A 56111-nucleotide genomic window follows, 5' to 3' on the forward strand; every position below is an offset into this window, starting at 1 on the left:
CATCGGTGAGAAACCCGACCCGCCGTCCCTGGCGCACCCGCGTCAGCGCGAGCTGGACCGCCAGCGCGGAGGGCTGCTGGTCTTCCCAGGCGATGGCGAGCGGCACGACGTAGCGCTCGGTCCCGCTGGGCAGGTCGATCGCGATCTCCGCGAGGAAGACATTGTTGCCGGCGCGCGGGAGCGGCATGGCCCATGCCACCCGCACGCCGCCGACCGGTTCGTTGCGTGAGGCGAACCAGCGGCGCCGGCGCACATAGGCCGGCAAGGCCTCGCGCTCCAGGGTCGGGCGATGCCGCTCGGACACGACGTCGGCGAGGCCGCCGCGCAAGACCAAGGTCACGAATTCCGGCAATTGCTCCGGCGGCGGGGAGTGCCAGCTCGGCTCGGCCATCTGGGTCGAGAGATTGAAGGCATAGAAGCCATAGGCCGGCACGGTCAGGAGATAGGGGAGCCGGCCGACCGGCGGGAACGGCGTGCCCCCGGCCATCTCCACGGGCACGCGCTGGTCGAATTCCGAGAGGTCGAGTTCGACCGCCTGGAGGGTCTGCGAAAGGTTCGCGACGCACAGGATGGTCTCGCCCTCGTAGCTGCGCAGATAAGCGAGGATCTTCCGGTTGCCGGGATAGAGAAGTCGGAAGGTGCCGCGCCCCATCGAGGGGTGGCGTTTGCGGATCGCCAGCACGCGCCGGGTCCAGTTGAGCAGCGAATGCGGGTCGCGCAACTGGGCTTCGACGTTCAGCGCGTAATAGCCGTAGAGCGGATCCTGGATCGGCGGCAGGACGAGCAGCTCGGGATCCGCCTTGGAGAATCCGCCATTGCGGTCGGGGGACCATTGCATAGGCGTGCGCACGCCGTCGCGGTCGCCGAGATGGATGTTGTCGCCCATGCCGATCTCGTCGCCATAATAGATCACAGGCGTTCCCGGCATCGAAAGCAGCAAAGCGTTCATCAGTTCGATGCGGCGGCGGTCGCGCTGGAGGAGGGGGGCGAGGCGGCGGCGGATGCCGAGATTGAGCCGGGCCCGCCGGTCGGCGGCATAGACCGTCCAGAGATAGTCGCGCTCGGCATCGGTGACCATTTCGAGGGTCAGCTCGTCATGGTTGCGCAGGAAGATGGCCCATTGGCAGCTTTCCGGGATTGCCGGGGTCTGGCGCAGGATGTCGGTGATCGGGAAGCGGTCTTCCTTGGCGATCGCCATGTACATGCGCGGCATCAGCGGGAAGTGGAACGCCATGTGGCATTCGTCGCCGTTCTCGCCGAAATATTGCTGCGTGTCCTCCGGCCACATATTGGCCTCGGCGAGCAGCATGCGCCCAGTATAGCGCTCTTCGAGATGGGCGCGGATACGCTTCAGGATATCATGGGTCTCGGGCAAGTTCTCGTTCGAGGTGCCCTCACGCTCGATCAGATAGGGGACCGCGTCGAGCCGCAGCCCGTCGACGCCGATGTCGAGCCAGAATCGCATTACGGACAGGATGCGCTCCAGCACTTCGGGATTATCGAAATTGAGATCCGGCTGATGGGAATAGAAGCGGTGCCAGTAATACTGGCCGGCCACCGGATCGTATGTCCAGTTCGACTTCTCCGTGTCGAGGAAGATGATGCGGGTTCCGGAATAACCTGCGTCGTCGTCCGCCCAGACATAATAATTGCGTTCCGGCGAGCCTTTGGGCGCGGCCCGGGCGGCCTGGAACCAGGGGTGCTGGTCCGAGGTATGGTTGACGACCAGTTCGGTAATGACGCGGATTCCACGGGCGTGGGCGGCCTCGATGAAGCGCCGGGCGTCCTCCATGGTGCCGTAATCCGGCGAAACACCCTCGTAGAGCGCGATGTCGTAGCCGTCGTCGCGCCGCGGGGAGGGGTAGAAGGGCAGCAGCCAGATCGCGGTCGCACCGAGATCGGCGATATAATCGAGCTTCGAAATTAAGCCCGGAAAGTCGCCGATTCCGTCGTTATTCGCGTCGAAAAACGACTTCACGTGCAGTTGATAAATGACCGCATCCTTATACCAGAACGGGTCGTCGCCAGCGGTGATGGGCGCGTCCATGTCAGCTCTCCGAAAGGCGGCTGGCGGCGCGCGAGGCGCACTCGAAAACGGGAAGGACCGGCAGTTTGGGCATGGTGCTCGTCGCGACGGGAAATGGAGCGACGGGTCTCCTCCCGGCGTGCCGAGAGACCCCCTCCATCTCGGCCAACGCGCGGCCGAGCTTCCGGTTCCCCGCGGGGCGGCGATTTCTTGCCGCACCGCAGGGTGCCGGAACTGGTCTATGCCGAGACCGGTTTTCCGTGCGGACGGCGAAATCGAGGAGACGCATCTTGGAGCACCCTCCTGAGCGGAGTTCGGCGCCCTGGTGGCAGCGCGGGACGATCTATCAGATCTATCCGCGCTCGTTTCAGGACACCAACGGGGACGGCATCGGCGACCTCGCGGGCATTGTCCGCCGGCTCGATTATCTCGTCGAACTCGGCGTCGATGCCGTCTGGCTGTCGCCTTTCTATCCCTCGCCCATGGCCGATTTCGGTTATGACGTGGCCGATTATGTGGATGTCGATCCGATCTTCGGCACCCTCGCCGATTTCGACGCCCTGGTCGCGGCGGCGCACGACAAGGGCCTCAAGGTCCTGGTCGACCTGGTTCCGAACCATACGTCGGACGCCCACCCCTGGTTCCAGGAGGCGCGGACCGGGCGGGACAGCGCGAAGCGCGATTGGTACATCTGGCGCGATCCCGCCCCGGACGGCGGGCCTCCGAACAATTGGCTGTCGGAATTCGGCGGCAGCGCCTGGGCCGAGGATGCGGCGAGCGGGCAATATTATTACCACGCCTTTCTCGACCGCCAGCCCGACCTCAACTGGCGCAATCCCGCCGTCGCCGAGGCGATCTTCGAGGTCATGCGGTTCTGGATGCGGCGCGGCGTCGACGGCTTTCGGGTCGACGTCATCTGGCACATGCTGAAAGACCCGGAATTCCGCGACAACCCGCCGAACCCGGACTATCGCGCCGGCCGCAATCCCTATCAGAGCCTGCTGCCGGTCCACACGACCGACCTCGCGGAGGTGCAGGAGGTGGTCGCGCGGCTGCGGCGGGTGGTCGACGAATTTCCCGACCGGGTTCTGATCGGCGAGATCTATCTGCCGCTGGAGCGCCTCGTCGCCTATTACGGCCGCACTCTCGACGGCGCCCATCTGCCGTTCAATTTCGCTTTGCTGGAGACGCCGTGGACGGCCCGGGACATCGCGGATCTGGTGGCGCGCTACGAGGCCGCGCTGCCCGCGGGCGGGTGGCCGAACTGGGTGCTCGGCAATCACGACCGGCCGCGGATCCTGAAGCGCGTCGGGCCGGACCAGGCGCGCGTCGCCGCCATGCTGCTTCTGACTTTGCGCGGGACGCCGACGCTCTATTACGGCGACGAGATCGGCATGGCGCAGGTCGAGATTCCGCCGGAGCGCGTGCAGGACCCTTATGAGAAGAATGTCCCCGGCCTCGGCCTCGGCCGCGACGGCGTGCGCACCCCGATGCAGTGGGATGCCGGCCCCCAGGCCGGCTTCTCCGAGGTCGAGCCGTGGCTGCCGGTCTCGCCCGATTTCACCGAGGTCAATGTGGCGGCGGAGACCCGCGAGGGCGAGTCCCTTCTCACGTTGTATCGCCGCCTTCTGGCGCTGCGGCGTGGGTCTGCGGCCTTGTCCCTGGGGGCCTATGTGCCGATGGCGGCCGAGGGCGACCTGTTCCTGTACGGGCGCGCGGCGGAGGGTGAAAGCCTGGTGGTCGCGCTCAATCTCGGCGGCGATCCCATCCTCGTCGCGGCGCCGGTCGAGGGGCAGATTCTGCTCTCCACCTCCGGCGACCGGGAGGCGGAGCGGGTGGCAAGCGAGATCTCGCTCCGGCCCCACGAGGGGGTGATCGTCCGGCTTCGCTGAGCGAGGACGCGCGCCTGTCTCCGGCCGCGCCACAACGCCGTTCGGCCGGGCAGCGCCCTCACTGACACAGGAACAGGTGCATCCTGTTGGTGTCGGGAACCGCATTGACGGCCGCGAATGCGCCCGGGTCCGTCGAGGACATGAAGCAGTATTTGTCGCTCTCCTCCACGGGGTGGAAGCACGACACGACGTTCGGGGCCAAAGTGATCATCTTGACACCGTCGATCCGGTGCACTGTTGCCGTGGCCGCACGCGTCGAGACGCTGTTCGGGTTCTTTCGAAAGACGATCCCGGTATGGGGCGGGGCGACGTCGATGGTCGTGACGCGCGTGCAATCGGGGCTGAACGGCAGTTCCACGGCCAGAGCCGGGAGACCGAGGCCCGCAAATCCGAGGCCCAGCGCCACATGCACCCCGCCTTTGCGCAGGAAGCGGAGCGCGGGCGCGATGCGATGTCGAAGGCGTCCCATCGAATTCTCCTCCCTCGGCTCTGTGTAACCATGTCCCGGCGGGCCGGAGGCGGGATCGAATGATCGGGGGGACGGACGACCCCTCCCTGCGCGCGGACCTGGCAAAGTCAATCATGAACGGCGTTGTCCTGCCAGACGAAGATACCGTCCAGATCGAGCCGGTGCCGGACCTTCCGCGCGGCGGTTGCGCCGCCAGCTTGTCCTCGCGAGAGCGGAGCCGCGAACCCGCCCGTTGAACAGGTCGGCCATCGCGACCGTCTCCTTGATCGGCAAGGCCGGGAGGATCATGCGCCCCGGCGGCTTCGGATCTTCGCCCGGCAAAAGATCTTCGACTGCTGCGGGGTTGCGCAACCAGAAATAGACCGGCTGGAATCCAGCGATTTAAAGTTGAACAATCTCCCTTTTGCATCTATAGATTGCGTCGCGGAGGGGTTGCCCATCGGCGCGTGCGCGCCTCCGCCGGAAGCATCGGGTGATCGCGCCGCCTGGGGGGATGTGCGATGAGGACGTTCAGGCAATGTGCGCGCCACAAGGGCCGCCAGTTCCGCAAGGGCGCCGTGTCCGCTGCTTTGGGTCTCGGCCTCGCGGGGCTCGGCAGTCTCCCGGCTTTGGCCGTGGACCTGCCCTTCAGCGCGAATTGCACGAATTACACCGCCATTACGGTCGATGGGTCCAATACTGGAATCACATTCCGCAAGAACCCGAACAGCTCCGCCACGCGCGCGGCGACCGCGACGGTGTTCCGCGTTGTCGGTCTCAACAACATCGTCTTGGCCGTAAACGTCACATCGTGCTTCTACACGGTGACGGGAACCGACAATTACTGTTTCCAGGCCTCCAGCAACCCGGCCGCCTTCATGAACATCAATGCGGTCGCCGGAACCAATACGATGGCGCTGCCCGCCTGCCAGTGAGGTCGTCCAGCGGGACGGACCGGTCGCGTAGCGCGGCGCCCGGCTGCCTTTAGGCGGGCGGCTGGAAATCGGCCGCGCCAGGGCCCGGCCCCAGTGTCGCGGGAAGCCGCGGCCTCCGACGTGACACGAGCACCGCGACGCGGGGCGGGACCGCCCGGATCGTCCGCAGGCGCGTGCCTGCGTCGACCGGCGGCGTCCCGTGACCAGCTTCGCGCCGCGGCGGCCCCACATCACCCGAATTCAAGCTGACTCGCATTCTCAACCGCACGTTGAGATCATCTGGGGAGAGGGTTTCATGGGCAAGACACAGACCATTGCCGACAAAGAGCGCCAGGATGCCGAATTCAAGGCTTTCATGGAGAAGCTGGCCTCCGATTCGAGGAAAAAAGAAACGGAGATGCTGGAAGCGATCCAGGCCGTCGTGAGTGATTTTTATACGAAGAACGGCTGGAAATTCTCCCGTTTCTTCGGCGATCGCCGCTCCGATTACCAGAATTACAGCGACTGGTCGCTCCAGCGGGTCGCGGACATCATCACCACCATCGGCAAGGCCATTTCGGCCGCCAAATTTCCCTCACCCGAGGTTCCCGGCTCCGAAAAGGCTTCACCCGAGACCAATGCCGAGGTGAAGCAGAATCTGCCGGCCTTCGTGGAGGACATCAACCTCACCATCAACCGCGTCGTGGCGCTGCTGAACGGCTTCCTGACCCAGTTCGCGTCCCATTCCAGCGTCAGCCAGAAGGCCGCTTTCCAGGACCTGCCAATGTCCGGCGGCCTGCATTTGTTCATCGCGCAGAGCGGCAGCGTCTATCACGAGAAAAAATTCTTCGAGACGCAGTTTATCGGCTCGTTCCAGATCGTCTTCGAAGCCTATATGAGCGTGGAGGAGGCCCGCGCCATCTCCATCCAGCAGATCCTCAAGACGACGCAGAAGGAAATCGAGATCGTCAACGCGCAGATCCTCGACATTCGGGAGGTGCAAGGGGAGACGCTCAAGCAATATATTCGAGAGCCGAAGATGTACAAGGAAACGAAGCTGGATTTCGATGAGATGATCGCGATGATGAAGGTCAGCCGAGACGAGCTGGTCAAGGAGTACGACAAATACAAGACGGTCTCCGAAATGGTCGACGACCTCCTGCCGGTCATCGACCTCGCGCCGCTCGGCATCTCCTTCGCGACGGCCCCCGGCCATGAGGCCAAGGTTCCGCTGTCCGAAATCTTCGAGGATGCGTGGGAGGCACGGCTGGCGGAGCGGATGATCCGCGAGAAGATCGGCGCCTGACAGGGCGCCGGGGCCGGGGCCGTCAGGCCCCGGCCGTCTCCGGGCTGGCGGTCGCCTCGAGCCAGGCTTCCTCGGCCGCCGCAAGCGCCGCCTCCGCCTCGGCGCGCTGCTTGGTCAGGCGGGCGCCGTCGGCGGGAAATTTCTGGATCTTGGGATCGGCCAGACGCTTGTCGATGGCGGCGATGTCCTTCTCCAGCTTCGCGACCTGGGTTTCGATCTCCAGCAGGCGCTTGCGGTGGGCGCTCGCGGCGTCCGCCGGATCGGACGCGCCTTGCTTGTCCTTCCGCCCGTCGCCGGTCATCCGGCCGGAGCGGCCGAGGACGTCGCGGCGATATTGGTCGAGATCGCCGTCGTAGGGCTTCACCGTGCCGTCGCCGACCATCCACAAGCGGTCGACGCAGGCTTCCAGAAGATGCCGGTCGTGCGACACCAGGATCACGGCGCCCGGAAAGTCGTTGATGCCGTTGATCAGGGCTTCGCGCGACTGGATGTCGAGATGGTTGGTCGGCTCGTCCAGGATCAGCAGATGCGGCCCGTTGAAGGCCGCGAGGCCGAGCAGAAGACGGGCCTTCTCGCCGCCCGAGAGCGACGACACCTTGGTATCGGCCGCCTGGCCGGAAAAGCCCATTTCGGCCGCGCGGGCGCGCACCCGCGCCTCGGGCGCGTCGGGCATCAGCTTGCGCACATGTTCGGCGGGGCTGTCGCCGGGCACCAGTTCGTCGAGCTGGTGCTGGGCGAGATAGGCGACCTCCAGCTTGTCGGCCCGCACCACCTTGCCGCGCTGCGGCTTCAGGCGGTCGGCGATCAGCTTGGCGAAGGTGGATTTGCCGTTGCCGTTCGGCCCGAGCAGCGCGATCCGGTCGTCTTCGTCGATGCGCAGTTCGAGATTGCGCAGGATCGGCTTGTCGTCGACATAGCCGACATCCACCCGGTCCAGCACCACGATCGGCGGCGAGAGCAGCTTTTCGGGATGGCGGATGGAGATCGAGGCCGCCTGCTCGCCGACTTCCGGGGTGATCGGCTCCATGCGGGCGAGCGCCTTGACGCGCGACTGGGCCTGCTTGGCCTTGGAGGCCTTCGCCTTGAAGCGGGCGACGAAGGCTTCCATATGCGCGCGCTGGGCTTCCTGCTTCTTGCGGTGCTTCTGGTCCAGCAGCATCTTTTCGCGGCGCTGGCGATCGAAGGCGGTGAAGCCGCCGCGATACAGCGTCAGCTTGCCGTTGAAGAAATGCAGGATGTGGTCGACGCTGGTGTCGAGCAGGTCGCGGTCATGGCTGATCAGGATGACCGTGCGCGGATAGTTCGCGAGATAGTCCTGGAGCCAGAGCGTGCCTTCGAGGTCGAGATAATTGGTCGGCTCGTCGAGCAGGAGCAGGTCCGGCTCGGTGAACAGCAGCGCCGCGAGCGCGACGCGCATCCGCCAGCCGCCGGAAAATTCCGCGCAGGCGCGGGCCTGCGCCGCCTCGTCGAAGCCGAGGCCGGCGAGGATGCGCGCGGCCCGCGCGGGGGCGGAATGGGCGTCGATGTCGACGAGGCGCATCTCGACCTCGGCGATCCGCATCGGATCATGCGCCGTCTCGCGCTCGATCAGGAGCGCCGCGCGCTCCTCGTCGGCGGCGAGCACGCGTTCCAGAAGACTGTCCGGTCCGGCCGGCGCCTCCTGGGCGACGCGGCCGATGCGGGTGCGGTTGGGCAGGCGCACCGAGCCGGTCTCCAGCTCCAGCTCGCCCATCACGGCCTTGAACAAAGTGGTCTTGCCCGCGCCGTTGCGGCCGACCACGCCGACGCGCGCGCCCTCGGGGATGGCGGCGGAGGCGTGATCGAGCAGCAGGCGCCCTGCGAGGCGCAGCGAGATGTCGTCGAGAACGATCATGATCGCGCCTTCTCGCAGGCGCGAAGGCGAAGGGCAAGCCCGGATGCGCAAGCGCGGCACCGCAGCGCGGCTTTCTCTCAGGCGCGCGCCGCCGCCTCCCGCGCCGCACCAAGCGCCAGCGTCGCCTCCACCAGCCGCTCGAGATCGGCCGCGCGGGTGCGGTGATTGACGAGGCAGACCCGGATCGCGGTGCGGCCGGACAGCGTGGTGAGGGAGGGCGCCGCGATCCCCTGCTCCTGGAGGTCGGCGACGATCTCGGCATTCAGCGCGTCCGCGTCGCTCCCGTCGGCCGGGACGTAGCGGAAGCAGACGATGTTGAGATTGACCGGCGCCAGCAGGGCGAGACGGGGGGCGTTCGCCGCGATCAGGTCGGCGAGGAATTGCGCCTGGCGGCAATTCTTCTCGATCATCGCCGACAGTCCGGACAGACCGTGGGCCTTGAAGGTGAACCAGATTTTCAGGGCGCGGAACGAACGGGAGAGTTCGGGGCCGTAATCGCAGAACCAGGGGGCGCCGGCGGCGAGGCCGCGCGCGGCCGGGGCGAGATAGTCCGCCGGCGCCGCGAAGGCGGCGCGGTGGGCCGCGGCGTCGCGGATCAGGACGATGCCGGCGTCGTAGGGCACCTGGAACCATTTGTGGAAGTCGAACGCGATCGAATCGGCGCGCGCCAGCGGTGCGGCGCGGGCGCGGTGCGCGGCGGTCAGGAGCGCGCCGACCCCGAACGCGGCATCGACATGGAACCACAGCCGCGCGCGGGCGCAGATGTCGGCGACCCGCGCGAGGTCGTCGATCGCCCCGGTATTGATCGTGCCGCAGGTGGCGATGGCGCAGAACGGCCGCAGGCCGCGCGCCCGGTCGGCGGCGATCATCGCCTCCAGCGCGGCGCAGTCGAGTCTGTGGTCGGCATCGACCGGCACCCGGCGCAGATGGGCGCGGCCGAGGCCGAGCGTCGCGAACGCCTTGGCGAAGCAGCCATGGGCCTCGGTCGAGGCATAGCCGACGAGGCCGCTTCCGGCCGCCGCGACGCCATATTCCCCGATCTCGCCCGCCGTCGCGGCCTCGCGCGCCACCGCGAGCGCGATCAAGGTGCCGAGCGAGGTGCCGCTGGTGAGCAGGCCGCTCGACCCGGCGGGGAAGCCGGTCATCTGCCGGCACCAGTCGATCACCTGGCGCTCCAGGTCGGCGGCGATCTGGTCCCAGCCGCCGAGATTGCAGTTCATGAAGGCGGCGAGCATCTCGCCGAGGACCCCCTCCGCCGTGCCCGCGCCGAGCGCCCAGCCGAAGAAGGCGGGATGCACATTGCCGGTGCCGTAGGGCAGGATATGGGTCTTGAAGGTGTCGTAGATGGCCGCGACCGGCTGGCCGGCCTGCGGCACGGGCTCGGCCAGTGCCGCGCGCGCGGCGTCCGGCGGGCGGGTCCAGACCGGGCGGGCGCGGGCCTGGGCGAGATGCGCGAGGCCGTCATCGGCGGCGGCGTGGAAAATCGCGCGCATCGCCGCCCAATCGGCCGGATCGAGCGCGGCGTCGAAGGCGTCCTGCGTCATCGGATCTCCCGTCAGTCCGCCGGTCAGGATAGAAGGCGCGCTCCGCGCCGCAACCGCGGGCGGAACAGAGGGTTTGCGGTGGGGTTTATTGCCGTGGCCGGACGCGGTCGAGACCCTCCTACGGCGATGGGCTATTTCCATGATCCCTGACGACGACCGGCCGGATGCGGCGACCTCCCGCTTCCCTGCAATGCCGTTCGGCGCGGCAGTCACGCCCGCGGGCGTGCGCTTCCGCTTCTATGCGCCCGCGCAGCGGCGGGTGCTGTTGCATGTCGGCGGCGCCACGGTCGAGATGGCGGCGGCGGCGGAGGGTTGGCACGCGCTTCTCCTGCCCGAAGTCGAGACCGGGGCGCGCTACCGCTTCGAACTGGAGGACGGGCTCCTGGTGCCGGACCCCGCCTCGCGCTTCCAGCCCGAGGATTGCCACGGCCCCTCCGAGGTGATCGATCCCGCCCGCTATGCCTGGCGCGACACCGACTGGACCGGGCGGCCGTGGCACGAGGCGATCCTCTACGAGCTGCATGTCGGGACCTTCACCTCCGAAGGCACGTTCCGCGCCGCGATCGACCGGCTCGACGACCTGGTCGAACTGGGGATCACCGCCATCGAGCTGATGCCGGTCGCCGATTTCCCCGGCCCGCACAATTGGGGCTATGACGGCGTCCTGCTCTATGCGCCGGATGCCGCCTATGGCCGGCCCGACGATCTGCGCGCTCTGGTCGATGCCGCCCATGCGCGCGGCCTGATGGTGCTGCTCGACGTCGTCTACAACCATTTCGGGCCGGACGGGAATTATCTCGGCGCCTACGCGCCCTCCTTCTTCACCGAACGGCACCACACGCCCTGGGGCGCGGCGCTCAATTATGACGGGCCGGACAGCCGGCCGGTGCGCGACTTCATGATCCACAACGCGCTCTATTGGATCGACGAATTCCATTTCGACGGGCTTCGCCTCGATGCCGTCCATGCCATCATCGACGACAGCGCCGAGGATCTGCTCGCCGAATTGAGCCGCCGGGTGCGCGCCGCCCATCCCGGCCGGCAGATCCATCTGGTGCTCGAGAACGAGGAGAATGCGGCCCGCCGGCTCGGCGCCGACGTGCCCGGCGGCTTCACCGCGCAATGGAACGACGACGTCCATCACGGCCTGCACGTCGCGGTGACGGGGGAGGGGGACGGCTATTATGCCGACTACCGCGCCGACTTTTCCCTGCTGCCGCGCGCGCTGGCGGAGGGCTTCGCCTTTCAGGGCGAGGTGATGGCCTATCGCGGGCACGGCCGCGGCGAGCCGAGCGGCGCCCTGCCGCCCGCCGCCTTCGTCGCCTTCCTGCAGAATCACGACCAGATCGGCAACCGCGCCTTCGGCGAACGGATCGCCGCGCTCGCGCCGGCGGCGGCGGTGCGGGCGGCGGCGGCGCTCTATCTCCTCGGTCCCCAGGTGCCGATGCTGTTCATGGGCGAGGAATGGGGCTCCACCCAGCCCTTCCCGTTCTTCTGCGGCTTCACCGGCGATCTCGCGGACGCCGTGCGCGAGGGGCGGCGGGCGGAATTCGCGCGCTTTCCCGCCTTCGCCGATCCCGCGGTCCGCGCGACCATCCCGGACCCGATGGCCGAGGCCACCTTCCTCTCGGCTGCGCTGGACTGGTCGGCCCGCGACGATCCGGCGGGGCAGGCCTGGCTGGACTGGTACCGCCGCGCCCTTCAGGTGCGGCGCGAGCAGATCTGGCCTCTGGCCGGACGCATCACGGCCGGCGGCCAGTACCGCATGATCGGGCCGACCGCCTTCGAGGTGGTGTGGTCCGACGCGGCCGGGCCGGTCCTGTGGCTGCGCGCCAATCTCGGCCCCGAGGAGGCCGACGGCCTGGCGGAGCCGGCGGGCGCGGCGATCTGGCGCGAGGGCGACCTCGACGCCGGGCGGGCCGGGCCGTGGTCGGTCGGGTGGTTCGTGCGCGCGGCGGAGGGGATGTGAGCGCGCGTCAGATCCGCGCGCCGTAAAGCCAGTCGTAACGCTCCAGCAGGCGGGTGCCGGTGAGGCCGATAAAGGCGTCACGGGCGATCCGTGCCGGGCCGGAGAGGTGGTAGATGGCGCCCGAGGTCCGCGCCTCGCGCTGGATCCGTGCCGTCCGCGGGCGCCGTGAGGCCTCGTAGGCGCGCAGCGCGGCCTGCGCTGTCGGCGCGCTCCGCAGCGCCGCGGCCAGCGCCGCCGCATCCTCGATCGCCTGGGCCGCGCCCTGGGCGAGGAAGGGCAGCATCGCGTGGGCCGCGTCGCCCAGCAGCGTCGCCCGGCCGGCCCCCCAGCGCGGCAGGGGATCGAGGTCGAACAGGCTCCAGCTCGTCAGATGCTCGGCGGCGGCAATCAATTCGCGCACTTCGGGCGCCCAATGGGCGAAGGCCCGGTGCGCCGCACCCGCGTCCGCCGCCATGTCCCAATCGGCATGGCCATCCTCCGCCCGCGCCACGGCGACGAGATTGGTCATGCCGCCGCCGCGCATCGGATAGGTGACGAGATGTGCGTCCGGGCCGAGATAGAGCCGCACCGCGGGCGCGCCGGGGGCGGTTCCCGTCACCGTCGCGCGATAGGCGATCCGGCCGGCGAAGACCGGAGCCGCGGACCCGCCGAGCTGTGCGCGCACCGTCGAGCGGACCCCGTCCGCGCCGATCAGGATGTCGGCCTCCACCGGCAAAGCCTCGCCGTGCCGGTTCGCCACCGCGATCGCCGTGCCTTCCGAGGCCTCGACCCCCTCCAGGCGGGCCCCGAGTTCCAGCCGGCAGCCGAGCGCGCGGGCCGCTTCGGCGAGGACGTGGTGCAGATCGGCCCGGTGGGCGACCAGAAAGGGTGCGCCGAGCCGTTCCGCCGCCGGGCGATAGGGACACGCGGCGATCAGGCGGCCGGAATGGCCATCCTTGATCTCGAGCGCATCGGGCGCGACCGCATGGTCCGCGACCTGGTCCAGCACGCCGAGATCCTGGAGAATGCGCGTCGCGTTCGGGCTCAATTGCAGCCCGGCGCCGATCTCACCGAATTCCGCGGCCTGTTCGAGGACGCAGACTTCGAGCCCGGCACGCCGCAGCGCGATCGCACAAGCGAGCCCGCCTATGCCCCCGCCCACGATCACAGCGCTCGCGGCCGGCCCCCTCTTTCGGTGGGCGGACACGGCTCAGGCCGCGGCCGGCCGCTCCTGCCACCGGCTGCCGTCGGGCCGTGCCTCGTCGGCTTTCAGGGCGGGATTGTAGCGGTAGAGGGTCGAACAATAGGAGCAGACGATTTCGGTATCGTGGCCCATGTCCAGGAAGATGTGCGGATGGTCGAAGGGCGGCGTCGCCCCGATGCACATGAACTCCCTGGCGCCCACCTCGATGACCGGCACGCCGAGATCGTTGCAGAAATGCGGAATACCGGTGGCTGCCATGTCTGCCTCGTCGCTCTCGGTCGGCGTTGGTGCGCGGCAGCATTTTAGCGCTTCCGGGCCTCCGGCGGAAGCATGTCGCGATCGCCTCTTTCATATCTCGGCGACACTCCCCATATTGCCAGAGACTGCCGTAAGGGCAGGTTGGGAGGAAGCTTCGCTTCTTAGATGTAACATGAACCTTTTCAAGCGATTAGCCGGGCTCGCCGGTGTGGTGATGCTGGGCGCCGTCATGTCTCTCGCGGTCGTCGGCGATGCCGATGCGCGCAAGGGCGGCGGCTTCGGCAGCCGCGGCGCGCGCACGTGGACCGCTCCGCCGGCGACCAATACGGCGCCCACGACCGCGCAACCCTTGCAGCGCTCGACCACGCCCGCGCCGGGCCCGCAATCGTCCGCCGCGGCGGCCAACGGGGCGCGCGGCGGCCTGTTCGGGGGCGGATTGGGGGGCTCGCTGATGCGGGGCCTCGCGATCGGCGGCCTCGTCGGCCTTCTGCTCGGCCATGGCCTCGGCGGCCTTGCCGGCATGTTCGGCCTGTTGCTTCAGGTCGCCCTGATCGGCGGGATCGCTTATCTGGCCTACCGCTTCTTCGTCGCCCGTCGCCAGCCGGCGGCCGCCGGTGCGGGCGCGCCCTATTCGGCCAATCGCGGCATGTTCGACGGCGCGGGGTCGACCCCGTCTCCCGCGCCGCAGACGGCGCCGCGCAGCGCGCTGGGCGGTTTCGGCGGCGGAAACGGCGCCGGCACCCCTGCGCCTGACGCTGCGCCTGACGCCGGGCCGGCCGCCGCGCCGGTCTATCAGCGGGCACCCAACCGCCGCGTGCGCGACGAGATCGGCCTTCAGCAGCAGGATTTCGAAGCCTTCGAGGCGCGCCTGACCGGCATTCAGGACGCGTTCTCCCGCGAGGACCGCGCCGCGCTGTCCCGTCTCACGACGCCGGAAGTGCTGGCCGGGCTCAGCGAGGAACTCGACGCCAACGAAGCCAAGGGCGTGCGCAATGAGGTCCGGGACGTGAAGCTGCTCCAGGGCGACCTCGCCGAGGCGTGGCGCGAGGATGCGCGGGATTATGCGACCGTCGCGCTGCGCTACGAGATGCGCGACACGCTGCGCGACCGCGCGACCGGGGCGCTCACCCCCGGCAGCACGGATGCGCCGGAGGAACTCACCGAGGTGTGGACCTTCGTGCGCCCGCGCGGCGGCGAGTGGGTGCTCTCGGCGATCCAGGACGTCTGATCCGACGTCTTCGGGTCCGTGTTCGATGCCCCACAGGCCCGGCGCCGCCACGCGCCGGGCCTTTTCTTTGTGGAAAAGCGCGGGGCCGTCCGCATGCCGTCCGGCGGCGCGGTCCCGGCTTCTCGTGCCGGCCCCGGCAACGGCCTGCGACAATCCGTCTCATACCGCGCCGGTGGGCACCGGGCGTTGCTCGCCATACGTAAGCGTCAGCATTCCGGGCCCCTCTGGCGCGCCTTCTGACGCGTGATGTCGGACTGCTCCGACAATTCTGCCGGTGAGGGGTCCAGTGCACGACGTCCACAATGGTGAATCCGCGCGCCCGCGGCGCGCCGTCTTCATGGTCAATCCCAAGGCGCGGCAGGGCGATTCCTGTGTCGCGGCGGTTCGCGGCGTGCTGGAGCGCGGCGGCATCGAGATCGATGCGGCGCCCCTCGAAAGCGCGGAAAACCTGTCGGACATGATCCGCCGGCGGGCCGGGACGTGCGATCTCGTGGTGATCGGGGGCGGTGACGGGACGCTCAACAGCGCCGCGAAGGGCCTGTTCGACACCGGCGTTCCGCTCGGCGTCATTCCGCTCGGGACGGCGAATGATTTCGCCCGCACGCTCGGCATTCCGGCCGATCCCGTGGCGGCGGCCCGGCTGATCGTCGGCGGCACCCCCCGCCTGGTCGATCTCGGCGAGGTCAACGGGCATCCCTTTCTCAACGTCGCCAGCATCGGCTTTTCCGCCGACCTCGCCCGCGAGCTGAGCGGTGCGGCCAAGAAGAAATGGGGCAAGCTCGGTTATGCCATCACCGCGGCGCGCATCCTTCTCCAGTCGCGCCTGTTCACGGCCTATATCGAACATGACGGTACGATCGAGACCGTCCGCACGCTCCAGGCTTCGGTCGGCAACGGCCGGCATTATGGCGGCGGCATGACGGTCGCGCAGGACGCCACCGCCGACGACGGCACGCTCGATTTCTACAGCCTCGAAGTCGACCATTGGTGGAAGCTGCTGCTACTGGCCCCGAGCCTGCGCGAGGGCACCCAGAGCCGCTGGAACGAGGTGCGCGCCTTTCGGACCACCGAGGTCGTGATCCGCACGCGCCGTCCCCGCGCGGTCAATACCGACGGCGAACTCACCACCTGGACGCCGGCGCACTTCACCATCCGGCCGGCGGCGATCCGGGTCTATGCGCCCGCCACGCCGCCCGGGCGCGCCTTCGCCTCCTCCCGCCGCTTCTCCCCCCGCACAAGCTGAAGAGTGAACGATGGACTATCTGCTGCAACTCGCCAGCGACCCCGCCGTCTGGGTGGCCCTGATCACGCTGATCGCCATGGAAGTGGTGCTCGGCATCGACAATCTGATCTTCATCTCGATCCTCACCAACAAGCTTCCGCCGGCGCAGCGCGCCCGCGGCCGGCGGATCGGCATCTCCCTCGCGCTGATCCTGCGCCTGGGCCTGCTGGGCACGGTGGCGATCATCGTCCAACTGACCGAGCCGGTCTTCTCCGTGTTCGGCCACGCTTTCTCCTGGCGCGACATGATCCTGATCGCGGGCGGCCTGTTCCTGGTCTGGAAGGCGACCAAGGAGATCCACCACAATGTCGACCACAATGCCGGCGGCGACATGTTCGAGAGCGCGAAGGTGACCATCACCTTCACCGCCGCGATCGTCCAGATCCTGATGCTCGACCTCGTCTTCTCGATCGACAGCATCATCACGGCGGTCGGCATGACCGAGCACATCCCGATCATGGTGATCGCGGTGGTGGTCGCGGTCACCGTGATGCTGCTGGCGGCGGACCCGCTCGCCCGCTTCATTGAAGCCAATCCGACCGTCGTGATGCTGGCGCTCGGCTTCCTGATCATGATCGGCATGACGCTGATCGCCGAAGGCTTCGGCGCCCATGTGCCCAAGGGCTACGTCTATGCCGCGATGGCCTTCTCGGCCGGCGTCGAGGTGCTCAACATGCTGGCGCGGCGGCGCTCGCGGAAGGGTGAGCCCGGGTGATCCCGGGCCTGCCCGGCCGCGACGGAGCCGGCCTCAGCGCCGGCTCCAGATCTCGGTGTCGATCTCGCCGGCCAGTTCCGGCAGGTCGCTCGCGACGAAGGTCGGGCGCTGCCCGGCCCGGCGCTGGGCGACATAGGAGCGGGTGAGCTTCACCACGATCCCGGACAGCAGCACGATGGCGACCAGATTGATGCTCGCCATCAGGCCCATGGAGGCGTCGGCCGCGTTGAACACCGTGGCGACGCTCTCATAGGCGCCCCAGACCACCATCCCCAGGACGGCGAGCCGCAGGAGGGTCATCGGCACCCGGCCCTCCAGGCCGAGAAAGGTCATGGCGTTCTCGGCATAGGCGTAATTGCCGATGATCGAGGTGAAGGCGAAGAAAAAGATCGCCACGGCGATGAAGATGGTCCCGGCGCTGCCGATATGGACCGCCATCGCCGCCTGGGTGAGCTGGGTGCCGGTGACGCCGTTGCCCGGCTCGAACACGCCGGACAGGAGAATGAGGCAGGCGGTCGCGGTGCAGATGACGATGGTGTCGATGAACACGCCGAGCGCCTGCACGAAGCCCTGGCTCGAGGGATGGTGCGGATCCGGCGTCGCGACGGCGGCGATGTTGGGGGCGCTGCCCATGCCGGCCTCGTTGGAGAACAGGCCGCGCTTGACGCCGTTCAGCATCGCCAAGGCAATCGAGCCCGCGACGCCGCCGACCGCCGGTTCGAGGCCGAACGCGCTGCGTACGATCAGCGCCAGCACGCCGGGAACCTCGGAGGCGTTCGCGACGAGGGCGTAGATCGCCACCGCGACATAGCCCGCCGCCATGAAGGGGACGACGATCTCGGCCACCTTGGCGATGGTGGAAATGCCGCCGAAGATGATCACGGCGGTCACGGCCGCCACCGCGATGCCGGTCCAGATCTTCGGCAGACCGAACGCGCCCTCGACCGCGTCCGCGATCGAATTGGCCTGAACGGCATTGAAGATGAGGCCGAAGGACAGGATCAGGCAGACCGAGAACACGGCCCCGGCCCACGGCGCCTTCAGCCCGCGCGAGATGTAGAAGGCCGGCCCGCCGCGATAATGCCCTTCCTCGTTCTTGATCTTGTAGAGCTGGGCGAGGGTGCTCTCGGCATAAGCGGTCGCCATGCCGAGCGACGCGACGATCCACATCCAGAAGATCGCGCCCGGCCCGCCGAGATACAGCGCGACCGCGACGCCGGCGATATTGCCGGTGCCGACGCGCGAGGCGAGCGAGGTGCACAGGGCCTGGAACGGCGAGATGCCGGCCTTGTCGGTCTCGCCCGAGCCGATGACGCAGCGGATCATTTCCGGGAAATGCAGGATCTGCACGAAGCCGAGGCGCAGCGTGAAGAACACGCCGACGGCCAGCAGCCCGTAAATGAGGACATAGCCCCAGAAAATGGTGTTGATGAAATCGATCACACTGTCCATCGCCGTGCCCCTCTGCCGTTAGCCGGCTGTCTTCCCAATCGAAAGCTAGAGGGTGCCGAAGGCGCTGGGAAGCCGGCAGGCGCTTCAAGACTGCGCGCGCGGCGCTTATTGTTTGGCGCTCCTGGTCACACCGAGGGCAGAATGGACCGCGCGGCCGGCCGGAACCGCCGCCGGCGGGCGGGGCGTGCCGCACGGGTCGGCCCGGGGCCGCCCCGCAATCCGCCGCAATGAGGCGCAATCTGAACCCATGACCCGTCTCGTCGCCGTCCTCGCGCTCGCCGGTTGCCTCGCCGGGCTCGCCCCCTGGGCCCTGCCGGCGCTGCGCGATGGCTTTCATCTCGTTCTGGGGCGCGAGGACCCCGCCACGCTCGCCGACCTCGAACTGGCCTCCCGGACCCCGGAGGATGCGGCGCGCGAGATTTCCGCCGCCCTCGCCGCCGGCGATCCGGACCTTGCCGCCTCGGCCCAGGAATGGGCCGATGCGCGCGGGCTGGAGCTGGCGCCCGAGCTGCGGGCCCGGGTCGCGGCGGAACAGACCGATGCCGCGATCGCCCTGCGGGGGGCGCGCAGCTTCGGCTCCGGCTTCGTCACCGGCGCGCCGGACGATCTGCCGGGCCTCGCCGGGGCGGCGGCGGGCGACCTCACCGTCTGGGGGGATCTGCGGGACGCGGCGCGCGAGGGTTGGCACTACGCGCAGGGCGAGGAGGTCGACACCCTCCTCCTCGGGCTTTCGGCCGCCGGGCTCGCGCTCACCGCCGGCACCTATGCGACCCTGGGCGGCGGCGCCCCGGCACGGATGGGCCTCTCGCTGGTCAAGGCGGCCAAGCGCACCGGGCGGCTCTCGGCCGCGTTCGGCGCCTATCTCGGGCGCTTGGTGCGCGAGAGCCTCGATCTCGGCGCGCTGCGCCGGGCCGGCGGCAGCTTCGATCCGGCGGCGCTGAAGGGCGTGGTGCGGCCGCAGGGCGTCGCGCGGATCGGCGCGCTCATGAGCGATCTCGGCACGGTCCAGGCCAAGGCCGGGACCCGCGCGGCCTTGGCCGGCCTCGCCGTGGTCGAGGACGGCGCCGACGTCCGGCGCCTCGCCAAATTGTCGGAGAAGAAGGGCGGGCAGACCCTGTTCGTCCTGCGGGCGCTCGGGCGGGGCGCGCTCGCCATCACCGGCGCGCTGCTCTCCTTCGTCTGGTGGGGATTCGGCGCGGTGGTCTGGCTGGTCTGGCTGATCGCCGCCTTCAACGGCGTCTGCGTCGCGCTGGCGCGGCTGTGCTGGCGCCGGCCGGGCCGCGCGCGGAGCGCCCGGCGCCGGGATCGCGTGGCGCGGATTGCGCCGCCCCGCGGCGCGAAAGACGGTTCCGTCGCGCCCAATCGCGCTTTATAGGGTCCGGCGCCCGAACCCCGGAGACCCGCATGCCGACCTTTTCCTCCGACGGACTGGACTTGGACTATCTGGAGGAGGGCACGGGCGATCCGATCCTTCTGATTCACGGCTTCGCCTCCACCAAGGAGGTGAACTGGGTCAATACCGGCTGGTTCAAGACCCTGGTCGGCGAAGGACGGCGGGTGATCGCGTTCGATCATCGCGGCCATGGCGGCTCGGCCAAGCTCTATGCGCCGCCCGATTACGACACCCGCCTCATGGCCAAGGACGCGCTGCGCCTGCTCGAACATCTGCGGCTGCCGCGGGCCGACATCATGGGCTATTCCATGGGGGCGCGGGTCGGCGCGCAGATGGCGCTGCTCTATCCCGAAGCGGTGCGCGCACTGGTCATGGGCGGGCTCGGCATCCATCTCGTCGACAGCGTCGGCCTGCCGACCTCGATCGCCGACGCGCTGGAGGCGCCGAGCCTCGACGATGTCGCAGATCCCATGGGCCGCATGTTCCGCGCCTTCAGCGATGCCAACAAGGCGGATCTCAAGGCGCTCGCCGCCTGCATCCGCGGCTCGCGCCAGACCCTCTCGCGCGAAGAGGTGGCGCAGATCCGCCAGCCGGTTCTGGTCGCGGTGGGCACGCGCGACACGATTGCGGGCGATCCGCACGCGCTCGCCGCCTTGATGCCGAACGGCACCGCGCTCGACATTCCCGGCCGCGACCACAATCCGGCGGTCGGCGACAAAGTGTTCAAGCAGGGCGTCCTCGACTTCCTGTCGCGCAGGCCCTGACGGGGCGCCGTGCGCGGGGCGGGGTGCGCCGGTCCGCCGGCCTGTGCTAGAAGTGTGGCGAAAACGATCCATCGGGAGGCTGCAATGGCCCAATCCCTGTTCCAGGCGCCTGCGCCGAACATGACCAAGCCCGCGAGCGAACGCCGGCACGACGTGGTCGATCCGGTATGGGCGCGGCTGCGCAACGAGGCCGACGAGGCGGCGGAAAACGAGCCTCTGCTCGCCGGCTTCCTGATCGGCGCCGTGCTCGGACACGACAGTCTGGAGGCGGTGATCGGCGCCCGCATCGCGGCGCGGCTCGATCATGCCGAATTGCCGGGCGCGCTGATCCGCGCCGCCTATCACGAGGCGGTTGCCGCCGACCGCGCGATCTCCCATGCGGTGCGCGCCGACATCATGGCGGTGGTCGACCGCGATCCCGCGGCCACCCGCGCGCTTGAGCCGGTGCTCTATTTCAAGGGCTTCCACGCGCTCCAGACGCATCGGCTGGCGCATTGGCTGTGGGGCCGCGGGCAGCGCGATTTCGCGCTGTATCTTCAGAGCCGCGCCTCCTCCGTGTTCGACGTCGACATTCATCCGGCGGTGCCGGTGGGACGTGGACTCTTCCTCGACCATGCGACCGGCATCGTCATCGGCGCGACGGCCGCGATCGAGGACGATGTGTCGATCCTGCAGGGCGTGACGCTCGGCGGCACCGGCAAGGAGACCGGAGACCGCCATCCCAAGATCCGGCGCGGCGTTCTGATCGGCGCGGGGGCGAAGGTGCTCGGCAATATCGAGGTCGGCCATTGCGCCCGCATCGCCGCCGGCTCGGTGGTGCTGAAGCCGGTGCCGCACAATACGACGGTCGCCGGCATTCCCGCCAAGGTCGTCGGGGAAGCGGGCTGCGCCGAACCCGCGCGCGCCATGGACCAGATGTTCGACGACCATATTTTCGCCGGCGCCGATATCTGACGCGCGGAGCCGGCTCGTACGCGTGGCTGGCTTGCAGCCCCACGCATCCTTGGAGGACAGACGTTTGGAAAAGACCGAGCTGGAACGGGTTCAGCGCTATTTGCGCACCTTGTTCGGAAACCCGCAGATCAAGGTGACGGCGCGGCCGAAGAAGAAGGATTCCGCCGAGGTCTATCTCGGCGATGAGTTTATCGGCGTCCTGTTCAAGGACGAGGAGGACGGCGACCTGTCCTATAATTTCCAGATGGCGATTCTCGACGCCGATCTCGAGGATTGACCGAAGCCGGGCGGCGCGGCGCTTCTTCGCGGCGCCGCCAAGGCCGGACTTTGAAGCGCGGGTTTCAGAGAGCGGGGGCTGACGGTCCCCACCGCGCACGCATCTCGCGCTTGGGGTTCCCCTGAGCGCCCGCCGACACCCGGCCGGATGCCCCCGCCACACCGTTTCCGCTGTGAGAACCGGCAGAGGGCCTTGCCCGTAAGGGGCGAAGGCCGGCGCGGAGCCGCGTCCTGCGCCGACTGATCACCGCTCCGATCGTCTCCGATCGGTCCACCAGCGCTCTCAAAACGGGGGCGGGCGCACGTCTGTGCCCTCGGGTACAGGCTGGGACAGGCAAAACCCCATCGCTTTCGCGACGGGGTTTGCCGGTTGTCCGGGGCATGCCCAGTCGGGCCTGCCTGTCGGCGCCGTCGCGGATCAGGCGGCGGCGGGTGCCGGCCGCGGCAGCAGGGGCGCCGGGCGCAAAGCGAAGGCCCCTTCGCCGGAAAGGCCTACCACGAGCGAGGCCACGATCAGGAAAGCGGGATATTCCCAACCGCCGCCCGGCGCGGAGAACACCCAGCCATTGCCGACATGAACCATCATGGCGCCGGCCATGACGGGGATCAGCAGGACGGCGACCTGACGGGCATGGACACCGAACAGGATCAGCAGGCCGCCGACGAGTTCGGCGAGGAAGATCGGCCAGGCGAGAAAGGTCGGCAGGCCGACCGATCCCAGGAAGCCGGCAAAGCCGGGTATCGTGAACAGAACATACTTCATCAGAGCATGGGCGATCCACATGACGCCGAGCGCGGCGCGAAGCAGGAACAAACCATAGGGAGCGGTGCGGGGATCGATCATCGGTGCCTCCATCGAGTGCGATGGCAAAGACCTAGCGCGCCGGATCTTGCAATGCCATACTCAGGATTGCCGCTGTATATTTGCGTGGATGCAATAAGATGATCGCGTGGGATGATTTTCGCCTGGTTCAGGCCGTTGCCGCGACGCGGTCCTTGGTGGGCGCGGCGGATCAGCTCGGCATCAACCATTCAACCGTTTTCCGGCGGCTGAACGCGCTCGAGGGCGCGCTCGGCACGCGCCTGTTCGAGCGCGCGCGCACCGGCTATGCGCCGACCCCCACGGGCGAGGAGATGGTGCGGCTCGCCGAGCGCATGTCGGACGAGGTCGCCTCGGTGGAGCGCCGCATCACCGGGCGCGACCTGCGTCCCTCCGGGGAATTGCGCATCACCACCAACGACACGATCCTGGTCCATCTTCTGACGCCGATCCTCGCGTCGTTCCGGCGCGCTTACCCCGAAATCCAGCTCGACGTGGTGATTTCCAACCAGACGCTCAGTCTGACCAAGCGGGATGCCGACGTGGCGATCCGGGCCAGCGAGCGGCCGGGCGACACTTTGGTCGGGCGCCGTCTCGCCACCATCGGGTGGGGCGTCTACGGCCGCGCCGATGCGCTCGCGGACGCACCATTCGACAGCGAGCGGTTCCGCACCGAGGATTGGGTGGGGTTCGCCGAGAACCTCTCCACGATCCGGCAGGCAAAATGGCTGCGCGAGCGGGCCGGGGAGGGGCGGATCGTCTATCGGGTCAATACGGTGCTGGGGCTTGCCGAGGCGGCCGCGGCGGGGATCGGCCTTGCCGTGCTGCCCTGTTTCATCGGCAGCATCACGCCGGGACTGCGGCGGCTCGCGGGGCCGGAGCCGGATATGGAATCCGGCCTCTGGCTGGTCACGCATCCGGATTTGCGGACGACGGCCCGGGTGCGCGCCTTCATGGACCATGCCGGCCGGGAGATCGGCCGCCGCAAGGCGATGATCGAGGGCCGCGAGGAGGCGCCTTCGGACGTGTCCGATTAGGCCGCGGGGGATTTATTCCGCCGAGGCCTCGGCGCTCACGGAGGGGCGCGCCTTGCGCCGGCTCGCGACCTTCGGATTTTCGGTGCTCAGGCGCGTAAAGTCGCACCACATGGTCTCGACGCCGGCCAATTGGCCGCGAAACGTCGCCGCACCGGTCTTCACCACCTCGAAGCACGGCTCGAACGTCATGCCGTCGACGAAGCCGCAGACATTCTCGCCGCGCACCCGCACGGTGTTCGGCGGCAGGCGCACGAACCGCGCCGAGCCCTGGGAATTGAAGGTGATGGTGCCGATGACCGAGCCGTCCGGGAACACCCGGCCGGCTCCGGTGGAGCCTTCAAAGCACGAGAAGGCGAAGGTGCGCCCTACAACGAAGGCGCGTGCCTGGTCGGGATTCAGTGTCTGCGCTGAGGCCGCCCCTGTCCCGAAAAAGGCGATGCCGGCTGCCGCGAGGAGGATGCTTCGCATGGGCCTTTGATACGATGACGATGGTTAACAAATACGATGCACCGGCCTGTCCGGGGCAGCAAGACGGCCGGCGCGCCGGGATGCCGCGGGCCGGTCGATTGCCGCCGACCTGTTGCCGTCGGGACGCGTTTGGCGGTGCCTTCGTAACGGTCCCATCCAGATTTCGTAAATCCGCCATTTCCCAGCGTTAACTGGACATTAAAATTCCGGCCTGACTTAATAGAGCTGCCTGAAGCATAGCATCGGAGAGCGACATGCTGACAAAATCGGCTCTGCCAGCCCTTTTCTTGCTGGCCAGCGGGCCGGCTCTTGCCACCGTTCCGGAATCCGCGGGGAGCTTCCAGGATTGGAGCGCCTGGGTATACAAAGAGGGTGGGCGCCCGCATTGTTACATCTACGCGCAGGCGGTGGAGAAGGCGCCGGCGCGGCTCGACCATGGCGACGTCTCCTTCTTCGTCCGCTCGGTGCGCCAGGCGGCGACCAAGACCGAGGCGAGCCTCAATGTCGGCTACGACTTCCAGCCCGGCTCGACGGTGCGCGCCGCGATCGGCGACGAGACCTTCCAGCTCATGGTCAAGGGCCAGAATGCCTGGCTTCCGACCGCGGAAGAGGAAGACGATTTGCTCGCGGCGATGAAGGGCGGCAGCGAGATGTCGATCCGCGCGACGTCGCGTCGCGGCAACCCGACCAGCTACACCTTCTCTCTGGACGGCGTGACCGCGGCGATTCAGCAGATGCAGAAGCAATGCCCCTGAGACCGCGGCGCGTCTTTGGATCGATCAGGCCGGCGGGTCCGGCCTGATCGATCTCGGATCTAGACCGCGCCGAGGACGGGCCGGGCGACCGGCTGCTCGCGAATCGGCAGGTTGATCGCCGCCGAGGCGAAGGACAGCGCCACCGAGAGCCACCACACGATGCCGTAGGACCCGGTCGCCTCATAGAGCACCCCGCCCAGCCACACGCCGAGGAAGCCGCCGACCTGATGGCTGAAGAAGGCGAAGCCGTAGAGCATCGCCATATAGCGCGTGCCGAACATCAGCATGACGAGGCCGGACGTGGGCGGCACGGTCGACAGCCAGAGCAGGCCGATCGCCGCGCCGAAAATCAGGCAACTGAGCGGCGTCGTCGGCACGAGGATGAAGGCGGCGATGGCGATGCCGCGTCCGGCATAGATCGCCGCGAGCAGATATTTCCGCGAGAACCGCGTGGCGATGGCCCCGGCACTGAGCGAGCCGACAATGTTGAACAGGCCGATCAAGGCCAGGGTCGAGGCGCCCACCGCGGCCGTCACCCCCTGATCGGCGAGATAGGCCGGCATGTGCACGGTCACGAAGGCGAGCTGGAAGCCGCACGTGAAGAAGCCGAGCACCAGAAAAACGTAGCTCGGATGGTTGAACGCCTCGCGCAGCGCGCCGGTGAGCGATTGCGGCGGGGAGGCCGCGCTGGACGTCGCCGCGTTGCCGCGCGTCGCGAGGGCGAAGGAGAGCGGGATCACCAGCAGCACGACCGCGGCGAACACCAGAAGGGTCTCCTGCCAGCCGACCTGGGCGATCAGCCCGGTCGCGAGCGGCGGGAACAGGAACTGGCCGAAGGAGCCTGCCGCTGTGCCGGCGCCGAAGCCGATCGAGCGCCAGCGCTCCGGCAGCAGCTTGCCGAAGGCGGCGAGGACGAGGTTGAAGGAACAGGCGGAAAGCCCGAACCCGACCATGACGCCGGCGCTGAGCTGCAGCAGCGAGGGCGTCGTCGCCATCGACATCATGGCGATGCCCGCGGCATACAAGACCGCGCCGACGCACAGGACGCGGACGGTTCCGAAGCGATCGGCGATCGCCCCGGCGAACGGCGAGCCGAGCCCCCATAAGAGGTTCTGGACCGCGAGGGCGAGACCGAACACGTCGCGCCCCCAGCCGAATTCGTTGGACATCGGGAGCAGGAAGAAGCCGGCGCTGGCGCGCGGCCCGAAGGTCAGCGTCGCGATCAGGCAGCCGGCGCACAGCACGAGCACGGTCGAGGCGGCGGCGACCGGCCGGGTAACAGGGAGACTCATCGGGCGTTTCCGCGTCGGGAAAGACAGCCTTCCCGTTCACGCCCATCCTAAATCGTAAGTGATCCGATCGAAAATCAAACTTCGTCACGTCAGGTATGAGCAACGCTCATGTCTCGCGGCGCCTTCCCCCTCCCCGGAGGCGCCGGGAGAGGGGGCGGACGCGTCGCATCCTCAGCTCAGCCGCGGCGCGGACCGGGAGGGCCGCCCTGCGGACCGTGCGGGCCGCCGTGCGGGCCCATCGCCCGGAATTCCTTCCGCAGCAGGATCTGCAGCCGGTGCTTCTGGCCGTCGTCGAGGGTCTGGTAGAGCGGACCGGCGGCATCGGCGATCTTTGTGAGATCGGCGGCGCGCTTGGTCATCATGTCGGCCTGGAACCGCAGGCGGGCGATCGGATCCGGCTCGGCCGACCGCGGGCGGTCCGCCCGTTCGGCGCGGCGCGCGACGGCGTCCTTGGCGGTGTCGCGCAGCGCGGCTTCGACCGCCGGCCAGAGCTTGTCCTGGTCCGGCGTCAGCTTCAGACCGGCCTTCAGGGCGGCGATGCGCGCATCGAGCAGGGCGGCGCGGTCTTCCTGGGTCGGCTTCCAGCGCGGTCCGGCATCTCGGCCGGCATCCTGACCGGCCGCCGGCGGGCCGCCCGGAGGACCGCCCGCGGGCCCCGGGTTTGCGGCATAGGCAATGGCAGAACCGGCGATCAAGGCGGCTGCGGTGGCGGCGATAACGGTTTTCTTCATGTCTCATCCTCCGATGATGTTTGAAGGGTGCGGCCGTTCGCGCTGTGGTTCAACTTAAACTTCTGTAATTGATCTTTCGATCATCTTAGATAAATTGAACGCCTATTCACCTACATTACAGTTTGGAAAGGTCCGGGCCGTCTTCAGGCAGGCGCAAGAAGGTCTCTCTGATCGCGAACCTTGACCGTGGCATCGCCCGGCGCATAGCCGCGCGCCTCCATGCTGCAGGTCCAGGCGCCGGGCGTCCCGCCGATCCGGTAGATGTTGTAACGCCCCGCGCCGCGGGAATCGTCCGGCCCCGCGGAGGCCGAGGGCACGCCGACGACCGGCACCATCGCGTCTCCCGAGCGGATATGGCCCAAGGAGGCGCGGTGGTCGTGGCCGTGCAGCACCAGTTCCGCGCCGGCTTCGGCGATCACCCGGCGAAACGCCGGCGCATCGCGCAGGTCGCGGTGATAATGGCGTTCGCCGACGGGCGGGTGGTGGATCAGCACGACCCGGAACAGGCCTTCCTCCTTCAGCCGCCCGAGGATCGCCGCCAAGCGGCCGAGCTGCGCGTCGCCGACTTCGCCGCTGGCGAGGAAGGCGGCGGTCGGGATCGCCGTCGAGACGCCGACGATGGCGACCGGGCCGCGCCGCCGCACGAAGGGAAACGACTCGACGTCGAGCGGCGTGTCGGGATGGCTCTCGTCGCCGGACAAAAACGGTGCCCAATGCTCCAGATGATAGCTCAGCGCCGAATGGACATACGTGTCGTGATTGCCGGGAATCACGGTCACCTTGTCCGCCGGCCCGAGCGAGGCGAGGAAGGTCGCGCCGGTGTCGAACTCGGCCGGCAGGCTGACATTCACGAGGTCCCCGGTCACCGCGATATGGTCGAGCGGCTGGCCGAGGAGGTCCGCCATCAAAGTGGCGAGCGTCGCCTGCCCGAAATTCCGCCGCCGCGCGCCGATCCAGTTCATCATGCCGAAGAAGCGCTTGCCCAGCAGTTCCGAGATGCGGGCCTCCGGGATCGGGCCGAGATGCGGGTCCGAGAGGTGGGCGAGCACGAACATGCGGGGAACCTGCCGGTCTTGAAGGCCGCCCGCAACGGGGAGGCGGGAGACTTCGAAGGGAGGATGTAGCGCGCGCACCCCGGTTTGCGCCAGTTGGAATGCTCCGAACCGGCGTCCGCGCCGTCGATGCAACGCTCCAGAGGGCAAAAATGTCCCCGCCTCGCCCGATCCGGCGCGCGCGGGCGGCCGAGCCCAGAGCGACCGGTCAGCCGGGGGCCTGTGTCCCTGCGACCGCGCGCAGGCCGAACATCGCCTCCATGTCGCGGCGGATCCGGACCACCGGGCTGTCGGCGATCTCGACGTCGGCCCATCCGATAGCCGTGCCCTGCGCCACACGGCGCGTCAGCCGCACGCCGTGGGCGAGGCCGATCGGCAGAACGCCCGCCGCGAGGGAGTCGGGCGCGCGCATCAATCGGCCATAGACGGTATAGCCGCCTTCGCCATCCAGCGTCTCGCCGACGTCGAGGTCGCGCTTCGCCACCGCGGCGACGTCGGCATGAAAGCCGATGGGGCAGCCGGTCGGTTCGTGGCGCAAGCCGGCGCTCGCCACCGAGATGCCGAGTTCCAGCCCGATCAGATGGTAGGGGCGATAAAGCGCGGTGTACCGGCCCGAGGGGTCGGTCACCAGGCCGTATTCCTTGAAGCAGCGCCGCGCATAATCGCCGCCCGCGGCGGGATCCGCGCCGAGCACGACATAGACGCCCCAGCGCAGATCGCGGAACACCGGCCGCCCGTCGGTCTCCAGCGAGGAGACCACTTCGACCATGCCCGCGGTCTCCAGAACGCCGCCCTCCGCCCGGGGCCGCAGGATGCGGGGCAGGTCGTCGACGCCGCAGGGCGGGAAGAGCAGGCCGTCCCGCGGCGCCTGAAGCCCTGTCATGTTGGAAATCGCCGCCATCTCGATGGCGGATTTCGTACCGTCGACGAAGGAATTGAACATTTGCGGGTTCATCCCGCCGGCCTGCGCCATGTCCGGCGCGATGGCGAGATTGTCCCACACGGTTTCCGGGGTCGACTGGTGGAAGGCGGGCAGATGGCGCGTGCCTTTGCCGGCGGCGATCACCTGAAAGCCGCAGGCCTGCGCCCAGTCGACCATCTCGCACACCAGCGCCGGCTGATCGCCATAGGCGGCGGAATAGACGACACCGGCATCGGCCGCGCGACGCGCCAGGAGGGGGCCGGCGAGCACGTCCGCCTCCACCGTGACCATGACGACATGGCGCCCCGCGGCGATGGCGGCGCAGGCGTGGCGGATGCCGGCGGCGGGGCTGCCGGTCGCATCGATCACCACGTCCAGCCCGTCGGCCGCGATCAGCGCCTCGGCATCGTCGGTGATCGCCACTTTGCGGCTCGCCACGGCGTCGGCGAAGCTTGTCGCGAGGTCGTCCGCCGCCCAGCCGGTCTGGCGCAGCGCGGCCCGGGCGCGCGCGGGCGACAGATCGGCGATGCCGAGCACATGGAGACCGGGCGTCGTGCGCGCCTGGGCGAGGAACATCGCGCCGAACTTGCCGGCGCCGATCAGGCCGACGCGCAAGGGGCGGCCCTCGCGTTCGCGCGCGGCGAGCTTGCGGGCGAGATTCATGGCGTTTCCTTCCACATGCTTCGGCGCCGGCCTTCGGGCCGGTCGGACCGCCGCCTCGCGCAGCCGCCTGTGCGCTGCGCTTGCGTGCCGCAGGTCACCGGCACAATAAGGGCATGCTCGCGTTCTTGTCTCTCTGCGGTTCAACGAAGGCACGGGTCCCATGCGTTGCTGGTTCAAGCTCCTGGCATCTCTGTCCGCCCTTCTTCTCCCGCTTCTTCCAGCCGCCGCAGCGGCGACCGTGGTCACGGTCCGTGGCACCGAAATCCTGGTCGACGGGGTGCCGTTCATCGCCAACGGGGCATCCGGGACGTCCCGGCTCGGCGAGTTACGGGCGACCGGGGCGACCGTGCTGCGGACCTATGGGGAGGAACCGGGGGAAATTCTCGACGCCGCGCAGCGCGCCGGGCTGAAGGTGATCGTCGGCTTCTGGCTCGAACATCCCCGGCGCGGCTTCGATTATGCGAGCCGGCCGGCGGTGGAGGCGCAGCTCGTGAATTTGCGGCGCATGATCGACCGTTACCGCAACCATCCCGCGGTGCTCGCCTGGGGCATCGGCAACGAGGTGGAGACGGAACTCTCCCCGGCCGAGGCGCAGGCGGTCTGGCCCGCGATCGAGGAAGCGGCCCGGCTCGCCAAGTCGCTGGACCCTTCGCACCCGGTCATGGCCGTGCTGGCGGATACCGGTGAAGCGAAAGTGGCGGCGATCCGGCAAATGGCCCCCAGCATCGACGTGCTCGGCCTCAATGCCTATGGCGACAGCCTTCCGACTTTGGTGGCCCGGGCCCGCGGGCAGGGCTGGACCGGGCCGATCATCGTGACCGAACTCGGCGCGCTCGGTCAGTGGCAGGCCGGCAAAACGCCGTGGGGCGCCCAGATCGAGCCCACCAGCAGCGAGAAGGCCGACGCGCTCCGGCGCTACCTCGCCCTCCTCGCGCAGGCTCGCGTCGGCGCGCTCCCCTTTTATTGGGGGCAAAAGCAGGAGGTGACCCCGACGTGGCACAGCCTGTTCCTGCCGACCGGCGAATGGACCGAGCCGGTGCAGGCCATGGCCCAGGCCTGGGGCGGCAGCCCGCCGGGCGGGGGCAATCGCGCGCCGCGCATTCTGACCCTGAGCCTGACCGGCCCTGCGAGTTTTTCGCGGGAGGCGGGCGCCCAGGCGAACCTCCGGGCGAGCGACCCCGACGGGGATCCCCTCAAAGTCGAATGGCAGGTGATGGCGGAGACCCATGTGCGCGGCGTGGGCGGCGATGCCGAACCGGTGCCGCCGAGCTTCGGCCAGGCGCTACGGGCCGCGAGCGATACCGGCGTGCGCATCGCCGATCTCGCGCCGGGACGCTACAGGCTGTTCGTGACCGTGCGGGACGGGCGCGGCGCCGCCGCCACGGGCAATATTCCCTTCGAGGTCAAATAGGACGCCCGCGGGCGGGCGCCCGCTCGGGGCGGCCCGGCGTCAGGCGGCGGTGAGCCGGGTCGCCGCGTCGCGCAGTTCGGCGATGGCGGCGTCGATCTCGGCGCGCTGCCGCTCGAGCTGGGTGAGCTGGCTGAGGCAGCGTTCGCGGGTGAGCGCCAGGCCCCGGGTTCCGGCGGTGCCTTCTCGGGCCGCCACGAGGCCGCGGATCTCGGAGAGCGTGAAGCCGAGCCGCTTGCCCTTCAGGATCAGTTCCAGCCGTTCGCGGTCGGTCGCGCTGTACAGGCGGGCGAGGCCTTCGCGGCGGGGGGAGAGCAGGCCTTTGTCCTCGTAGAAGCGCAGCGCCCGCAGGGTGACGCCGAAATCCCGGGCGAGATCGCCGATGGTATAGACGTCCTCGCTCGCATAGATCCTGCCGGGTTGAGCCAGGGCTTCCTGCCCGCCGAAGGCGTTCGCATCCATCCGCACTCTCCTCTATCGGTCGCTGCGCGACTGATCCGATGGGCGCCGGAAGCGCGACGCACATGTCGCTGCCGCCGGACATGTCAGGAGATAGGCGCAAAGACGGGGCAGAGGGAGAAGGTCGCGGGCTCCCTAAGGGAAAGTAACAGTTACATGGCAGCATTCTGAAGGCGTTAACGCGTGGTTTACCAAACTTCGCGGACTCTGATGTCGATTCGCGGCGGTGCTCGACCCGACGTCGCGTTCCGATTCAGGGGAGCGGCATGGAACCCTCGTTCGATATGGAGCGCGAAATCGCGTCCGCCTGGAGCCAGACGCCGGTCCGCGTGGGCAATACACTCCTGCGGTCCGTTCCCACAGCCGATCAGGATCTCGGCCGAAATCCCGCCGATGCGGAAGACGACATGCCGGCGAGCGCGGCCCAGGGGGTTCCGCCCGCCTTCGCGCCCGGTGCCCTGGATCTGCTGCGCGAGCGCGTGGTCCGCATGCGCCGCGACGCCGGGGGACGGGCGGAAGAGCGGCCGATCTTCACGCGGGAGTTCCAGCCGGAGGCGCCGGTGCCGCAGGCTTGGGCCGGATCGCCGCTGGCTGACGCAGCGGATGCCGACTATGTCGACGACGCGCCGTCCGCCGACACCAGCCCGGGCCTGGCTCGGCAGCTCTCGCAGATCCGGGACGCCCTCGACCGGTTGGGCGGAGCGGACCAGCAGACCCCGCTCGCGCTCGCCGTCGTCGCGCTGGGACGGAAAATCGACCTTCTGAACGCCAAGGCGCTCGATCCGGTGGCGCTGCGGCGCCTCGAACTCCAGACCACGGAATTGCGCGCCGCCGTCGAGCGCGCCGTGAAGCTGCGGGAGCCGGAGGCAGACGGGACGCCGCCGGCGTGGCGCGATTATGCGGACGAGATGCGCGCCGCCGCCCGTGCGGCCGCCGAGACCCAGGCCCGCATGGACCGCGAGCTCGAGGCCCTGCACGCCCGTCTGCAACGCGTCTCCGCCGAGATCGAGGCCCTGCCGGAGGAATTCGCGGCGGCGCTCGGCGAGCAGGTCGCCCTGCTCCTGGCGCGGATCGAGGACGGGGCGGGCGTCGAGGTCGCGGCCTTGGCGCCCCTGGTCGACGTAATCGAACGCCATTTCATCGCTCTGACCGCGCGTCTCGCCGCCTCCGACGCCCGCCTGGAGCGGCTGGACGGCATCGAACAGGCGCTCGATCGGATCTCGCTCCAGATGGAGGATCTTCAGCACGCCTCCGCCGACGTCTCCGCCGAGGCGGTGCAGGCGGTGGCGCTGCGCCTCTCGGCGCGGGACGATGCGCCGGCGGTCCTCGGCCTCAAGCGCGGGCTCGCCGAACTCGAGGCGCGGCAGCGCGCGTTCGAGGCCCGCACCGAGGATCTGCTCGTGCGCGAGCTGGAGCTCGAACTGAAGGACCTCGCCGGCCGCACGCCGACCCCGCGCGGCCGCCGGGCGACCGCCGAGGCCGAAGACGATGTCTGGCCCGATGCCGGCCTGATGCCGGCTGTCGATCTCGATCGGCGGATCTTCGATCCGGCGATCGGCGACGAGATCGCCGCGCCCGGCCCCGCCACCCGCGCCGACTGGCTCGCCGCAGCGGAGCGCGCCTCACGGATCGACCATGCGCCCCGCAGGGCGACCCGCCGGCTGCGCCTGAACCTGATCGGACGCGCCGCCGTCCTCACGGTGGCGGTCGGCCTCGCCGGCCTGACGGTGCTCCAGGTGGTTTACCCGAATGCGTCGCACGCCCGGCCCGCGCCCGGACAGGCGACTGACGCCCGGTCGGCTCAGACCCCCGCGCCGGTCCAGGCGTCGGACCCGGCGCGCCTGCCGATGCCGGCGGTGCCGGACGATCTGCGCACCGCGGCGCTGGCGGGCGATCCCGCGGCGGCCTACGAGATCGGGGCCCGGTTCACCGATGGCCGCGGCGTCGAGGCCAATGCCGCCGCCGGCAAGCAATGGCTCGCGCTCGCGGCCGCACGCGGCTCGGTGCCGGCGGCCTACAAGCTCGGCAGCGTCTACGAATATGCCGACCGCAACTATGTCGAGGCCCGCCGGCTTTATGCCTGGGCGGCCGAACGCGGCAATCTGCGGGCGATGCACAATCTCGGCGTGCTCGCCACCGCGGGCGTCGACGGGCGGCCGGACTGGGCCGCCGCCATCAAATGGTTCCGCCAGGCGGCCGAGCGCGGCCTGCGCGACAGCCAGCACAATCTCGGCATGATCTTCGCGCGCGGCCTCTCCGGCACCACCGACTTCGCCGAGGCGTTCAAATGGTTCGCGGTCTCCGCCGCGAACGGCGATACCGACAGCGCCCGCAAGCGCGACGATCTGGTGCGCCGGGCCGACGAGCCGACCCTCAATCGCGGGCGCGCGATGGCGGCGGCCTTCGTGGCCGCGCCGATGGACAAGGCGGCGAACGTCGTGGCGGTGAAGCCCGAATGGGACAAGGTGGTGTCGGCGAACGCCGCCCCGGCCGCCCGGTCCGGCACCTGACCCACCGCCTCTGCCGCGCGCCGCGAAAGAAGCGCTTGGTCGGCGGCGCCCGGCGGCGCAGGTTTCGCGCATGCACACCGTGATTCGCATTCTGGGCCTCGATCCGGGCCTGCGCCGCACCGGATGGGGCGTGATCGAGTGTGCGGGGACGCGCCTCGTTCACGTCGCCTGCGGCACCGTCTCGCCGCCGGACGACGCGCCGATGGCGGCGCGCCTCGCCCGGCTGCACGAGGGGCTGACCGCCGTCATCCGCGAATTCATGCCCGACGAGGCGGCGGTGGAGGAGACGTTCGTCAACAAGAATCCGGCCTCAACGCTGAAATTGGGCCAGGCCCGGGGCGTGGTTCTCCTGGTCCCCGCGCTCGCCGGGCTGCCGGTCGCCGAATATGCCGCGCTCCTGGTCAAGAAGACCGTGGTCGGCGCGGGCCGGGCCGAGAAGCAGCAGATCCGGGCGATGATCGGCGTGCTCCTGCCGGCGGCCGCGCCGCAGACCGAGGATGCCGCGGATGCGCTGGCGGTGGCGATCACCCATGCGCATCATCGCGGCAGCGCGGCGCGGCTGAAGCTTGCGCTATAATCGGGGTACCGGCGGGGCCGGGCGGGGGACGCCGATGATCTATGGACTGCTTGCTCTCGTGGTGGCCGGCCTGTTCACCGGGGCCGCGCTCTATATCAATGTCGTCGAGCAGCCGGCGCGGGGCGCGCTGGCCCCGGCGGATCAATTGCGCCAATGGCGGCCGGCCTATCGCCGCGGCTTCGCGATGCAGGCGACGCTGGCGGCGCTCGGCGCGATCTTGGGCGCCGCGGCCTTTTTCGCGACCGGGACATGGCCCTTTCTCGCCGGCGGCGTCCTGATCGGCGCCAACTGGCCGTATACGATGATCGGGATCATGCCGACCAATCGGCGCCTGCTGGCGCTCCCGGATGGCGCGGGCGGGGCGGAGACCGCCCGATTGATCGAAAACTGGAGCCATCTCCATATGGTTCGCACCGGGCTCGGCGCCCTGTCCACGCTGGTCTTTTTCTGGGCGACGCTGTCATGATCGGAAAATTGAAGGGCACCGTCGACAGCTATGGCGAGGACCATCTGGTGCTCGACGTGCACGGCGTCGGCTATCTCGTCCAGTGTTCGGCGCGCACCCTCCAGGCGCTGCCGGCGGCCGGAGAGGCGGCGGTCCTGTTCATCGAGACCTTCGTGCGGGAGGATCAGATCCGCCTGTTCGGCTTCCTGTCGGAGGTCGAGCGGGAATGGTTCCGCCTGCTGCAGGCGGTCCAGGGCATCGGCGCCAAGACCGCGCTCGCCATCCTCTCGACCCTGAAGCCGGGCGAACTCGCCCATGCCATCGCCTTGGGCGACAAGGCGACGATCGCCCGGGCCCCCGGCGTCGGCCCGCGGGTGGCGACGCGCATCGTGACCGAGCTGAAGGACAAGGGGCCGGCGCTGACCGGCGGCGATCCGCTGGTCGCGAAGCTCTCGGGCGAGGCGCCCGCGCGGGCCTCCGGCCCGGTGGCCGACGCCGTCTCGGCGCTCACCAATCTCGGCTATGGCGCCCCTCAGGCCTCCGCCGCGATCGCCGCGGCCGCGCGCGGCGCGGGGGAAGGCGCGAGCGCCGAGACCCTGATCCGGCTCGGTCTGCGGGAACTGGCGAAATGATCAGGCCAGATTGAGCTGCCAGGACACGCCGTAGCGGTCGGTGACCCAGGCGAACCGCCGGCTGAATCCATAATCGTCCAGCGGCATGAGGACCGCGCCGCCTTCCGCGAGCGCGCCGGCGAGACTGTCGATCTGGTCAACGCTCTCGCAGTCGACGAACAAGGACAAGGACGGGGTGAAGCTGAAAGCGTGCGGCACGAAGCTGTCGGAGCACATGATGCTCTGTCCGGCGAGGGTGAAGGTCGCGACCAGGATCGACCCCTCGGGGCCGGGATCGTTGGGACCAAAGCGGCGGATCTCGCTCACCGAACTGCCGGGAAACAGCCCGGCGTAGAAGGCCATGGCCTCCTCGGCCTTGCCCTCGAACATCAGAAACGGACGGATGGATGTCGCCATCGCAGCACCTTTTCGATTTCCGGCGCCGCGTGGCGCCGGGCGGGTTGACGGACGGGGAGAGATGGCGCCTAGGCAGGATGACCATCGCCTCCTAGACTCGCGCGATCAAGTCCGAAGGATTCTCGACCGCCTCCATGACCACCCGCCTGATCACGCCCGAGAAGCGAACCGAAGACGAAGACGCCACGCTGCGCCCGCAGCGGCTGGCGGATTTCGTCGGCCAGGCGCAGGCGCGGTCCAATCTGGAGGTCTTCATCAAGGCCGCCCGGGTGCGCCAGGAAGCGCTCGACCATGTCCTGTTCGTCGGGCCGCCGGGCCTCGGCAAGACGACGCTCGCCCAGATCATGGCGCGGGAGATGGGGGTCGGCTTCCGCTCCACCTCCGGGCCGGTGATCGCCAAAGCGGGGGACCTCGCCGCGATCCTCACCAATCTCGAGGAGCGCGACGTTCTGTTCATCGACGAGATTCACCGCCTCTCCCCGGCGGTGGAGGAAATCCTCTATCCCGCCATGGAGGATTTCGAACTCGATTTGATGATCGGCGAGGGGCCGGCGGCGCGCTCGGTGAAGATCGCGCTGCCGAAATTCACGCTGGTCGGCGCGACCACCCGCTCCGGCCTTTTGACGACGCCGCTGCGCGACCGGTTCGGCATTCCGGTCCGGCTCAGCTTCTATACGGTCGAGGAACTCGAATATATCGTGACGCGCGGCGCGCGGGTCCTCGGCATCGGCATCGCCAAGGACGGGGCGATCGAGATCGCCAAGCGCGCGCGGGGCACCCCGCGCATCGCCGGCCGCCTGCTGCGCCGGGTGCGCGATTTCGCTTTGGTCGCCGATGCCGAGCGGATCGACCGCGCCGTCGCCGATCGCGCGCTGTCGGCGCTGGAGGTCGACCATGCCGGCCTCGATGCGATGGACCGCCGCTATCTCTCGATGATCGCCATCCATTATGGCGGCGGGCCGGTCGGCATCGACACCATGGCGGCGGCCCTGTCGGAGCCGCGCGACGCGATCGAGGAGATCGTCGAGCCGTTCCTGGTGCAGCAGGGCTTCATCCAGCGCACCCCGCGCGGGCGCATGCTGACCGCCGGAGCGTTCCGGCATCTCGGCCTCGCCGAGCCGCAACAGCCGCCGACGGCCTTGCCTCTGTTCGATGAGGGGGAGTAGGTCTTCCGCCCGTCTGCGGGCGGCCGGCGGATCCGCTGCCGCGCGCGGCGCGTGCTCTATGGCCCCACGGTCTGACATGGGAGTGGCATGAAGAACGACATTTCCGGCGAGCGGGCGGTGGCGCCCGGCGAACTCCAGCAGCATCCGCATCTGGCCGGCCGGCTGATCCCCGGCGGGCACAGCCTCGTTCTGCGGGTCTATTACGAGGACACCGACTTTTCCGGCATCGTCTATCACGCCAATTATCTGAAATTCATGGAGCGCGGCCGCTCGGACTATATGCGGCTGCTCGGCGTGGTGCAGGGCGATCTGTTCGCCGAGGCGGCGGCCGAGGCGCCGGGCTTTCACTTCGTCGTGCGATCGATGCAGCTCGACTTCTTCAAGCCGGCGCGCATCGACGACGTGCTCGAAGTGGTGACGCTGTCGAAGGAGGTACAGGGCGCCTCCATTCTGCTCGCCCAGAGCGTGCGGCGCGACGGCGTCGTGCTGGTCTCGGCCAATGTGCGGGTGGCGTTCGTCTCCCAGGGGCGCGCGCGCCGCATCCCCGACGCGCTGCGCAAGGCGACGCTCGACGACGCAATGGCGGCCAATGGCGTCATTGCACCGCAGCGATAACGCTGCATTAACCCTGCTCGTGTGTTCTTGGGCCATGGCAAGGTGCCGCTTGCCGCCAAAGTTTGGACAGGTTCAGCCGGTTGAAGACGCCTGTCGTCTTAATCGGCGGGCTGTCGGCGACCGCGTCCGCCCGCCGGGGAGGATCTCCGGCGGCGGTGGCGGACGGACATGCCGCGGCGAGAGTGGGACCGACAGATGACCTCCGACAGGACCGGCCTGATGACGCTGACGAAGCTCTTTTCCCTGGTGGCGCTGCTTCTCGCTTTGACGGCCCCTCCCGCGCTCGCGCAGTCGGCCCCCAACGCGCCGCGCGCCGCGCCGACCGCGCCGGTCACCGCCACGCCGGGCGCCCAGGCGCCCGCCGCCGTGCCCGCCAGCCCGTCGCCGGGCTTTGCTGGCGACCCGGCGGCGCCGGAGGCTCAAGCGAACGTGACGCTGCTCGGCCTGTTTCTCCAGGCCTCCCTGATCGTCAAGCTGATCATGATCGGCCTCGTCGTGGCCTCGGTCTGGGTCTGGGCGATCATCATCGACAAGGTGCTCCTGTTCGGCCGCACCAAGCGCGAGATGGACAGGTTCGAGCAGGTCTTCTGGTCGGGCCAGAGCCTCGAGGATCTCTATCGCTCCCTCGCGGGCCGGCCCAACCAGGCCATGGCGGCGATCTTCGTCGCCGCGATGCGCGAGTGGAAGCGCACCTACGAGACCGGGACGCGCTCGCTCGGCGGTCTCAACCAGCGGATCGAGAAGGTCATGGACGTGACCATCGCCCGCGAGGTCGAGCGCCTGGAAGGCAAGCTTCTGGTGCTGGCGACGGTCGGCTCGGCCGGTCCCTTCATCGGCCTGCTCGGCACCGTCATCGGCATCATGACGGCGTTCCAGTCGATCGCCGCCTCCAAGAATACCAGCCTGGCGGTGGTGGCGCCGGGCATCGCCGAGGCGCTGCTGGCGACCGCGATCGGCCTCATTGCGGCCATTCCCGCGACGATCTTCTACAACAAGTTCATCACCCAGGTGGGCCGTCAGGCCCAGCGCCTGGAGGGGTTCGCCGACGAATTCTCGGCCATCCTGTCGCGCCAGATCGACGAGAGGAGCTGACGCGCCATGGGAATGTCCGCGGGAACCGGAGGCGGCTGGCAGAGCCGGCGTTCGCGCCGGCGCCACGCCCGCGCCGTGATGGCCGAGATCAACGTGACGCCCATGGTGGACGTCATGCTGGTGCTGCTCATCATCTTCATGGTGTCGGCGCCGCTCCTCACCGTGGGCGTGCCCATCGATCTGCCGCAGACCGCGGCGAAGTCGATGGACCAGACCAAGGATCCGATCACCGTCTCGGTGAACGCGAAGGGGCAGATCTTCATCGGCGAGACCGAAGTCGCCTATGCCGATCTGGTCCCGCGTTTGCAAGCGGTGACCCAGAACGCCATGGACGAGCGGATTTTCGTGCGCGGCGACCGCAAAGTTGACTACGGAACGGTCATGCGGGTCATGGGGCGGCTGTCCGGGGCGGGCTTCAAACGCGTCGCCCTCGTGACCGAAGTGGACCAGGGGGGCTGAGAAGGAACGGGATGCGCGCCGGGCTGATCACCTCGACCGTGCTGCATGGGGGCGTTCTCGTCCTCGCGCTGGCGACGTTCGCCTCGCCGCGGCCGTTCGACACGCCGGTCGATACGATTCCGGTCGAAGTGGTGTCCGCCGCGGACGTCTCCAAGGTCACGAAGGGGGCGGAGACCGGCAAGAAGGACGAGCCGCCCAAGACCGTCGCCGAAAAGATCGACGCCGAGAAGCCGACCCCCGATCCGGCCCTGAAGGTGACGGAAAAGCAGGAGGTCGCCCCGACTTCGGCGGCGCCCCCCCCGCCGCCGCCGCCTCCCCAGCCCAAGGCCGAGGATCAGAAGCCCGCGCCGGCCCCGCCCAAAGCCGAGCCGCCGCCGCCGCAGGCGGACGAGGCGCTGAAGGCGGATCCCGATCCCAAGCCCCAGCAGCAGGCGCAGCCGGCCCCGATGCCGCCCAAGAAGCCGCCGCCGCCGCCCAAAGTGGCCGAGCAGCGGCCGCCGACCGACCAGGCGTTCAACGCCGACAAGATCGCTGCGCTGCTCGACAAGCGCACGCCGCAGCGCGCCGCCGCGACCGGCTCGCAGCTCTCGCCGAACGCCTCCTTCGGTGCGCCGCGCGGCAACGCCGCCGCCGTCAGCCTGTCCGAGCAGGACGCGTTCCGGGAGAAAGTCCGTCAATGCTGGCGCATGCCGCATATCAATGACGACCGGATTTTCGCTTATATCGAGCTGAACCTGAACCGCGACGGCACGCTCGCGGCGACTCCGACGATCGTCGAGGGCCCGGCGCTGACGCCCGATCAGACCCCTGTCTTCCAGGCCTTCGTTTCGAGCGCGGTCCGCGCGCTGATCCAGTGCCAGCCTTACACGATGTTCCGGGCCGAGACGTACGACCAATGGCGGTCGATCCAGTCGCGGTTCTATCCCAACATGTTCGGGGGAGCTTAGACGTCCCCCGCGGGGACGCTGCGCCGACCCGTACGGCCGTCGTGCCCGGCATTCCGGGTTCGGGCGGCGCGAGACAAGAAGAGGATTTCGTGACCAAAGCCTCCGATCGCTCCCTCATTGTGCTGACGCGCCGCCGCCTCCTGACGGCAGGCGCCGCGGGCGGCCTTCTCGCCACCGGCCCCGCACGCGCCGCTTTGCGCATCGACATCCAGTCGGGCGCACCGCAGCCGATCCCCATCGCCGTCACCGATTTCGTCGGCGACCCCGAGCAGGGCCGCGCGATTTCCGGCGTGATCGCCGCCGACCTGCGGCGCTCGGGCCTGTTCGCGCCGATCGATCCGAAGGCATTCATCGAGAAGATCCAGAATCCGGATCTCGCCCCGCGGTTCCAGGATTGGCGCTCGATCAATGCCCAGGGCCTCGTCACCGGGCGCGTCGCGGCCCAGGGCGACGGGCGGCTGAAGGTGGAGTTCCGGCTGTGGGACGTGTTTGCCGGCCAGCAATTGCTCGGCCAGCAATATTTCACCCAGCCCGCGAATTGGCGCCGCGTCGCCCATATCATCGCCGACGCCATCTATGAGCGGCTGACCGGCGAGAAGGGCTATTTCGACACCCGCATCGTGTTCGTGGACGAGACCGGCGCGGCCGACCGCCGGATCAAGCGGCTCGCCATTATGGACCAGGACGGCGCCAATGTGAGCTACCTGACCCGCGGCGACGATCTGGTCCTGACCCCCCGCTTCTCGCCGACCAGCCAGGAAATCACCTATATGTCCTATTGGCGGTCGGACCCGCGGGTCTATCTGCTCAATATCGAGACCGGGCAGCGCGAGATCGTCGGCAATTTCCCCGGAATGAGCTTCTCCCCGCGCTTTTCGCCGGACGGGCAGAAGGTGATCATGAGCCTCCAGCAGGGCGGCAATTCCAACATTTTCGTGATGGATCTGCGGTCCAAGGCGACGACGCGGCTCACCGACACCGCCGCCATCGATACCGGACCGTGCTATTCGCCGGACGGCCGGCAGATCTGCTTCGAGAGCGACCGCGGTGGCTCCTCGCAGATTTATATCATGAATGCCGACGGCAGCGGGGCCAAGCGCATCTCGTTCGGCAATGCGCGCTATTCGACGCCCGTCTGGTCGCCGCGCGGCGACGTGATCGCCTTCACCCGCCAGTCCGAGGGCAAGTTCGCGATCGGCGTGATGAAGCCGGACGGCACCGGCGAGCGGGTTCTCACCGAGGGCTATCACAATGAGGGGCCGACCTTCGCGCCCAACGGGCGGGTCCTCATGTTCTTCCGCGACCCGCCGGGCGCCGGTGGGCCGAGCCTCTTCACCATCGACGTGACGGGCTACAACGAATTGCGCGAGCCGACCCCGAGCTACGCCTCCGACCCCGCTTGGTCGCCGCTGCGCTCCTGAGCGGAGACACCCGATCAACCGGCGTCGGGCGACCAGTCCGGCGGGGCGAGTTCGAAGCCGGCGAAATCGAACGCCGGCGCCACCGTGCAGCCGACCAAGGTCCAGACGCCCCGGCTTTCCGCCGCCTGCCAGGCGAAGGGCGGGACCACCGCCTGGGGCCGCTGTCCGTCCGCGAGATCCGGGCCGAGAAGGTGGTCGGCGCGGGTGCCGTCCGGCAGCGCGATGGACAGGCGCAGGGGCGCGCCGGCGTAGAAATGCCAGGTTTCGCTCGCATCGACGCGGTGCCAGTGCGAGCGCTCGCCGGCCGCGAGAAGGAAATAGATCGCCGTGGAGGCGCCGCGGGCGCCGTCCACGCCCGTCTCGCGGAACGTCTCGCGGAAATGCCCGCCCTCGGGGTGAGGGGAAAGGCCGAGAAGCGCGATCACCTCCGCCGCCGAAAGGTCGCCCGCCGAAAGGCCGCCCGCGCCCAGCCCGGACATGCGCTCAGCCCTTGAACACGTTCTTGCGGGCGCGCAATTCGGTGAACACCGCGGCGGCATCGCTCTCGCCGAGCCCGAGACGCTCCGCCATGCCGGGATCGTCGGCGCGCAGGAACGGGTTGGTCAGCTTCTCGTCGCCGAGCATGGTCGGAATGGTCGGCCGGTCCGCGCTTCGCGCCGCCTGCACCTCGCCGAGCCGCGCCTGAAGCGCGCCATTGTCGGGATCGACGCTGGCGGCGAAGCGGGCGTTCGAAACCGTGTATTCATGGCCGCAATAGACCGCCAGATCGTCCGGCAGGGTGCGCAGCCGCTGCAGCGACTTCCACAGGACCGGCGCGTCGCACTCGATCGGCCGGCCGCAGCCCATGACGAACAGCGTGTCGCCGGCGAACAGCAGATGCTCGTCCTCGAACAGATAGACCACATGGCCGGCGGTGTGGCCCGGCGTCTCCATCACGCGGCCGACCAGCCCGCCGACGGCCACGGGATCGCCGTCCACCACCTCGACATCGATGCCGGGAATGGTCGCAGCTTCCGCCTTGGGTCCGACCACCGTCGCGCCGAACCGCGCCTTCAGCGCGGGAACGCCGTCGATATGGTCGGCATGGTGATGGGTGACCAGGATATGGGTGAGGGTCCACCCCTCGCGCTCGATCGCCGCGAGCACCGGCGCCACTTCCGGGACGTCGACGACGGCGGTGGCCTGGGCGACGGGATCGTGCAGCAGCACGGCATAATTGTCGTTCAGGCAGGGAACAACCCGGATCTCGACGGCCATTTCGCTTCTCCGTACGGCGATCGGACCCTGAGTAGCACGCCTTTCGAGCGGAGCAAGGCCTCATCTCGTCGCTGCGTCGTGCTATAGGAAGGCCGGAAGGGAAGGCCATGTTCCTCGATGTCGTCGATCTGCGCAGCTTCTATGCCCAGCCGCTCGGCGTCGTGACGCGCCGGCTGCTGAGCCGGGCGATCCGCTCGCGCCTGCCGGACGTGCGGGACCTCAGCCTCCTCGGTATCGGCTATGCGACACCGTATCTCGGCGTGTTCCGCGAGGAGGCGGAACGGTGCGTCGCCTTGATGCCGGCGGCGCAAGGCGTCGTGCGGTGGCCCTCCTCCGGGCCGACGCTCGCCGCTCTGGCGGACGAGGGGGCGCTGCCGCTGCCGACCTCGTGCATCGACCGGGTGATCGCGGTCCATCTGCTGGAAATGACCCCGGACGCGGCCGGGATGCTGCGCGAGATCTGGCGCGTTCTGTCGCCCGGCGGTCGGCTGCTCGCCGTCGTGCCGAACCGGCGCGGCGTTTGGGCGCGTCTCGACACGACGCCGTTCGGCAATGGCCGGCCGTTTTCGCGCGGGCAGGTCGTGCGGCTGCTGCGCGAGGCGCTGTTCACCCCGGTGGGCTGGCACGAGGCGCTCTATTTCCCGCCGGTCTCCTCGCGCTGGCTGCTCAATACGGCAACCGCCTGGGAGCGCGCGGGCGGCAGCCTCTCGCTGCCGTTCGGCGGCGTCCTCGTGGTCGAGGCCACCAAGCAGCTCTACCGCCCCGCCCCGATCCGCCGCCCGGCGCTGATGCCGTCCCTCGAGCCGGTCTTCGGGCAAGGCGTGCCGGCGGGCTGAGAGACCCGGCCGTTCTCTCTGCCGCCGCGCGATCGACGTTCGATCGGATCAAAGCCGGTCGCCGCTGGAACCTCCGGCGCGTTCGGAAGCTGTTGACGGAGGGGCGCAGCCATTTGCGCGGCGCGCGGGGCGTCGCACGCCGGCTTCACCCCGATCTCGATCCGGACGGAGGCGCGCCATGGATATCGCCAGCATGCTGTTCCAGGGATGGCCAGGCCTGGTCCGCACCCTGCTCGTCGGCATTCTCGCTTATGTCACCCTGGTCGCCTTTCTGCGCCTGTCCGGCAAGCGGACGCTGGCCAAGCTCAATGCGTTCGATCTCGTCGTCACGGTGGCGCTCGGGTCGACGCTGGCGACCATCCTGCTGCAGGAATCGGTCGCGCTCGCGGAGGGGGCGCTGTGTCTGGCCCTGCTGATCGGGATGCAGTTCGCCGTCAGCTTCTTCTCGGTCCGCTCGCCCGCCTTCGCCCATGCGGTGCGGTCGGAGCCGGCGCTGCTGGTGCGGGACGGGCGCTTCTGCGCCGGGGCGATGCGGCGGGAGCGCATCACGGAAGGAGAAGCGCTGAGCGCGGTGCGCGCCGCCGGGGGGCAGGCGATCGCGGAGGCGCGCAGCGTGATCCTGGAAAGCGACGGAACGCTGAGTGTCGCCCTCCGGCCCCCGGACGGCGGCGCGCCCGGCGAGCCCCGGCCCACCCGGCTCGAACCGGTCGGGCCGGCCTGAGCCGCGTGCGGACAGGCGGCGGCCCGCGCGGACGCGGGCCGCGCGGGCTCACTCCACCTTGCCGATGGCCTTGACCGCCGTCACCAGACGGGCGCTGTCGGCGGCCACGAAGGCCGAAAACTGGGCGGCATCCATGTAAGCGGGCGGGCTGCCGGCATTCTCCAGGATGCGGACCACGTCGGGGGACTCGATGGCGGCCTTCGCGGCGGCGCCGAGCTTGTCCTGCACCGGCTGGGGCACGCCCACCGGCAGAAACAGGCCGGCCCAGATGTAGAATTCGACATCCTTGTAGCCGAGTTCCTGGAAGGTCGGGGCGTTCGGGAAGGCCGGGGCCCGCTGGGCGCCGAAGCAGGCCAGCACGCGCACCTTGTCCAGGAAGGGCTTCAGCGGACCCGGCGCGGAGGCGATGGCCTGCACTTCGCCCGACACGAGGGCGGTCAGCGACGGGCCGCCGCCCTGGTAAGGCACGTGCAGCAAGTCGATCTTGGCCGCTGTGGTGAACATCGCCATGGAGACATGGGTCGTGCCGTAGAGGCCGGAGGATCCGTACTGGATCTTGCCCGGATTCGCCTTGGCGTCGGCCACCAGCTCCGCCACATTCTTCCACGGCGCGGAGGCGGGCACCGCCAGAACGGTGGGGTCCGCGAGCACGCGGGCGATCGGCTGGAGCTGGCTCATCTCATAAGACGGCTGGCGGCCGGCAAGCCGCGCGGCCTCCGGCAGAACGGCCAGCGACGACAGCGTCATCAGCATCGTATAGCCGTCCGGCGCCGCCTTCGCCGCCATGCTGTTGCCGATGGCGCCGCCGGCGCCGCCCTTGTTCTCCACCACCACCGTCTGGCCGAGAATGGTGGTCAAGGCATTGGCCATGGGCCGGGCGGCGAGGTCCGCCTGCCCGCCGGGCGGGAACGGGACGATCATCGTGGCGGAACGGGTGGGCCAGGCGGCCTGGGCGAGAGCCGGTCCGGAGATCAGTCCGGGCAGGGCGGCGGCAAGGGGAAGGGCCCCCAACCCCTGAAGGAAAGTTCGGCGATCCATTGGCGTTTCTCCTCGTTTTATTTTGTCGTTGGTCTTCGTCTTTTCGTTCGTCTTCCTCTTAGGCCGTCACGGCCCTCGGTCCGAAAGACCGCAGGCCGCGAGGTCGATCCGATCCTGTCGAGCCGACAGGATCGGAAAGGCAGTAATTCTTTGATATCGAACGTTTTATGATCCGCGGTGCGACGCGGTCCTATGGCGGATGGGTCTCGCCGGCTCAGGCGCCGGCGACGGGATTGCGGAGCGTTCCGATCTTTTCGAGGTCACACTCCACGACATCGCCCGGCAAACAATAGCGGGTCGCCGGGACGAGGCCGGGAAGATTGCGCCACTTGCCGCCCAGCTCCGTGTCGGTGGACCAGGCGGTGCCCGCCGGCGTGCCGGTGATGATGACCATGCCGGGCTGCAGGGTGAAGTTGATCGAGAAGAAATGGATCAGCTCGGCGCAGCTCCAGATCATGTCCGCGGTATTGCTGGACTGGCGCAGGTCGCCATTGATGCGCGTCTTCAGATCCAGTTTCTGCGGGTCGCCGATCTCGTCGGCGGTGACGATGCAGGGGCCGAGCGGGGCGCTGGTGTCGAACGCCTTGCCGCGGCCCAGCTCATACCAGGTGAAGCCCTGTTCGTTGGTGCGGACCTGCCGGTCGCGGGCGGTCACGTCATTGACGATGGTGTAGCCGAACACATGGTCGAGCGCGCGCGCCACCGGAATGTGCCGGCCCGGCGTGCCCATCACCACGGCGAGTTCCGTCTCGCAGTCCAGCTTCCGCGTGAGGCGTTCGTCGAACAGGATCGGCTCGTCGGGGCCGACCACGCAATCGGCGGTCTTGACGAAGAATTCCGGCTCCTTGCCGCTGGTGGGAGAATCTTTCTTTTCCGCATTGTGGGCGTGGTAATTGCTGCCCGCGCACAGGATGGTGGAGGGGCGCAGGGGGGCCAGGAGCGGCGCGTCGGCCGCCGGAAGGCGCGCTTTCCCGGAGGCGATGGCCGCCTCCGCCCGGGCGCGACCGGCCGCGCCGGACCGGATGAAGCTCAGCATGTCCGCGAACAGGCCGTCGGTGCCGCCATCGGCCGCCTGCAGATCGACGACGGTTCCGTCGATCTGTGCGCCGAGGCGCGCGCCGCCCGCAACCTTGAAGGTGATCAGCCGCATACCGCACTCCTCCCATATGATCTTATTGGCGTCCGTCTGGCGCACGCACGGATCAATTGCCTCGCAATCTATCGCTAAATCCCTCTCTATCAAGGATAAAAGGTCGATTCACCGGCCAGGCCGCCGCGCTTGGGCGAGGCGGCCTTCTCCGGGGCGATCCCGATCGGTCGACCCCGCCGCCGACCTGGCGGACGCGGCGAAGTCCAGGCCGGCGGGGGCTCACAACGCCCGCAGGTGCCGGATGGGGCGCCCGGGCGCCACAGCCTGGGCCGCGGCGACGATGGCGGCGGAATCGATGCCGTGGTGGCGGTACAGGTCCTGCAGCGTCCCGGTCTGGCCGAAATGCTCCACGCCCAGCGCCCGCACCCGATGCCCGTGCACGGAGCCGAGCCAGCCGAGGGTGGCGGGATGGCCGTCGAGCACGGTGACGAGGCCGCAATGGCGCGGCAAGGGCGCGAGAAGCCGCTCGACATGGCTTTCCGCTTCCGACCGGCCGCGCTCGCGCGCCCGCGATGCCGCGGTCCAGCCGGCATTGAGCCGGTCGGCGGAGGTGACGGCGAGGAGGCCGATATCGCGCCGGTCCTCCGCCATCATGCCGACCGCCGCGATGGCCTCGGGCGTGACGGCGCCCTGGACCGCGACCACCACCTCGCAATTCGGCCCCGGCGGGCGAAGCCAATAGGCGCCGTCCACGATGTGGCGTTTCTGATCGTCCGACAGGGTGCGCTTCGGCTGCTCCAAAGCGCGGGTCGACAGCCGGAAATAGACCGAGCCGCCGGTCTCGTCGCGCAGCCAATTGCGCTCGTCCGCCACGCCGGCCCCGTCGCGCTGCACATAATCGAAGGCGAAGCCCATCAGCACCGCCAGTTCGTCGACATAACACGGCTCGAAAGCGGCGAGCCCGTCCTGCGCCATGCCGATGAGCGGCGTCGAGATCGATTGGTGCGCGCCGCCCTCGGGGGCCAGAGTCACGCCCGAAGGCGTGGCGACAAGGATAAAGCGGGCGTCCTGATAGCAGGCGTAATTCAGGGCATCGAGGCCGCGGCAGATGAAGGGATCATACAGCGTCCCGACCGGGATCAGCCGCGCGCCGAACAAGGAATGCGAGAGACCGAAGGCGGACAGCATCAGGAACAGGTTCATTTCGGCGATGCCGAGTTCGAGATGCTGCCCGCTCGGCGAGAAGTCCCAATTGTAGGTCGAGGGAATGCGCTCGCGCTTGAACACGTCGGCGAGCGCGCGCTCGGCGAACAGGCCGCGCCGGTTCACCCACGGGCCGAGATTGGTCGAGACGGTGACGTCCGGCGCGGTGGTGACGATGCGGTTCGCGAGCGGGCTGTTGCCGCGCGCGAGATCCTGGAGGATGAGGCCGAAGCCCGCTTGGGTCGAGAGCGTCGCGTTGGGCGGGGGCGCGAGCGCGGGCACCGGCAGGGCCGGATCGGAAAGCCGCCGCGATCCGCCGGCGCGGAACGGCACGCGGGCTAGAAAATCGGACAGCGTTCCGGCGGGGGTCGAAAGACCCTCGAACGGCTCCCATTCCCGGCCGGGGCGGATAGCCATGGCGGTGCGCAGCAGGTCCATCTGCGCCGTCGTCATGAGCCCGGCATGATTGTCCTTGTGGCCGGCGAGCGGCAGGCCGAAGCCCTTGACGGTGTAGCAGAGGAAGCAGACCGGCCGGTCGTGGTCGATGCCGTCGAACGCGGCGATCAAGGCCGGCAGATCGTGGCCGCCGAGATTGGTCATCAGCGCGGAGAGGTCCGCGTCCGAGCGGCGGGCGATCAGCGCCGAGACGTCACCCTGGTCGCCGAGATCGTCCATGAGCCGCTTGCGCCAGGCGCCGCCGCCCTGGAAGGTGAGGGCGGAATATTCGCTGTTCGGGCAGGAATCGATCCAGGCCTTCAGCCGGTCGCCGCCCGCCTCGGCGAAGGCGGCCTGTTGCAGCGTGCCGTATTTGACCACGACCACCTGCCAGCCCATCGCCTCGAAAATGCCGACGAAGCGCTCATAGAGCCCCTCGCGGACGACCGCATCGAGGCTCTGGCGGTTATAGTCGACGATCCACCAGGTGTTGCGCAGATCGTGCTTCCAGCCCTCCAGCAGGGCCTCGAACACATTGCCTTCGTCGAGTTCGGCATCGCCCACCAAAGCGATCATCCGCCCCTCGGGCCGTGCGCCGAGAAGCCCGTGGGCGCGGACATAATCCTGGGCGAGGCTGGCGAACAGGGTCTGCGCGACCCCGAGGCCGACCGAACCGGTGGAGAAGTCGACGTCGTCGGTGTCCTTGGTGCGCGAGGGATAGGATTGCGCGCCCTTATAGGCGCGAAACGCCTCCAGCTTGGCCCGGGTCTGGTTGCCGAGCAGATATTGGATGGCATGGAAGATCGGGCTGGCATGCGGCTTCACCGCGACCCGGTCCTGCGGCCGCAGGACATGGAAATAGAGCGCCGTCATGATGGTCGCGAGCGAGGCCGAGGAGGCCTGGTGGCCGCCCACCTTCAGCCCGTCCGCGCTCTCGCGCAGATGGTTGGCGTTGTGAATGGTCCAGCTCGCGAGCCAGAGCACCTTGCGCTCCAGCTCGGCGAGAATTTCGATGTCGGCTGTCTTGTCCTGCGCGGCCATGTCCGGCTCTCCCTGGGGCGTCGCCCCGGCCGCATCATAGCCGCGCCGTGGAGGCGATTTTCGTCGAAATCGGGCTGTGTGGCGGCCCGTCCTGCACTATCCTGCCGTATATTTCCCATATCTGAGCGGAATCATGCAGATCGACGCCATCGACCGGAAGATCCTCGCTCTGCTCCAGGAGGACGGGCGGATCAGCATCGCCGACCTCTCCGCGCGGGTCGGCCTCTCGCCCTCGCCCTGCCTGCGGCGGGTGCGCGCGCTCGAAGCCTCGGGCCTGATCGCGCGCTATGTCGCGGTGCTGAACCAGCGCGCCGCCGGCCTCCCGGTCTCGGTCTTCGTCTCGATCAAGCTGGAGCGCCAGCGCGAGGAGGCGCTCGACGCCTTTTCGGCGGCGATCCGGCGCTGGCCGGAAGTGCTGGAATGCTATCTCATGACCGGGCAGCGCGATTATCTGCTCCGGGTGGTGGTGGCGGACCTCGAAAGCTACGAGCGCTTTTTGAAGACCAAGCTCACCCGGCTCGAAGGGATCGCCTCCATCGAGAGTTCGTTCGCGCTGGAGCAGGTGAAATATTCCAACGTCCTGCCGCTCGGCTGAGGAGGAGCGATCATGACCATTCGCGTCGGAATCGGCGGCTGGACCTACGAACCCTGGCGGGGGACCTTCTATCCCGAAGGGCTGAAGCACGCCCGCGAGCTGTACTATGCCAGCCGCGCCGTCACGACCATCGAAGTGAACGGCACCTTCTACCGCACCCAGACGCCGAAGACCTTCCGCAGCTGGGCGGACCAGGTGCCGGACGGCTTCGTGTTCGCGCTGAAGGCGGTGCGCTACGCCACCAACCGGCGGGTGCTGGCGGAGGCCGGCGACAGCGTCGCGGCCTTCGTGAACAGCGGCCTCGTCGAGCTCGGCGACAAGCTCGGACCGATCAACTGGCAGTTCGCGCCGACCAAAAGGTTCGATCCCGACGATTTCGGCGCCTTCCTGGCGCTGCTGCCGGACCAGGTCGGGGGTGTCCGTCTGCGCCATGCGGTCGAGGTGCGGCACGAGAGCTTCTGCTGCGCCGAATTCGTCGCCCTCGCGCGCAAGCACGCGGTGGCGGTGGTGATCGCCGACAGCCCCGATTATCCGGCGCTCGGCGACCTCACCGCCGACTTCGTCTATGCCCGGCTGCAGGACGCCAAGGCCGAGATCGCCACCGGCTATGACGACGCCGCGCTCGGGCTCTGGCGCGACCGGGCCCGGGGCTGGGAAACCGGTGCGGCGGCCGAGGGCCTGCCCACTTACGGCGCGACGGCGGCGCGCAGTGCCGCGCACAAGGGGGCGCGTGACGTCTTCCTCTATATGATCAACGGCGCCAAGGAGCGGGCGCCGGCCGCCGCGATGGCGCTCATCGCCCGGCTTTGACGGCCCCGGCGCATCGGCGCTCGGCCTCGGCCCGGCTCAATGCGCGGCACCGTCCGGCGCGGCCCCGTCCGGGGCGGCCGGGTCCGGCGGCGCGGGATTGCCGGAGAAAAGGTCGGCGATGAAGCGCGTCGCGGGATGGTGCGCGCACAAGGTGAGGCCGGCGATCAGCATCGGCACGCCGATGAACGCCCCCGGCAGACCCCACAGAAACGCGAAGAAGAACACGGCAAACAGAACCATGAAGGGCGAGACGGCGAGCCGCGCCCCGGTGATGCGGGGCTCCAGATAGGACCCTGAGAGGAATTGGATGATCGTCAGCGAGACGAACACGAATGCCGCCATCTCCCAGGACTCGAACTGGGCCAGCGCGAACAGCGTCGGCAGGAGGGTGGCGATGAGCGGGCCGATGAAGGGGATATAGTTGAACGCGAAGGCGATCGCCCCCCAGGCCAGCGCGAGTTCCAGTCCCGAGGCCAAGGTGAAGCCCCACACCACCACGCCGGTCGCGACGCTCATCAGCGTCCGCACCACCATGTAGATCTGGAATTTCTCGGCGATGTCCGCGCCGGCCGCGATCAGAAAGCTGCCGCCGCCGCGCCGCCGCCGGCTTTCGAGCTGGCTCTGGACCGCATCGACTTCGAGCAGGCCGAGAATGACGAACACGAGCGTCACCACCATGAAGCTGCCGAAGGCGTTCAGCCGGCTCGAAACGTCCTGGAACGCCCGCAGCATCCAGCGCACGTCGAAATGCTCGGCAAGCGTTCCGGCGAGCACCAAACCGTGCCCGTCGAGCCAGAGCGCCGCCTCACCATACAGCGTCTGGAACCGTGCGGCATTCAGGAACACCCATTGGCCGACATGGGAGAAGCCCCAGACGACCAAAGAACTGATGCCGGCAATCACACCGAGTGTGACGACGAGGGTCAGGACCGCCGCGAGCGGCATGGGCATGCGGGCGGCCAGTCCCCTTTGCAGCGGCCAGACGATGGCGATCACGAACAGGGCGAAGGTGACCGGCGCGAACACGGTGGCGGCGGCATAGAGAGCCGCCGCCACCGCGACGGCGGCGATCAGGCCAAGCAGGATCTTCATGACGCAACGCTCCCGGCGTCGGCACCGGTCTGTGCCGGAGCCTCTCAATTTCCCCGACCGTATCCGGGATTCGTCTCCAAAGCCTTGAAAGAAGAGCGCTTTGGCGTCGGTGCGAAGGTCATTCGTGGCGGATGAGGGCGGTGCCGGCAAAGACGTAGCCGATGCCGCGGGCCGAGAGCAGCGGCAATGGCCGATCGCACGCCAATTCGACCTTGCGCCGCAGGCGGAACACCAGGACGTCGAGGGCACGGCCGGTCGAATCGGCATCCTGGCGGCTGCCGGGTGCGATCAATTCGATCCGCGGGACCGGCACGCCCGGCTGCTGGAGCAGGCGCTCCAATAAGTGGCGCTCCGCCGCCGACAGCGGCACCCCCACGCCGCCGGGCGAGGCCAGGATCCAGCGCTTGGTGTCGAGGATCCAGGCCTCGGCGTCCGGCGCGGGGAGGCTCAGACCTTTGATGCGCCCGTAGAGATTGCGGATCACCATTTCCAGCTCGGCGGGGTCGGCCGGCTTCACCATATAATGGTCCGCGCCGAGCGAGAGGCCGTGCAGACGGTCCGCCTGCCGCGAGCGGCCGGTGAGCATGACGATCCCGGTGCCGGCGCGCTGCCGGACCTCGATGGCGGCATCGAAGCCGTCCGCACCCGGAAGATTGATGTCTAGGACGACGATGTCCGCGGGGTGCCTGGTCATTTCCGCGGCCAGATCCTCTGCGTTCGCCGCCGCGCGCACGGCAAATCCCGCCCCCGTCAGGTAGGTCGCGAGGCTTTCGCGCAGATCGTCGTCGTCTTCGATCAAAAGGACATGGATCGGCATCGCCTCAATCTCCCGGAGCGGGGACCAGGGGTGAGGGGGAGGCGGGTTCCGCGGCGGCTCGTTCCGGAAGCCAGACCTCGAACGTGCTTCCCGCACCCAGGCTGCTGGTGACGGAAATCGACCCGCGGTGCATCTCGACGACCCGCTTGGCGATGTGCAGGCCGATCCCGGCCCCTGGTTTCAATTTCCGCGTCGGAGACCGGTAATAGCGCTCGAATATCGCTTCCTGCTCCTCCGGTACGATTCCCGCGCCGGCGTCGCTGACGCGCAGCACGATGCCGGTATCGCGTGCCCCGATATCCAGTCGGACATCGCCGTCGCTGTATTTGAGGGCATTCGAGACCAGGTTCTCGATCAGCGTGCGCAGCAGGACCGGATCGGCCTCGATCGTCGCATGCCGCAGGCCCGCGGTTTCGATGGTCCGCTCGCCCTGCGCCGCCTGCTCGCGGCAGATGTCGACGGCGAGCGCGGCGACGTCGACGGACGCGCGCTCGGCCCGCATCGCGGCCCGGTCGATCCATTCCTCGGCAAGAAACGTGTCGATCAGGCTGGTCAGCCGCGTGAGCGCGCGGACGATTTTCTCGCCCTCGCGCCGGAGCTGCGCGTCCAGGCCGGCGGAACCGCGCACGATAATGGCGATCGCGGCGCGCATGGTGGCAAGCGGCGTGCGGAATTCATGGCTCACCATGACGAGGAAGTTTCGCTGCTCGCGCAGGGCGACGCGCAGGGCGGCCTCCGCCTGCTCGCGCGCCCCGACTTCGCGCCTCAGTTCGGCCGTGCGCCGCTCCACCGCCCGCTCCAGGGCGGCGGCATTCTCCTGCGAGGCGCGCAGCAATTGACCCTGGAGGAGGCGCCGCTCCCGCGCTCCCGCCCGCAGCGCCGAGGCCATGCCGGCGAAAATCGCCGCCATATGGAGCAGGCCGATCGTCTGGTAGCCCCATTCGATGATCCAGCCGATCGGCAAGAGTCCGAACACCACGAGCGCGAACCACCAGGTTGCGGCGGCGTAGCTTGTGAAGCCGATGAAATACCACAGTCCTGCCGCTTCGCCGCGGACCATCCGTGCGGCAGCGAGGATCGGCACGATCAAAGAGGTGACGAGGATGCTGACCATCAAGGCGGGAGCAATCAAGCCGTAGTGGCCGAAAACGGAGAAAGCCATGCCCGCCGCCCCGGCAACGCCGAAGGTCGAAAGCCAGAGCCGGACGAAGGGATGCCGGCCCGGTGGGCAGAAAATCGAGCGGACCATGAAGGCCGAGATGAAAATGCCGAGGCACCCGATCGCGCCCTGAAGGCGCAGCACGGCGAAGGGGGGCAGCGGGTCCAGAATGAGCGCGAGAAACCCGGCATTGGCGAGGAAATTCAGCGCCGTCGCTCCGACATAGGCGCCGTACCAGGCGAATGGCGGACTGCGCAGCCAGAGGCCGAAGATCAAGGCCCCGATCGAGGTGATCCCGGCCGCTCCGATCGCGATGGCGATGATCAGGACGTTCAGGGTGAGATGTTCGACAAAGTCCGGCAGACGCCAGAGCACCGGCTGCGCGCTCAGCGAGCGGGCACCGGACAGGCGCAGGAACAGATCGGTTTCCTCGCCCTCCGGAAGAAAGACCCGCACGACATAGGTATTGGTGAGAAGGTCGCGGCTTTGCGGCGGAAAGAGCGCACCGGTCGTCTTATGGGCGATGTGTCGGGTGCCATCTTCGCCGCGGTCGGGCGCATGGACCTGGATCATGTCGGTGAAACGGGCATTGATCGCGAGATACCAGATCCCGCCTTGGCCCGGCTCCGGCATCACAGAGACATGCAGCCACCAGGCGCCTTGGGGCGAGTAGCCGACGTTGAAGTTTCCCTCGATCGGGTGGAAGCGGCCGGCATCGGCGCGGGCCTCGTCGAACGTCATGGTTCCCGAGGGGTCGTGATAGACCGAGATGTGACCGGCGAGCGGCACGCCAGAATCGCGCGCGGCGAGGTCGAGCGTCGCCGCCGCTCCTCCGCCCGCCATCAGGACCAGGAAGAGGAACGCTGCGGCGAGGAGACGGGCGGGCAGACCGGTGGCCGTGGCGCGGATCAACATAATCTTCAGAAGCCGGAAAGCGGAGAATCAATGCGCGTGTTCAAAACGATCGACGGATCGCGAATTGTCCCGGGTTTCCTGCGTGCGCGCAATTGCCGTCACGTGAAACCTCTCCCGAGTCTCCGGAGACACGCATTCGCATCGCAGCGCCGGGACGCCGTAGCCTGCCGCAGCAATACTGGCTGATTCAGCCTCTCATACACGCGCAATAAACCGCGCGGATCGTGAAAAAATCTCCATCCCCTGTCAAAAATAAAAAATCAAAAATAAATCAACAATACTTCAATTCCCCCGCACGTATTTCATTATCAGAAAGCATTACCAATAGTGGCATTTTAGGGTGAACGCTCCGAGGGTCAACGAAATAAAATGTAAAAAAAAGAGAGTGTTTGAGCCGCGCGGGAAGGGCGGTCGAAAAGAATAGAAGGTGGCGGGAAAAGTCGGGCCACGCGGAGCGATGCGAAGGTTGCCGCTTGCGTCAACGGCTTCTCTTCAAAGGAAACGCCAATCGAGGAGCAAATCGCGACGTGTCAAAGATTTAAGGCGACCCCCCGGGTCGATGACGCGGCGCGGACAAGGTCCAGGCCGGTCGCGGGTGGCGATCAATGGCGGATGAGCGCGCGCAGCCTCGACCCGCCCGAGTCGGGCGGGTCGTCGCGGTCACTGCGCGAGGGTGACGGCCGTCGCAGCGGTTCCGGTCACCGGCGAGATGATCGACATGATCTTCTGCAGATTGGTGAGCGGCGAACTCGCGATATAGAGGATGTCCTTGTTCTGGACCTTCACCTGCCGCGCGAGGAAATAGCTGTTCGTGTTGCGCAGGTTGATTCGATACACGACTTCGACGGCCGTCTTGCCCGGCGGAATCGGGAAGCTCGGGTCGATCTGAACCGCGACCGAAGGCGGCTCGAAGCGGAGCAGGAAGACACCCTCGGGGTCGGATTGGAATTCGAGCAGGCCGCCCGACTTCGCGATCGCCTCTTCGAGCGAGATGCCCGCCGCGTCGAAATTGACCACCGCCCTGAGGCCGGTCGCGCCGAATGCGGTGAAGCTTTGGGGGACGCGCTCGACGACGAGCGTGTCGCCCGGCTGGACATAGATGTTTTCGCGCGGGTTCATCAGCAGCAGCTGCATGGGAACGCGCGACGTGCGTTGCCCGCGCGTCAGCGAGAGGAAGCTTTCGTGGATCGGCGCGCGCACTCCGCCCGCCGTGGCGAGCACGTCGAGAATCCGGTCGCCCCGCGGCGAGAGCGGGACGCGGGCGCCGTTCACGACTTCGCCCCCGACCGTGACGGTGTTCGATACGTTGCGGCTCACGGTCACCAGTGCCTGCGGCTCGATCGCCTTGCCTTGCAGGCCCTGAATGATGGCCTCCTGCACTTCGGGCGTGGTCTTGTTGAGGACGTTGATCTGCCCGGCATAGGGCACGGTGATGTAGCCGTGCTGCGTGACCGTCTGCTCCGGGATGACCGCGGTGTGCGAACCGGGCGAATTGCGGTCGGCGACCGGCGCAGAGAACAATCCGCCGGACGAGGCTTCCCAGATCGTGACGGTGATCGCATCGCCGATCCCGATCCTCTGGGTGGCGGCGGGACGACGATCACCGAAGCCGCCGTAGAACGAGGACTTGGCGGTGTTGGCGAGGATCTGCACCACCCGCTCGTCGAGCTCGGTCACGATGAAGCCGGAATGGACGTCGCTGGGCACGCGCTGGTCGGAACTCATCACGTCGAACGTGGCCGCGCCCTGGCCCGGAAG

The 56111-nt window shown here is 68.6% G+C and carries 52 protein-coding genes (2 of these 52 cut by a window edge); 28 read left to right on the forward strand and 24 right to left on the reverse strand.

Going from position 1 to position 56111, the window contains the following annotated elements:
- Positions 1–2047, reverse strand: the 5' portion of a protein-coding gene (gene treS, locus EDC64_RS08645) for a maltose alpha-D-glucosyltransferase (protein WP_132030886.1). The gene continues 1262 nt to the left of window position 1, outside the view; the window shows 2047 of its 3309 coding nt (coding positions 1–2047); the start codon lies at positions 2045–2047; its stop codon lies beyond the left edge, outside the window.
- A 269-nt stretch (positions 2048–2316) separates the two neighbouring features.
- On the opposite strand from treS, the gene EDC64_RS08650 reads away from it, so the two are divergent.
- A complete protein-coding gene (locus EDC64_RS08650; RefSeq protein ID WP_245504607.1) occupies positions 2317–3918 on the forward strand; it encodes an alpha-amylase family glycosyl hydrolase in 1602 nt (533 codons plus the stop codon).
- A gap of 58 nt (positions 3919–3976) precedes the next feature.
- Here the strand turns inward: EDC64_RS08650 and EDC64_RS08655 are convergent, their stop codons facing one another.
- Entirely contained in the window at positions 3977–4387 is a 411-nt protein-coding gene (locus tag EDC64_RS08655; RefSeq protein WP_207915974.1) for a hypothetical protein, read from the reverse strand.
- A gap of 500 nt (positions 4388–4887) precedes the next feature.
- Here EDC64_RS08655 and EDC64_RS08660 point away from each other — a divergent pair, with 500 nt between their 5' ends.
- Both EDC64_RS08660 and EDC64_RS08665 read left to right on the forward strand, forming a co-directional pair.
- Positions 4888–5301 (forward strand): hypothetical protein, encoded by a 414-nt coding sequence (locus EDC64_RS08660; protein ID WP_245504608.1) that lies wholly within the window; start codon positions 4888–4890, stop codon positions 5299–5301.
- A gap of 295 nt (positions 5302–5596) precedes the next feature.
- A complete protein-coding gene (locus EDC64_RS08665) occupies positions 5597–6586 on the forward strand; it encodes a hypothetical protein (RefSeq protein WP_132030888.1) in 990 nt (329 codons plus the stop codon).
- A gap of 22 nt (positions 6587–6608) precedes the next feature.
- Here the strand turns inward: EDC64_RS08665 and EDC64_RS08670 are convergent, their stop codons facing one another.
- Together EDC64_RS08670 and EDC64_RS08675 are read right to left on the reverse strand one after the other, a co-directional pair.
- Complete coding sequence (locus tag EDC64_RS08670) at positions 6609–8459, reverse strand: ABC-F family ATP-binding cassette domain-containing protein (RefSeq protein ID WP_132030889.1); 1851 nt, start codon at positions 8457–8459, stop codon at positions 6609–6611.
- Between the two features lie 77 nt (positions 8460–8536).
- The gene (locus EDC64_RS08675; protein ID WP_132030890.1) at positions 8537–10003 is read right to left on the reverse strand and encodes a pyridoxal phosphate-dependent decarboxylase family protein; all 1467 of its coding nucleotides are present in this window, start codon (positions 10001–10003) and stop codon (positions 8537–8539) included.
- A gap of 139 nt (positions 10004–10142) precedes the next feature.
- On the opposite strand from EDC64_RS08675, the gene treZ reads away from it, so the two are divergent.
- Positions 10143–11972, forward strand: coding sequence for a malto-oligosyltrehalose trehalohydrolase (gene treZ / locus EDC64_RS08680; protein ID WP_245504609.1), 1830 nt, complete (start codon positions 10143–10145; stop codon positions 11970–11972).
- Positions 11973–11979: 7 nt separating this feature from the next.
- Here the strand turns inward: treZ and EDC64_RS08685 are convergent, their stop codons facing one another.
- Together EDC64_RS08685 and EDC64_RS08690 are read right to left on the reverse strand one after the other, a co-directional pair.
- A complete protein-coding gene (locus tag EDC64_RS08685; protein WP_245504610.1) occupies positions 11980–13113 on the reverse strand; it encodes an FAD-dependent monooxygenase in 1134 nt (377 codons plus the stop codon).
- Positions 13114–13161: 48 nt separating this feature from the next.
- Positions 13162–13413, reverse strand: coding sequence for a zinc-finger domain-containing protein (locus EDC64_RS08690; RefSeq protein WP_132030892.1), 252 nt, complete (start codon positions 13411–13413; stop codon positions 13162–13164).
- Positions 13414–13585: 172 nt separating this feature from the next.
- Between EDC64_RS08690 and EDC64_RS08695 the strand changes: the two genes are divergently transcribed.
- The 3 genes from EDC64_RS08695 (at position 13586) to EDC64_RS08705 (ending at position 16638) form a co-directional block, all read left to right on the forward strand.
- Positions 13586–14641: a Tim44 domain-containing protein gene (locus tag EDC64_RS08695; RefSeq protein ID WP_132030893.1), complete on the forward strand. Its 1056-nt coding sequence runs from the start codon at positions 13586–13588 to the stop codon at positions 14639–14641.
- Between the two features lie 286 nt (positions 14642–14927).
- Positions 14928–15884, forward strand: coding sequence for a lipid kinase (locus EDC64_RS08700; RefSeq protein WP_274594941.1), 957 nt, complete (start codon positions 14928–14930; stop codon positions 15882–15884).
- Positions 15885–15894: 10 nt separating this feature from the next.
- Positions 15895–16638 (forward strand): TerC family protein, encoded by a 744-nt coding sequence (locus EDC64_RS08705; protein WP_132030894.1) that lies wholly within the window; start codon positions 15895–15897, stop codon positions 16636–16638.
- Positions 16639–16671: 33 nt separating this feature from the next.
- Here the strand turns inward: EDC64_RS08705 and EDC64_RS08710 are convergent, their stop codons facing one another.
- On the reverse strand, positions 16672–18090 hold the full coding sequence (locus EDC64_RS08710; protein WP_132030895.1) for an alanine/glycine:cation symporter family protein: 1419 nt from the start codon (positions 18088–18090) through the stop codon (positions 16672–16674).
- Between the two features lie 247 nt (positions 18091–18337).
- Between EDC64_RS08710 and EDC64_RS08715 the strand changes: the two genes are divergently transcribed.
- The 4 genes from EDC64_RS08715 to EDC64_RS08730 all read left to right on the forward strand — a co-directional run bounded on the left by EDC64_RS08715 (position 18338) and on the right by EDC64_RS08730 (position 21478).
- Positions 18338–19465: a hypothetical protein gene (locus EDC64_RS08715; protein ID WP_132030896.1), complete on the forward strand. Its 1128-nt coding sequence runs from the start codon at positions 18338–18340 to the stop codon at positions 19463–19465.
- 29 nt (positions 19466–19494) lie between these two features.
- Positions 19495–20247 carry an alpha/beta fold hydrolase gene (locus EDC64_RS08720; RefSeq protein WP_132030897.1) on the forward strand — a complete coding sequence of 251 codons (753 nt, stop codon included), beginning with the start codon at positions 19495–19497 and terminating at the stop codon, positions 20245–20247.
- Positions 20248–20367: 120 nt separating this feature from the next.
- Entirely contained in the window at positions 20368–21201 is an 834-nt protein-coding gene (cysE, locus tag EDC64_RS08725; RefSeq protein ID WP_132031044.1) for a serine O-acetyltransferase, read from the forward strand.
- 64 nt (positions 21202–21265) lie between these two features.
- Positions 21266–21478: a DUF3126 family protein gene (locus EDC64_RS08730; protein ID WP_132030898.1), complete on the forward strand. Its 213-nt coding sequence runs from the start codon at positions 21266–21268 to the stop codon at positions 21476–21478.
- 417 nt (positions 21479–21895) lie between these two features.
- On the opposite strand, the gene EDC64_RS08735 is transcribed toward EDC64_RS08730, so the two are convergent.
- The gene (locus EDC64_RS08735) at positions 21896–22321 is read right to left on the reverse strand and encodes a DoxX family protein (protein WP_132030899.1); all 426 of its coding nucleotides are present in this window, start codon (positions 22319–22321) and stop codon (positions 21896–21898) included.
- Between the two features lie 98 nt (positions 22322–22419).
- On the opposite strand from EDC64_RS08735, the gene EDC64_RS08740 reads away from it, so the two are divergent.
- Positions 22420–23334 (forward strand): LysR family transcriptional regulator, encoded by a 915-nt coding sequence (locus tag EDC64_RS08740; RefSeq protein WP_132030900.1) that lies wholly within the window; start codon positions 22420–22422, stop codon positions 23332–23334.
- Positions 23335–23346: 12 nt separating this feature from the next.
- Here EDC64_RS08740 and EDC64_RS08745 read toward each other — a convergent pair whose 3' ends face one another.
- The gene (locus tag EDC64_RS08745) at positions 23347–23802 is read right to left on the reverse strand and encodes a hypothetical protein (protein ID WP_132030901.1); all 456 of its coding nucleotides are present in this window, start codon (positions 23800–23802) and stop codon (positions 23347–23349) included.
- 254 nt (positions 23803–24056) lie between these two features.
- On the opposite strand from EDC64_RS08745, the gene EDC64_RS08750 reads away from it, so the two are divergent.
- Positions 24057–24557, forward strand: a complete 501-nt coding sequence (locus EDC64_RS08750) for an invasion associated locus B family protein (RefSeq protein WP_132030902.1) — start codon at positions 24057–24059, stop codon at positions 24555–24557.
- Between the two features lie 59 nt (positions 24558–24616).
- Here EDC64_RS08750 and EDC64_RS08755 read toward each other — a convergent pair whose 3' ends face one another.
- The 4 genes from EDC64_RS08755 to EDC64_RS08770 all read right to left on the reverse strand — a co-directional run bounded on the left by EDC64_RS08755 (position 24617) and on the right by EDC64_RS08770 (position 29217).
- Positions 24617–25849 carry an MFS transporter gene (locus tag EDC64_RS08755; RefSeq protein ID WP_132030903.1) on the reverse strand — a complete coding sequence of 411 codons (1233 nt, stop codon included), beginning with the start codon at positions 25847–25849 and terminating at the stop codon, positions 24617–24619.
- Positions 25850–26025: 176 nt separating this feature from the next.
- Positions 26026–26580, reverse strand: coding sequence for a Spy/CpxP family protein refolding chaperone (locus tag EDC64_RS08760; protein ID WP_132030904.1), 555 nt, complete (start codon positions 26578–26580; stop codon positions 26026–26028).
- A gap of 143 nt (positions 26581–26723) precedes the next feature.
- Positions 26724–27635 (reverse strand): metallophosphoesterase family protein, encoded by a 912-nt coding sequence (locus EDC64_RS08765; protein ID WP_132030905.1) that lies wholly within the window; start codon positions 27633–27635, stop codon positions 26724–26726.
- Positions 27636–27840: 205 nt separating this feature from the next.
- On the reverse strand, positions 27841–29217 hold the full coding sequence (locus EDC64_RS08770; RefSeq protein ID WP_132030906.1) for an NAD(P)H-dependent oxidoreductase: 1377 nt from the start codon (positions 29215–29217) through the stop codon (positions 27841–27843).
- Between the two features lie 160 nt (positions 29218–29377).
- On the opposite strand from EDC64_RS08770, the gene EDC64_RS08775 reads away from it, so the two are divergent.
- Complete coding sequence (locus tag EDC64_RS08775) at positions 29378–30628, forward strand: glycoside hydrolase family 2 TIM barrel-domain containing protein (protein WP_132030907.1); 1251 nt, start codon at positions 29378–29380, stop codon at positions 30626–30628.
- Positions 30629–30667: 39 nt separating this feature from the next.
- Here EDC64_RS08775 and EDC64_RS08780 read toward each other — a convergent pair whose 3' ends face one another.
- Entirely contained in the window at positions 30668–31087 is a 420-nt protein-coding gene (locus tag EDC64_RS08780) for a MerR family transcriptional regulator (protein WP_132030908.1), read from the reverse strand.
- Between the two features lie 263 nt (positions 31088–31350).
- Between EDC64_RS08780 and EDC64_RS08785 the strand changes: the two genes are divergently transcribed.
- The 4 genes from EDC64_RS08785 (at position 31351) to ruvA (ending at position 35248) form a co-directional block, all read left to right on the forward strand.
- The gene (locus EDC64_RS08785) at positions 31351–33594 is read left to right on the forward strand and encodes an SEL1-like repeat protein (protein ID WP_132030909.1); all 2244 of its coding nucleotides are present in this window, start codon (positions 31351–31353) and stop codon (positions 33592–33594) included.
- Positions 33595–33664: 70 nt separating this feature from the next.
- Positions 33665–34171 carry a crossover junction endodeoxyribonuclease RuvC gene (gene ruvC / locus EDC64_RS08790; RefSeq protein ID WP_132030910.1) on the forward strand — a complete coding sequence of 169 codons (507 nt, stop codon included), beginning with the start codon at positions 33665–33667 and terminating at the stop codon, positions 34169–34171.
- Positions 34172–34205: 34 nt separating this feature from the next.
- Positions 34206–34637: an anthrone oxygenase family protein gene (locus EDC64_RS08795; protein WP_132030911.1), complete on the forward strand. Its 432-nt coding sequence runs from the start codon at positions 34206–34208 to the stop codon at positions 34635–34637.
- Positions 34634–35248 carry a Holliday junction branch migration protein RuvA gene (gene ruvA / locus EDC64_RS08800; RefSeq protein ID WP_132030912.1) on the forward strand — a complete coding sequence of 205 codons (615 nt, stop codon included), beginning with the start codon at positions 34634–34636 and terminating at the stop codon, positions 35246–35248. The genes EDC64_RS08795 and ruvA overlap by 4 nt, the downstream gene beginning before the upstream one ends.
- Here the strand turns inward: ruvA and EDC64_RS08805 are convergent, their stop codons facing one another.
- Positions 35249–35644, reverse strand: a complete 396-nt coding sequence (locus tag EDC64_RS08805) for a VOC family protein (protein ID WP_132030913.1) — start codon at positions 35642–35644, stop codon at positions 35249–35251. It lies immediately after the preceding gene.
- Positions 35645–35778: 134 nt separating this feature from the next.
- On the opposite strand from EDC64_RS08805, the gene ruvB reads away from it, so the two are divergent.
- The 6 genes from ruvB (at position 35779) to tolB (ending at position 41344) form a co-directional block, all read left to right on the forward strand.
- A complete protein-coding gene (gene ruvB, locus EDC64_RS08810; RefSeq protein ID WP_132030914.1) occupies positions 35779–36810 on the forward strand; it encodes a Holliday junction branch migration DNA helicase RuvB in 1032 nt (343 codons plus the stop codon).
- A gap of 87 nt (positions 36811–36897) precedes the next feature.
- Positions 36898–37425 carry a tol-pal system-associated acyl-CoA thioesterase gene (gene ybgC / locus EDC64_RS08815; RefSeq protein ID WP_132030915.1) on the forward strand — a complete coding sequence of 176 codons (528 nt, stop codon included), beginning with the start codon at positions 36898–36900 and terminating at the stop codon, positions 37423–37425.
- 219 nt (positions 37426–37644) lie between these two features.
- Positions 37645–38517, forward strand: coding sequence for a protein TolQ (gene tolQ, locus EDC64_RS08820; protein WP_245504626.1), 873 nt, complete (start codon positions 37645–37647; stop codon positions 38515–38517).
- Positions 38518–38523: 6 nt separating this feature from the next.
- The gene (gene tolR, locus EDC64_RS08825; RefSeq protein WP_132030916.1) at positions 38524–38976 is read left to right on the forward strand and encodes a protein TolR; all 453 of its coding nucleotides are present in this window, start codon (positions 38524–38526) and stop codon (positions 38974–38976) included.
- 11 nt (positions 38977–38987) lie between these two features.
- Positions 38988–39923 (forward strand): cell envelope biogenesis protein TolA, encoded by a 936-nt coding sequence (locus EDC64_RS08830; RefSeq protein WP_132030917.1) that lies wholly within the window; start codon positions 38988–38990, stop codon positions 39921–39923.
- A 116-nt stretch (positions 39924–40039) separates the two neighbouring features.
- Positions 40040–41344, forward strand: coding sequence for a Tol-Pal system beta propeller repeat protein TolB (gene tolB / locus EDC64_RS08835; protein ID WP_245504627.1), 1305 nt, complete (start codon positions 40040–40042; stop codon positions 41342–41344).
- 14 nt (positions 41345–41358) lie between these two features.
- Here tolB and EDC64_RS08840 read toward each other — a convergent pair whose 3' ends face one another.
- Positions 41359–41823, reverse strand: a complete 465-nt coding sequence (locus EDC64_RS08840) for a cupin domain-containing protein (RefSeq protein WP_132030919.1) — start codon at positions 41821–41823, stop codon at positions 41359–41361.
- A gap of 4 nt (positions 41824–41827) precedes the next feature.
- Positions 41828–42601, reverse strand: a complete 774-nt coding sequence (gene gloB, locus EDC64_RS08845) for a hydroxyacylglutathione hydrolase (RefSeq protein WP_132030920.1) — start codon at positions 42599–42601, stop codon at positions 41828–41830.
- A 107-nt stretch (positions 42602–42708) separates the two neighbouring features.
- Here gloB and EDC64_RS08850 point away from each other — a divergent pair, with 107 nt between their 5' ends.
- Entirely contained in the window at positions 42709–43437 is a 729-nt protein-coding gene (locus EDC64_RS08850) for a class I SAM-dependent methyltransferase (RefSeq protein WP_132030921.1), read from the forward strand.
- A 178-nt stretch (positions 43438–43615) separates the two neighbouring features.
- Entirely contained in the window at positions 43616–44158 is a 543-nt protein-coding gene (locus tag EDC64_RS08855; protein ID WP_132030922.1) for a DUF421 domain-containing protein, read from the forward strand.
- Positions 44159–44206: 48 nt separating this feature from the next.
- Here EDC64_RS08855 and EDC64_RS08860 read toward each other — a convergent pair whose 3' ends face one another.
- From EDC64_RS08860 to EDC64_RS08870, 3 genes are all read right to left on the reverse strand, one after another.
- Positions 44207–45196, reverse strand: a complete 990-nt coding sequence (locus EDC64_RS08860; RefSeq protein ID WP_132030923.1) for a tripartite tricarboxylate transporter substrate binding protein — start codon at positions 45194–45196, stop codon at positions 44207–44209.
- A gap of 214 nt (positions 45197–45410) precedes the next feature.
- Positions 45411–46346, reverse strand: a complete 936-nt coding sequence (locus tag EDC64_RS08865; protein WP_132030924.1) for a fumarylacetoacetate hydrolase family protein — start codon at positions 46344–46346, stop codon at positions 45411–45413.
- A gap of 219 nt (positions 46347–46565) precedes the next feature.
- Positions 46566–48965, reverse strand: a complete 2400-nt coding sequence (locus tag EDC64_RS08870) for a transketolase (RefSeq protein ID WP_132030925.1) — start codon at positions 48963–48965, stop codon at positions 46566–46568.
- Positions 48966–49098: 133 nt separating this feature from the next.
- Here EDC64_RS08870 and EDC64_RS08875 point away from each other — a divergent pair, with 133 nt between their 5' ends.
- Together EDC64_RS08875 and EDC64_RS08880 are read left to right on the forward strand one after the other, a co-directional pair.
- Entirely contained in the window at positions 49099–49560 is a 462-nt protein-coding gene (locus tag EDC64_RS08875; protein WP_132030926.1) for an Lrp/AsnC family transcriptional regulator, read from the forward strand.
- A 12-nt stretch (positions 49561–49572) separates the two neighbouring features.
- Positions 49573–50370, forward strand: coding sequence for a DUF72 domain-containing protein (locus EDC64_RS08880; RefSeq protein ID WP_132030927.1), 798 nt, complete (start codon positions 49573–49575; stop codon positions 50368–50370).
- Positions 50371–50406: 36 nt separating this feature from the next.
- On the opposite strand, the gene EDC64_RS08885 is transcribed toward EDC64_RS08880, so the two are convergent.
- The 4 genes from EDC64_RS08885 to EDC64_RS08900 all read right to left on the reverse strand — a co-directional run.
- A complete protein-coding gene (locus EDC64_RS08885) occupies positions 50407–51462 on the reverse strand; it encodes an AI-2E family transporter (protein ID WP_132030928.1) in 1056 nt (351 codons plus the stop codon).
- Positions 51463–51580: 118 nt separating this feature from the next.
- Positions 51581–52279, reverse strand: coding sequence for a response regulator transcription factor (locus tag EDC64_RS08890; RefSeq protein WP_132030929.1), 699 nt, complete (start codon positions 52277–52279; stop codon positions 51581–51583).
- Between the two features lie 4 nt (positions 52280–52283).
- Positions 52284–54350, reverse strand: coding sequence for a sensor histidine kinase (locus EDC64_RS08895; RefSeq protein ID WP_165933696.1), 2067 nt, complete (start codon positions 54348–54350; stop codon positions 52284–52286).
- A gap of 663 nt (positions 54351–55013) precedes the next feature.
- On the reverse strand, positions 55014–56111 hold the 3' portion of the coding sequence (locus tag EDC64_RS08900) for a polysaccharide biosynthesis/export family protein (RefSeq protein ID WP_207915980.1). It continues 87 nt past the right edge of the window; 1098 of the gene's 1185 nt are visible here — the last part of the coding sequence; its start codon lies beyond the right edge, outside the window — the gene reads right to left on this strand; the stop codon is at positions 55014–55016.

Origin of the sequence: Aquabacter spiritensis, assembly GCF_004346185.1 — a bacterium.
GTDB classification, from domain to species: domain Bacteria; phylum Pseudomonadota; class Alphaproteobacteria; order Rhizobiales; family Xanthobacteraceae; genus Aquabacter; species Aquabacter spiritensis.

Coding starts and splice junctions, on each gene's coding strand:
- EDC64_RS08880 (WP_132030927.1), top strand. CDS start 49,573: ATGACCATTCGCGTCGGAATCGGCGGCTGGACCTACGAACCCTGGCGG.
- treZ (WP_245504609.1), top strand. CDS start 10,143: ATGATCCCTGACGACGACCGGCCGGATGCGGCGACCTCCCGCTTCCCT.
- EDC64_RS08865 (WP_132030924.1), bottom strand. CDS start 46,346: ATGCGGCTGATCACCTTCAAGGTTGCGGGCGGCGCGCGCCTCGGCGCA.
- EDC64_RS08770 (WP_132030906.1), bottom strand. CDS start 29,217: ATGAATCTCGCCCGCAAGCTCGCCGCGCGCGAACGCGAGGGCCGCCCC.
- EDC64_RS08745 (WP_132030901.1), bottom strand. CDS start 23,802: ATGCGAAGCATCCTCCTCGCGGCAGCCGGCATCGCCTTTTTCGGGACA.
- EDC64_RS08830 (WP_132030917.1), top strand. CDS start 38,988: ATGCGCGCCGGGCTGATCACCTCGACCGTGCTGCATGGGGGCGTTCTC.
- EDC64_RS08735 (WP_132030899.1), bottom strand. CDS start 22,321: ATGATCGATCCCCGCACCGCTCCCTATGGTTTGTTCCTGCTTCGCGCC.
- EDC64_RS08750 (WP_132030902.1), top strand. CDS start 24,057: ATGCTGACAAAATCGGCTCTGCCAGCCCTTTTCTTGCTGGCCAGCGGG.
- EDC64_RS08795 (WP_132030911.1), top strand. CDS start 34,206: ATGATCTATGGACTGCTTGCTCTCGTGGTGGCCGGCCTGTTCACCGGG.
- EDC64_RS08840 (WP_132030919.1), bottom strand. CDS start 41,823: ATGTCCGGGCTGGGCGCGGGCGGCCTTTCGGCGGGCGACCTTTCGGCG.
- EDC64_RS08660 (WP_245504608.1), top strand. CDS start 4,888: ATGAGGACGTTCAGGCAATGTGCGCGCCACAAGGGCCGCCAGTTCCGC.
- ruvA (WP_132030912.1), top strand. CDS start 34,634: ATGATCGGAAAATTGAAGGGCACCGTCGACAGCTATGGCGAGGACCAT.
- EDC64_RS08885 (WP_132030928.1), bottom strand. CDS start 51,462: ATGAAGATCCTGCTTGGCCTGATCGCCGCCGTCGCGGTGGCGGCGGCT.
- EDC64_RS08670 (WP_132030889.1), bottom strand. CDS start 8,459: ATGATCGTTCTCGACGACATCTCGCTGCGCCTCGCAGGGCGCCTGCTG.
- EDC64_RS08740 (WP_132030900.1), top strand. CDS start 22,420: ATGATCGCGTGGGATGATTTTCGCCTGGTTCAGGCCGTTGCCGCGACG.
- EDC64_RS08855 (WP_132030922.1), top strand. CDS start 43,616: ATGGATATCGCCAGCATGCTGTTCCAGGGATGGCCAGGCCTGGTCCGC.
- tolQ (WP_245504626.1), top strand. CDS start 37,645: ATGACGCTGACGAAGCTCTTTTCCCTGGTGGCGCTGCTTCTCGCTTTG.
- EDC64_RS08875 (WP_132030926.1), top strand. CDS start 49,099: ATGCAGATCGACGCCATCGACCGGAAGATCCTCGCTCTGCTCCAGGAG.
- EDC64_RS08720 (WP_132030897.1), top strand. CDS start 19,495: ATGCCGACCTTTTCCTCCGACGGACTGGACTTGGACTATCTGGAGGAG.
- ruvC (WP_132030910.1), top strand. CDS start 33,665: ATGCACACCGTGATTCGCATTCTGGGCCTCGATCCGGGCCTGCGCCGC.
- tolR (WP_132030916.1), top strand. CDS start 38,524: ATGGGAATGTCCGCGGGAACCGGAGGCGGCTGGCAGAGCCGGCGTTCG.
- EDC64_RS08850 (WP_132030921.1), top strand. CDS start 42,709: ATGTTCCTCGATGTCGTCGATCTGCGCAGCTTCTATGCCCAGCCGCTC.
- cysE (WP_132031044.1), top strand. CDS start 20,368: ATGACCAAGCCCGCGAGCGAACGCCGGCACGACGTGGTCGATCCGGTA.
- EDC64_RS08805 (WP_132030913.1), bottom strand. CDS start 35,644: ATGGCGACATCCATCCGTCCGTTTCTGATGTTCGAGGGCAAGGCCGAG.
- EDC64_RS08665 (WP_132030888.1), top strand. CDS start 5,597: ATGGGCAAGACACAGACCATTGCCGACAAAGAGCGCCAGGATGCCGAA.
- EDC64_RS08675 (WP_132030890.1), bottom strand. CDS start 10,003: ATGACGCAGGACGCCTTCGACGCCGCGCTCGATCCGGCCGATTGGGCG.
- EDC64_RS08655 (WP_207915974.1), bottom strand. CDS start 4,387: ATGGGACGCCTTCGACATCGCATCGCGCCCGCGCTCCGCTTCCTGCGC.
- EDC64_RS08690 (WP_132030892.1), bottom strand. CDS start 13,413: ATGGCAGCCACCGGTATTCCGCATTTCTGCAACGATCTCGGCGTGCCG.
- EDC64_RS08755 (WP_132030903.1), bottom strand. CDS start 25,849: ATGAGTCTCCCTGTTACCCGGCCGGTCGCCGCCGCCTCGACCGTGCTC.
- EDC64_RS08715 (WP_132030896.1), top strand. CDS start 18,338: ATGACCCGTCTCGTCGCCGTCCTCGCGCTCGCCGGTTGCCTCGCCGGG.
- gloB (WP_132030920.1), bottom strand. CDS start 42,601: ATGGCCGTCGAGATCCGGGTTGTTCCCTGCCTGAACGACAATTATGCC.
- EDC64_RS08870 (WP_132030925.1), bottom strand. CDS start 48,965: ATGGCCGCGCAGGACAAGACAGCCGACATCGAAATTCTCGCCGAGCTG.
- ybgC (WP_132030915.1), top strand. CDS start 36,898: ATGAAGAACGACATTTCCGGCGAGCGGGCGGTGGCGCCCGGCGAACTC.
- EDC64_RS08775 (WP_132030907.1), top strand. CDS start 29,378: ATGCGTTGCTGGTTCAAGCTCCTGGCATCTCTGTCCGCCCTTCTTCTC.
- EDC64_RS08710 (WP_132030895.1), bottom strand. CDS start 18,090: ATGGACAGTGTGATCGATTTCATCAACACCATTTTCTGGGGCTATGTC.
- EDC64_RS08785 (WP_132030909.1), top strand. CDS start 31,351: ATGGAACCCTCGTTCGATATGGAGCGCGAAATCGCGTCCGCCTGGAGC.
- EDC64_RS08760 (WP_132030904.1), bottom strand. CDS start 26,580: ATGAAGAAAACCGTTATCGCCGCCACCGCAGCCGCCTTGATCGCCGGT.
- EDC64_RS08695 (WP_132030893.1), top strand. CDS start 13,586: ATGAACCTTTTCAAGCGATTAGCCGGGCTCGCCGGTGTGGTGATGCTG.
- EDC64_RS08765 (WP_132030905.1), bottom strand. CDS start 27,635: ATGTTCGTGCTCGCCCACCTCTCGGACCCGCATCTCGGCCCGATCCCG.
- ruvB (WP_132030914.1), top strand. CDS start 35,779: ATGACCACCCGCCTGATCACGCCCGAGAAGCGAACCGAAGACGAAGAC.
- EDC64_RS08890 (WP_132030929.1), bottom strand. CDS start 52,279: ATGCCGATCCATGTCCTTTTGATCGAAGACGACGACGATCTGCGCGAA.
- EDC64_RS08780 (WP_132030908.1), bottom strand. CDS start 31,087: ATGGATGCGAACGCCTTCGGCGGGCAGGAAGCCCTGGCTCAACCCGGC.
- EDC64_RS08860 (WP_132030923.1), bottom strand. CDS start 45,196: ATGGATCGCCGAACTTTCCTTCAGGGGTTGGGGGCCCTTCCCCTTGCC.
- EDC64_RS08705 (WP_132030894.1), top strand. CDS start 15,895: ATGGACTATCTGCTGCAACTCGCCAGCGACCCCGCCGTCTGGGTGGCC.